We start from the raw sequence: 57,377 nt of genomic DNA, 5'->3' as shown, positions 1-57,377 counted from the left end.
ACGCTCGTCGGCGCCGATCTGCCGCCCCCGTTGACTGCTCATCCGCTCATCGTAGGAGGCGAGTCCGTGGGGGCGGCAGGTTCCGGCGAGGCATTCCTCAGCCCGGGCGGACCGCCGTCCCGGTCGCGGCGGAGGTGCGGGCGGCCTCCAGTACGGCGAGGGCGGCCACCGCGTCGCGCGGGTCGACCGGGGGCGGGGTGCCCGGGTTGGTCAGGGCGGCGGCGATGCCCGTGTAGAAGGCGGGGTAGTCGCCCGGGTCGGTGGGCAGCGAGATCGCGGACTCGTCGGTGCCGAGGGTGCCGTAGTGCGCGGGCCGGTCGGCGCCCCAGGGGTGGGTGCCGTCGGGGCGCAGGCCGGCCCGCAGGTCGGCCTCCTGCGGGTCCATGCCCGGCTTGGCGTAGCCGGCGGTGTCGCCGAGGACCCTCAGCCGGGGCCCGATCAGCGGGGTGACGGCGCTGGCCCACAGGTGCGAACGGGTGCCGCAGGTGTGGGTGAGGGCGAGGAAGGCGTCGTCGTCCACCACCGCGCCGTCACGCCGCACGTCGATCTCCGCGTACACCGTCTCGACCGGGCCGAACAGGGTGAGCGCCTGGTCGACCAGGTGGCTGCCCAGGTCGTACAGCGTGCCGCCGACCTCGGCCGGGTCGGCCAGCTCCCGCCAGCCCGGCTTGGGCTTGGGGCGGAAGCGCTCGAAACGGGACTCGAAGCGGTGCACCCGGCCGAGCGCGCCGCCGCGCACCAGCCGGGTCGCGGTGAGGAAGTCGCCGTCCCAGCGCCGGTTGTGGAAGACGGAGAGCAGGACGCCCCGCTCCTCGGCGAGCCGGCACAGCTCCCGTGCCTCGGCGGCGGTGCCGGCCAGCGGCTTGTCCACCACGGTGGCCAGGCCGGCCCGCAGCGCGGCGCGGGCGAGCGGCGCGTGGGTGCGGTTGGGCGAGGCGATGACGACCAGGTCGAGCGCGTCCGGGTCGGCGAGCAGTTGCTCGGGCGTGTCCACGGCGCGGGCGCCGGGGTGCTCGCGCGCGAGCTGGGCGCGCCGGTCCGGGTTGGCGGTGACCACGGCGTCCAGCCGCAGCCCCGGGGTGGTGGCGATCAGCGGCGCGTGGAACGCGGAGCCGGCCAGGCCGTAGCCGATCAGGCCGACGCGGAACGGGCCGGGGGTCGTCTTCGGGTTCATGCGCCTACTCAATCACGAGGTGCCTGATTGCTCCCGGTTCGGTGAACGGCACCGGGGAGTACGGAGGGCGCCCGGGCGGGAGGGTCGTCGGGAGGGCCATCGGGGTGGGTGTCGGGGTGGGGCCTCGGGGTGGGTGTCGGGCCGGTGGAAGCGGCAGGTGACGCGGGTGCGGGAGGCCGGGTCGGCGCCGGTCCGGTGGGCGGGACGTCCTGTTCCCGTGCACCCGGGCGGATTAGGCTGTGCCGGGTCAGGGCCCTCGTACGACGCAAGACGCTGCAACACTTCGGGAGAAACGCACGTGGCAGACCGCAAGCCCATCGAGTCCTGGCTGACCGACATGGACGGGGTCCTCATCCACGAGGGCACGCCGATTCCCGGGGCGGAGGAGTTCCTGCGCAAGCTGCGGGAGTCCGGCAAGCCGTTCCTGGTCCTCACCAACAACTCCATCTACACTCCGCGCGACCTCAGCGCCCGGCTGGCCGGGATGGGGCTGGAGGTGCCGGAGGAGTGCATCTGGACCTCCGCCCTGGCCACGGCCAAGTTCCTCAAGAGCCAGCGGCCGAACGGCACGGCGTACGTGATCGGCGAGGCGGGGCTCACCACCGCCCTGTACCAGGCCGGTTACGTGCTGACCGACAACAACCCCGACTACGTGGTGCTCGGCGAGACCCGCACCTACTCCTTCGAGGCGCTCACCAAGGCGATCCGCCTGATCAACCAGGGCGCCCGGTTCATCTGCACCAACCCGGACGAGACCGGCCCCTCCCCGGAGGGCGTGCTGCCGGCCACCGGATCGGTCGCGGCGCTGATCACCAAGGCGACCGGCGTCGAGCCGTACTTCGTCGGCAAGCCCAACCCGCTGATGATGCGCGAGGCGCTGAACACCGCCGGCGCCCACTCCGAGACGGCGGTGATGATCGGCGACCGGATGGACACCGACATCGTCGCGGGCATGGAGGCCGGCATGGAGACGATCCTGGTGCTCACCGGCCTGACCGCCGCGTCCGACGTGGAGCGGTTCCCGTACCGGCCGACCCGCGTGGTCCAGTCGATCGCGGACCTGGTCGAGCTGGTCTGACCTCCGCGGTGCTGTCGTGGGCCCCGTTCCGGCCGGTCGCCGGGGCGGGGCCGCTGCGTATCCGCGGCGGGGGCGCTGCGTACCCGGGGCGGGGCCGCCGCGTATCCGGGGAGGGGCGGGCGGGCGCCGGCCGTAGCCCGGAACCCGCTCCGGGGGCGTGAGTTGTCGGTGGGGCTGTGTAGCGTTCGGGGTGAAAGAGGGCGTGCGGCGCAGCAGCCGCGGTGTTGGAGGTAGATGTCGTGACGGACACGGTCGAGGCGGGCGTGGTCGAGGCCGGCGAGGGCGGCGGGCTGGAGCTGCCCGAGTCCTGGCGCGGGGTGCTGGGCGCCGAGACGGAGAAGCCGTACTTCGCGGAGCTGGCGGCCTTCGTGGCGGCCCAGCGCGCGGAGCACGAGGTGTTCCCGCCGAGCGGCCAGGAGTTCGCCGCGCTGGACGCCACCGCGTACGACAAGGTCCGGGTGCTCGTGCTCGGCCAGGACCCGTACCACGACAACGGGCAGGCCCACGGCATGAGCTTCTCGGTGCTGCCGGGCACCAGGACGCCGCCGTCGCTGCGCAACATCTTCAAGGAGCTGGACGCCGACCTGGGCATCCCCGCCCCGGACAACGGCTACCTGATGCACTGGGCCGAGCAGGGTGTGCTGCTGCTCAACGCGGTGCTCACGGTCCGCGCGCACGAGGCCAACTCGCACAAGGCGAAGGGCTGGGAGAAGTTCACCGACGCGGTGATCAAGGCGGTGAGCGACCGCGAGGAGCCCGTGGTCTTCGTGCTGTGGGGCAACTACGCGAAGAAGAAGCTGCCGCTGATCGACACCGCCAAGCACGTGGTGGTGCAGGGGGCGCACCCGTCGCCGCTGTCGGCGAAGCTGTTCTTCGGCAGCCGTCCGTTCTCGCAGATCAACGCGGCGCTGGACTCCTTCGGCGGCGAGGCCATCGACTGGCAGGTGCCGAACCTGAAGGAGGCGTGAGCCCCCGCCGGAGCGCCGCCGCGCGTTCCTGAGCACTTCCGGGCGCCGGTGGCCGTGGACCGGACGGGTTCGATGTCCCGTCCGCCCACGGCCACTTGGCGTTCACCGACGGTGGGCGTCGACCGGTGCCGGGTGTGCTTAGCTGGTGCCGACCGGTCGCCGGACCGGTCCCGGGGAGGAGCGGTACGTGCACGGGCTGGGGCGGGCAGGGGCGTTGCGCGGGGCCGTGGGGGCGCTGCTGGCCGGGGTGGTACTGGCGGCCGTGTCCGGCTGCAGCGGGTCGGACGGCGGCGAGCGGCGAACCGGGTCCGCTCCGTCCGCCGCGGGTGCGGCCGATGGCGCGGCGGCGGGCGCGGGCTTCGCCCAGCTTCCCGGCCAGGCCTTCTACGTCTCCGATCGGACCAACGCCGCCCACCAGGTGTCCGCGCTGCGCGGGCAGGGCCGGACGGCGGAGGCCGACGAACTGCTGCGGATCGCCGCCCAGCCCTCCTCGCAGTGGCTCGGCGAGCAGGGCGCCGGGGAGATCGCCGAGCAGGTGAGCCGACGGGCCGCCGAGGCGGGCCGGACGGCGGTCTTCGTCGCCTACGACATCCCGCACCGCGACTGCGGCCAGTACTCGGCCGGCGGCGCCCCCGACGCGGCCGCCTACCGGGCCTGGATCACCGGCGTCGCCCAGGCCCTCGGCGACCGCAAGGCCTGGGTGGTGCTGGAGCCGGACGCCGTCGCGCACACCCTGGACACCTGCGGGATCAAGGGCGACCTGGCCGCCGAGCGGTACGGCCTGCTGGCCTTCGCCGTCCAGGAGCTGAAGAAGAACCCGAACGCGCGGGTCTACCTGGACGCGGGCAACCCCGGCTGGGCGCAGGACCCGGAGGAACTGGCCACCGCCCTGCGCAAGTCGGGCATCGCGGCGGCGGACGGCTTCGCCGTGAACGTCGCCAACTTCTACGACACCGCGCGGAACGCGGCGTACGGCGCCAGGCTCTCCGCGGCCCTGGGCGGGAAGAACTTCGTCATCGACACCAGCCGCAGCGGCAACGGGGCCCTGGGCGGCGACTCCTGGTGCAACCCGCCCGGGCGGGCGCTCGGCGAGCGGCCGACCACCGAGACCGGCCGGCCCGGGGTGGACGCCTACCTGTGGATCAAGAACCCGGGGGAGTCGGACGGCGACTGCGGCCGGGGCGAGCCCCGGGCGGGCGAGTTCTGGCTGCCGTACGCGCTCGGGCTGGCGCAGGCGGCGCGCTGAGGCCGCCCGTGCCGGCCCGGGCGTGACGGAGCGGCGGCACGGGCCCGCGTGTGTGCCTGTCCCGGCCGCCCGCGCCGGCCCGGGCCCGCACGGCGCGGGCCGTTGCGGCTACGCGGTGACCTGGATCCAGCGGGCGACCGACGGGGTGCCGGCGGCGTCCGTCAGGAACAGCATGTACCAGCCCGGCGGCAGCAGGTCGGGGTTGCGGGGCAGGGTCAGCGAGACGCCGTCCGCCGTCCGTCCGGCGATGTCCAGGGCCACCGAGCGCTGTTCGACGTCCGTCACGTGGGTGACCGAACTCGGCCGGATCAGCTTGGCGCCGGCGACCGCCTCCGGCCGTGCGGTGCCGACGGCCAGCGTGCCGCCGAGCCCGGCCGCCTGCGGAACGGCACCGACCTGCGGGCGTTCGCCGTGGTACAGGTACGGCGGGGTGTAGATCTCGATGCGCTGTTCGAAGCCGCCGGGCCGGGTCTCGGCCTTGTCGGCGAAGAGCGGGTTGGAGCCCAGCACGGCGACCCGGCCGTCCGGCAGCAGGAGCGCCTCGGAGTGGTAGTCGCGGCCGACGGCCGGCTCGGCGGCGGTGCTGAAGCTGTTGGTGTCCGGGTGGTACACCTGCGCCTTCAGCAGGTCGCTGTCGCCCCGGCCGCGGTAGCCGCTGGAGCCGCCGGTGGTGAAGACGGTGTCGTCCGGGAGGATCACGCTGTTGAGGTAGCGGGTGCCGCCGGCCGGCAGGTCCGGGCCCGGGGTGAAGGCGGGCGCGGCGGAGGACAGGTCCGCGATGTCGGTGCGGGCCGTGGACAGCGGGGACTCGCCGACGCCACCGCCGCCGAGCACCATCACCTTCTGCGCCTGCGCGGGTGGCAGCAGCACCGATGAGGAGGTCTCGGTGAGGTTGGGGTCGCGCAGGCCGGGGACGGGCTGGAAGGCCCCGGTCGACACGTCCCACAAGCCGGGCTCGCGGCCCTTGTCGCCGGGGCCGTAGCCGCCGTTGGAGCCGGAGTAGAAGAGCTTGCCGGAGGTGGTCAGGAAGATCGCCGGGTAGGTCGGGAAGTAGTGGTCGGGGCCCTTGGACCAGGACTTGGTCCTCGGGTCGTAGACCTCGTTGTCGTTGCCGTCGAGGATCTCCCCGGTGTCGTCCAGGCCGGAGACGGTGACCACCCGGCCGTCGCCCAGCCCGGTCAGCGTCGGGTACCAGCGGGCGTGGGCCATGTCGGTGACCGGCTCGTAGAGCTCGGTGTCCGGGTTGAACTCGAAGGCGGAGCGGATGCCCTGGTACTCCTGCTTGTCCAGGGTGAGCTTCTCGTTCTGCCCGTACAGGTTGTGGGCGTCGGTGCCGCTCAGGCCCTTGATCCGGTACTGGGCGGGGGAGTCGGAGACGTAGTCCGGGCCCGGGCCGACCGCCTCCACGTACACCCGCTGCTCGCCGGCGGTGACCACGGTCTCGCGGCCGGAGCCGGTCTTGGTCGCGGCCGGGACGGTCACCGGGGCGGTGCTGGCGTACTCGTGGCCGTTCGGGGCGACGAAGACGGTGCCCTTGGGGAAGGTCCGGTCGCGCTCCGGGCTCTCGTTGCGCACCCGCATGATGCCGGCCGCCTTCTTCACGGCGGCGGCCAGTTTCTCGTAGCGCTGGGTGCCGCCGGCCACCAGGACGCGGCCGTCCGGCAGCGAGGTGTGGCCGCCGCAGAACATGTCGGCGGGGGTGGGGACCAGCTTGTAGGTGTTCGCGGCCGGGTCCCAGAGCAGGCTCTTGAAGGTGCCCGCGTTGAACTGCTTCTCGTCGTTGCCGGAGCCGGCCACGATCAGGACCTTGCCGGTGCGCAGCAGGGTCGCGTGCACGGCGTTGACCCGGAACTCGGCGGGCAGCGACAGGGTCTGCCAGTGGCCGTACTGCGCCTTGTACTCGGGGCGGTTGATCACGTAGTGGTGGTACTGCTCGGAGGCGAAGCCGAGGACGGCCGGCGCGTTCATCCCGGCCACGGTCAGCGCGACGGTGCTGCCGAGGGCGAGGCGCTTGGTGCGGCCGGCCTTGTGGATCTTCACGGTGGGTGCTCCCCTCGGGAGGCGGTCGGGTGCCGGGCCGGGGCCGGCTGGGGCTGGGCTGGGCTGGGGGCCGGGGCTGCTCGGGGTGGGCTCTGTTCGGTGGGCGGGCGTCCGTGGGTGCTGTCAGTGGGGGGACGTGCCGCTGCCGGCGTGGTCGGGTGCGGGGCGGTCGGGTGCAGGCCGGGTGGGCGACGGGTCTGGTGTCGTGCGTGCGGGCGGCGAGGTCCGGGGGTCGCGGGCGTGGCGCGGGCGGCGCTTCTCCAGGAGGACCGTCGGGGTGGCCGTCGGGCCGCCGGTGACGGTGAGGTTGGCGGTGGGGCGGGTCCGGCGGCGGCGGACGGCGTCGCCGGCGGTGATCAGGACCGGCAGGAGGGTGAGCACCAGGGCGATCCAGGCCCAGGCGCGCATCGCGGCGTGGTCGTAGCCGGTGACGTAGGAGGCGATGATCGCGCCGCCGAACACCAGCGTCCAGAACAGGTGGAAGCGGAAGGTGCCGAGCCGGTCGGCGCTGGCCGAGCGGCCCTTGGGCGTCACCACGAAGCGGCTGCGCACTCGCAGCAGCGACTGGAGCAGCGAGGCCGCGTAGACCGGGCCGCAGAGCGCCGACATCACCATCCCGGCGACCCCGGAGGAGCCGGCCGGCTCGTGCGGGCTCACGTTGTGCTTGCGGTTCCAGGTGTAGAGCAGGAGCTGGAGCGCGGCGGCGTCGCTGTAGAGCATCATCCAGATCTCCGAGGAGACGTGCACGCCCGATGCGCCGAAGCCCAGGTAGAGGACGCTGGACAGGCCGCCGAGCAGCCAGGTGAGCGCCGCCATCGGGTAGAAGCCCACCATCAGCGTGTAGTTGAGCAGCCGCCCGGGGGACAGCTGCCACAGCACCCGCCAGTACTGGGTGAAGAGGGTCTCGTAGGTGCCGCGGCTCCAGCGCAGTTGCTGGGAGAAGAAGTCGGTCCAGGAGGACGGTCCTTCGCCGACCGCGAGCACGTCCGGGGTGTACACGGACTTCCAGCGTTCCCCGGTCTCCGGGTTTCGGCTGCGGTGGAACTCCAGACCGGTCGCCATGTCCTCGGTGATGGAGTCGTACAACCCGCCGATCGACTGGAGCGCGCTGATTCTGACGGCGTTGTTGGTGCCCACGAACATGGGCGCGCCGTAACGGTTTCCGGCGCGTTGGACGAGGGCGTGGAAGAGGTACTGCTGGCTCTCGGAGAATTTGGTGACGGCCGAGCCCGAACTGCGGTAGTTCCCGTACACCTGGGGGCCGACCACGAATGCCACGTCGGGGTCGCGGAAGTAGCCGAGCATCCGCTCGCAGAAGTCCGGCAGCGGAACGTGGTCGGTGTCCACGGACACCCAGAACTCGTAGTCGTCGCCGTGGGCCTGGAGCCAGGCGTTGTAGTTGCCGTGCTTGGTGCCGGCGCGGAACCTGCCCTTCGGCCGGTTCCACTGCGGCCGGCCGGCGCGGCTGAAGTGCCGCACGCCCAGCTCGGCGCAGAGCTCCCGCATTGCAGGATCGTTTCCCTCGTCCAACAACCAGACGTCGTAGGGTCCGTTGTGCCGTACGGCGCGGGCCGCGGTCAGCGTGGCCCGGACCATCTCCGGCGGCTCCTTGTCCGGCACGCAGGTGGTGAGGAAGGCGACCCGGGTGCCGGGCACCGGCGTCACCGGGACCGGGTCACGGGCGACCAGCGTGGCATGGGTGTTGGAGACGACGTTGACCAGCCGGAACACCTCGACGACGGCGATGATGCCGATCATCACCTTGTCGCCGAGCAGCACCAGGGCGTTCGTCTCGTCCAGCCGTTCGGGCCAGTGCTCCGGCAGCAGCAGCCAGACCAGCAGCACCGCCTCCACCACCGGGGCGGCGACCATCAGCAGCGCGGCGCGGATCCGGTGCGGCTCGCGGCGCAGCAGGCTGCGGTACCGGACGCGGTAGGGGGCCGCGGGCGGTGGCTCGTACGGGGGAGAGGCGTACGGGGTGGTCTCCGAAGCGGGGTCGTGCGGGCCGCTCGCCGACGCGGGGCCGTACGGTGCGGCCGGTTCGGGCCAGTAGACGCCGCCACCGAGTTCGTCGTCCTCGTCCGGGTCGTACGCCGGGCCCGCGAGACGACTGAAGTGGCCGTAGTCGTACGGGGCTTCGGGTGCGGGAACGGCACTGAGGGCGGCCTCGTCCAGCTGACCGGCACCTCGCCCGCCGACCGTTCCGGCGCCCTTTCGCCGCGAGAACGGCGTGGTCATGGCTGCTCCCCCCGGAGTTCGCTCCGTGCTCGGCTCGCTCGGCCTTCGCGTGGGCCTGCCTCGACTCGGAGCCGTCCGGGTGGAACTCGGTGGAACCGGCCGGAATCGGCTGGAACGGGACCGGGCGAACTGCGCTTCTCAGGCAGTTCTCGGGCCGTCCAGGACATTCGCCGGGTTCCGCCGGTTCTGTCGCGCGTCGGTACGGGGGCTTCGAATCCGGGATCCCGATGCACTTTCCAGCTTCCCCTCCGGGCGCTCCGGGATCCTTGGCCTCATCAACTCTCCCCGAGTGCACCGGTGATCGCAACCAATCCGGGAGATCGCCGCCGCCCAAGCATGAAGATGCCACGGTTCCCGGCCGGTCCGGCGGGCGTTGGTGCTATTGCGGTGAATTCGCCCGGGCCCGGGCGGCGATCCGTGGAACTCGGGGGCGGCGGAGGCCTGTTGAGAGGGGCGCTTGTGGGGGCGGTCACGGGGGCGGTCACGGTCGCGGGGGCGGTCACGGGGGCGGTCACGGTCGTGGGGGCGGGAGTGGGGGCGGGAGTGGGGGCAGCGCAACGGCCGGACCGCCCCACAGGCGATCCGGCCGTTGCGCTCGGGGTCGGGCCGGTCAGCGCGGAGGCAGCAGGGCGGCGCCGGTCGCGGCCCGGACCTCCGCGAAGTCCACGCCCGGCGCCGTCTCCACTACCCGCAGCCCCTCCGGGGTCACGTCGATCACCGCGAGGTCGGTGACGATCCGGTTCACGACTCCGCGACCGGTCGCCGGAAGTGACAGCTCGTCGACGATCTTCGGGGAGCCGTCCCGGGCGGTGTGCTCCATCACCACGATCAGTCGGCGGGCCCCGTGCACCAGGTCCATCGCGCCGCCCATGCCCTTGACCATCTTGCCGGGGATCATCCAGTTGGCGAGGTCCCCGGTGGCCGACACCTGCATCGCGCCGAGTACCGAGACGTCGATCCGCCCGGCCCGGATCATGCCGAAGGAGAAGGCGGAGTCGAAGTACGAGGCGCCGGGGGCGACCGTCACCGTCTCCTTCCCGGCGTTGATCAGGTCGGCGTGCTCGGCGCCCTCCTCCGGGTACGGGCCGACGCCGAGGATGCCGTTCTCCGAGTGCAGCACCACCTCGACGCCCGGCGGGAGGTGGTTGGGGATCAGGGTGGGCAGGCCGATGCCCAGGTTCACGTACTGGCCGTCGCGCAACTCGCGGGCGGCGCGGGCGGCCAGGGCGTTGCGCGGGTCGAGGGCGGGGTCGAGGGCGGGGGCGGGTGCGGGCGAGGACGCGGAGGTGCGGGCGGAGGTGGGTGCCGGGGTGGGGGCGGCGGTCTCGGTGGGCATCGGGTCAGGCCTCCTGGAGTGCGGGGCGGACGGTGCGGCGCTCGATGCGGCGGTCCTCGGGGTCGGCGGCCACCACCCGGTCGACGTACACCCCGGGCAGGTGCACCGCGTCCGGGGGGAGCTCGCCGGGCTCGACGATCCGGTCCGCCTCGACCAGGGTGATCCGGCCCGCCGCCGCGCAGAGCGGGTTGAAGTTCCGGGCGGCGGCGTGGAACACGCAGTTGCCGTGCCGGTCCGCCACCTCGGCCCGGACCAGTGCGAAGTCCGCCGTGATCGCCTCCTCCAGCAGGTACCGGCGGCCGCCGAACTCCCGGACCTCCTTCGGCGGGGAGGCCAGGGCCACCGAGCCGTCGGCCGCGTAGCGCCAGGGCAGCCCGCCCTCCTCGACCTGGGTGCCGACCCCGGCCGGGGTGAAGAACGCGGGGATGCCGGCGCCACCCGCCCGCAGCCGCTCGGCCAGCGTGCCCTGAGGGGTCAGCTCCACCTCCAGCTCGCCGGAGAGGTACTGCCGGGCGAACTCCTTGTTCTCCCCGACGTACGAGGAGGTCATCCGGGCGATCCGGCCGGCCCGCAGCAGCAGGCCCAGCCCCCAGTCGTCCACCCCGCAGTTGTTCGACACCACCCGCAGGCCGGTGGTGCCGGAGTCGGCCAGGGCGCCGATCAGCGTGCTCGGGATGCCGCAGAGGCCGAAGCCGCCGACGGCCAGCACCGCGCCGTCGGGGATGTCCCCGACCGCGTCGGCGGGGGAGTCCAGGACCTTGTCCAAGGGATCACCTCATGAGGGAGTGGGAGGAGGGGAGTGGGAGGAGAGGGGAGGGGCGGAACGGCGGGGCAGGGGAGGGGGCAGCGGGGCAGGAGGCGACGGGGAGCGGGGGAGGGACGGCCGGCGGGCCCGGGAACCGCGCGGAGCCCGTGGCCGTACCAGGCCGGGCTGGGGTCCTGCCTGGGCCGGACCGGGCGGGCACGCCGCTGGGGTGGCTGCCGCCGGACGGGCTCCGCGCCCCTCCACCGTCACCGGGCGGGGGCCGCCGCAACCATGGCGGCCACCCCCATGGGTGGGTGAGGAGTCGTGTCGAAAGGCCACACCCGGGAGCCCGGAGGGCGACGGAGGCCCGGCGGTATGTCGGACGGAGCCACATCCGGACGGGCTGATGCGTCAACTGGGCACATGTCGCCACTCCCACCGCACACCTACGGTTCCCGCATTCACCCCGCCGCACCTCAGGAGTCGGTCACCATGCGCAGCTCGACAGCCCCCTCCCGGACCGCCGCCGGCGCCCGTCCGGGCGACTCCCTGACCGGCGGCCCGGCGCGGAAGCTCGCCGCCCTCGCGGCCTGCGTCCTGCTCGCCTCGGGCTGCGCCAAGGCCGGAACGGCCGGGACGAGCGCGGCGGACGGTGGCGCCAAGGGCCCGATCAAGGTCGGCCTGGTGTACTCCAGGACCGGGCCGCTGGCCGCCTACGGCAAGCAGTACCTGGAGGGCTTCAAGGCCGGCCTGAGCTACGCGACCAAGGGCACCGGCGCGGTCGACGGGCACAAGATCGAGTTCGAGGAGCAGGACGACGCCGGCGACCCGGCCAAGGCGGTGTCCGCCGCCAAGGACCTGATCGGCAAGGGCTACAAGGTGCTGGCCGGCTCCACCGCCTCCGGCGTGGCCCTCCAGGTCGGCCCCATCGCCGCGCAGAACAAGGTGCTCTTCATCAGCGGCCCGGCCGCCGCGGACAAGGCCACCGGTCTGAACAAGTACACCTTCCGTTCCGGCCGCCAGTCCTACCAGGACATCAAGACCGCGGCCTCGTTCGTCGGTGACGCCAAGGGCAAGAAGGTCACCGTGCTCGCTCAGGACAACGCCTTCGGCCAGGCCAACGTGGCCGCGGTGAAGGCGGTGCTCGGCGGTGAGGGCGCGACCGTCGACCAGGTGCTCGCCCCGCCGAGCGCCACCGACCTCACCCCCTTCGCCACCCAGGCCCGGACCGCCAAGCCCGACCTGCTGTTCGTCGCCTGGGCGGGCGACACCGCCTCGGCCCTGTGGACGGCGCTCAACCAGCAGGACGTGTTCGCCGACACCAAGGTCGTCACCGGCCTCGACCTGGCAGCCTCCTACCCGCTGTTCGGCCCGGCCGGCGAGAAGATCTCCTTCCTGAACCACTACTTCGACGGCGCCGCCGGCACCCCGGTGGAGAAGGCCATGACCGAAGCCGTCACCGCCGCCGGAGGGAAGACGGACATCTTCACCCCGGACGGCTTCACCGCCGCCCAGATGATCGTGCACGCCGTCGAGTCCAACCACGGCTCCGCCGACGACACTTCGGCCCTGGTCAAGGCCCTGGAGGGCTGGAGCTTCGACGGGGTCAAGGGGAAGACCACGGTCCGCTCCGAGGACCACGCCCTGCTCCAGCCGATGTTCCAGGTGCGGCTGACCGGCAGTGGCGCCGCCGCCAAGCCCTCGGTGGAGAGGACCCTGACCGCGGACGAGGCAGCGCCCCCGGTCACCCCGATGGCGGGCTGATCCCGATGCCCGCCCGTACCGCCTCCACTCCTTCCGCCTCCTCCGCTCAGGGCTCCTCGTCCGTGCGTTCCTCCGCGTCCTCTTCCCCGGTGCTGCGTCTGGACGGGCTCGGCTGGGCCGTCCGCGGCGTGCCGATCGTCGAGGACGTCTCCTTCTCGGTCGGTGAAGGCGAGTTCATCGCCTTCATCGGGCCCAACGGCGCCGGCAAGACCTCCCTCTTCAACCTGATCTCGGGCATCTACCCGGCGACCCACGGCAGCCTCCACCTCGACGGCGCGGACGTCACCACCGAGGCTGTGCACGCCAGGGCCCGCCGCGGGCTCGGCCGCACCTTCCAGACCTCCTCCCTCTGGCCGGGGATGACGGTCGCCGACCACGTCCGCCTGGCCGCCCAGGCGGCGGCCGGGCCGCGCGCCTCGTACCGGCTCTGGCGCCGCGCCGACCGTTACGAGCAACAGTTGGCCGACACTCTGGAACGCACCGACCTCACCCATCGCGCCGACACCCTGGCCAGTGCGCTCTCCCACGGGGAGAAGCGCAAGCTGGAGCTGGCCGTCCTGCTGGTCTCCGAGCCCCGGCTGATCCTGCTGGACGAGCCGATGGCCGGTGTCAGCGCGGAGGAGGTGCCCGCCCTCACCGAGCTGATCCGTTCCGTTCACCGGGACCTGGGCCGGACCGTCCTGATGGTCGAGCACCACATGGACGTCCTGCTCGGCCTGGCCGACCGACTCGCGGTGATGCACCACGGCACGCTGCTCGCCCTGGACACCCCCGAGGCCGTGATGGCCGACCCGACCGTGCAACAGGCCTACCTGGGTGAGGCGTTGTGACCTCCTCTCCGTTCTCCGCTCAGCGCTCCACTCCTTCGGGGCGCTCCTCGCCGTCCTCCGGCGCCGTCCCCCTCCTCTCCGTCCGCGATCTGCGGGTGGTCATCGACGGGCTGCACATCCTGCACGGGGTCGACTTCGACGTGGCCCCCGCCGGGGTGACCGCACTCCTGGGCCGCAACGGCGCCGGCAAGACCACCACCGTCAAGGCCGTCATGGGCCTGGTGCCGCGCACCGGAAGCATCCGGCTCTCCGAATCCGAGCTCTCCTCCCTTCCCACGCATCTGGTCGTTCGTCACGGCATCGGCTACGCGCCCGAGGACCGGGGGATCTTCGCCGGCCTGACGGTCGCCGAGAACCTCCGCCTCGCCGAGCGCGCCGCCGGGAGCGGGGGCGCGGCCGGTGAACCGGACTACGCACTCGTCCACGAGCTCTTTCCCGAACTCAAGCAGCGAGCCGGGCAGTTGGCCGGGACGCTCTCCGGCGGCCAGCAGCAGATGGTGGCGATCGGCCGGACGCTGCTCAACCGCAACCGGCTGATCATCGCCGACGAGCCCACCAAGGGCCTGGCCCCGAAGATCGTCTCCGAGGTGGCCGAGGTGCTGGCGCGCGCGGCCGAGGCCGTGCCCGTCCTGCTGGTCGAGCAGAACCTCGCCCTCGTCCGCCGACTGGCCGGCACCTGTGCCGTCCTGGCCGACGGCCGCACCGCCCACCGCGGCGACACCGCCGAGCTGTTGGCCGATGAGGAAGCCGCCCGCCGCCTGCTCGGCGTCGGCTCCCGCCACCCGCTCGCCGGCGGGCCCCGGCCCGCCGCCTCCCCGGCCGCCCCCGTCCTCACCGCCGAGGTGAAGCCCTGATGGACACCGTCGTCCTCCTTTCCTGTACCGGACTCGGTCTCGGTGCGCTGTACTTCCTGGTCGCCTCCGGTCTGTCGCTGATCTTCGGTCTGATGGACGTGCTCAACTTCGCGCACGGCGCCCTGCTCTCCATCGGCGCCTACGCCACCTGGTGGGCCGGCGCCGAGGCCGGCTTCTCCTTCTGGCTCGCGGTGCCGTTCGGCACCCTGGTCGGGACGGCCGCCGCCGTCCTGTTGGAGCTCTTCCTGATCCGGCCGCTCTACAGCCGCCCGCGCGACCAGATCCTCGCCACCGTCGGGGTCGGGCTCGCCGTACCCGCCCTGCTGATGGGGGTCTGGGGCGCGGACTCCCGCCCCTTCCCCCAGCCGGAACTGCTGTCCGGCACCTGGCACGTGCTCGGGGCGACCGTCCCGGTCAACCGCTTCGTGCTGGTGGCCGCCGCCGCACTGCTGCTGCTCGCTCTTCGGTTGTTCCTCGCCCGCACCCGCTACGGGCTGATCGTCCGGGCCGGCGTCGAGGACCGGGCGATGGTCACGGCGCTCGGCATCGACGTCCGGAGGGCGTTCACCCTCGTCTTCGCCCTCGGCGGGGCGGCCGCCGCCCTCGGCGGCGCCCTCGGCGGCCTCTACTTCGGTTCGGTCAATCCCGGCCAGGGGACCGGCCTGCTCATCTTCGCCTTCGTCGTCGTGGTCATGGGTGGCATGGGCTCCGTGACCGGAGCCGCCGTCGCCTCGGTGGGCGTCGGCCTCGTCCAGCAGTTCGCCAACTACTACACCGGCGCCGGTCTCGGCGACCTCTCGGTCGTCGTCCTGCTCGCCGTCCTGCTTCTCGTCCGACCCCGTGGACTCACCGGGAGGCTCGCGTGAGCGCCGAAACACCGATCACGAGCACCGGTGGCCCCGCGGCGGGCCGCAGCGCCGCCGCTCCGGCAGGGGGGACTGACACCGGCCCTGCCGTGACCGCCGTGCCGGAAGAGGGGACTGACACCAGCTCCGCCGACACCGCCACTATGGCAAGGGGGACTGACACCGGCCTTGCCGAGACCCATTGTGAACACAGGAGCGGGCCCGGCGCCATCCCTCGAACAGGTGATTCAGTCACTAACCGCTGGACAGGCGTGCACAGAGCGCTACGCTGGTGGCCGATCGCCCTGCTGATCACGTTCCTTGTCGCCCCATACAGTGCGCTTCCCGTCCCGGGACTGCTCGACGGCCCGCTCGGCAGCCCCGGCAGCCTCCAACTGCTCGCCCTGTGCCTGCTCTACGGGGCCCTCGCCACCGGTTACGACCTCCTGCTCGGTCGGACCGGACTGCTCTCCTTCGGCCACGCGCTCTACTTCGCGACCGGCCTGTACGCCACCGATCTCGGCATGCTGGAGCTGCGACTGCCGTTCGCCGCCGCCGCGGTGTTCGGCGTCGCCTGCTCCGTGCTGCTGGCCCTGCTGCTCGGCTCGGTCAGCCTTCGCGTCACGGGCATCGGGTTCTCCATGGTCACCCTCGCCTTCGCCCAGGCCGGCTCGATCCTCGTCCAGCGCAACCCCGGCGGCGTCACCGGCGGCGAGGAGGGCCGCTCCGCCCCGGCCGACCTGCTGCCCGCCGGCCTGCTCGGGATCGAGAACACCGCCAACCTGTACTGGATCGCCGTCGGCTACCTGGTGCTGACCGTCGCCGCGGTCCACTGGGCCGTCAAGTCGCCGATGGGCCGGGTCTGGGAGGGCATCAAGGAGAACGAGCGCCGGGTCGAGGTGCTCGGACTGCGGCCCTACGGCTACAAGCTGGTCGCCTTCGTGCTGGCCGGCGGGCTCGCCGGGCTGGGCGGGGTGGTCTACCTGCTGCTGACCGGTGGCGCCACCCCGCAGGCCGCCACCTCGGACGCCACGCTCGCGCTCCTGGTGATGGTCGTCCTCGGCGGCTCCGGCACCCGCTGGGGACCGCTGCTCGGCGGTGTCCTGTACACCTGGGCGAGCCACCGGCTCGGCGACCTCGCCAACTCCTCGACCGTCGCCGACCTGCCGGCGGTGCTGCGGGTGCCGCTCTCCCAACCCCTGTTCCTGCTGGGCGCCCTGTTCGTCGCCGTGGTCTACCTGCTGCCCGGCGGCCTGGCTAGACTGCCTGCCCGCATCCGCACCGCCCGGTCCGCCCGCTCCGCCTCGGTGCCGGCCGGTCTCGGAACCGCCCACCCCACCGGAGGTACCCCCGCGTGAGCCAGTCGCCGCTGAAGCCCGAGGAGTTGACCGTCCCCGTGCCCGGTGGGGACCTGGCCGTCCTGCGCTGGCCCGCAGACGACCCGCAGGCCCCCACGATCGTGGCGGTGCACGGCATCACCGCCAACGGCCTCGCCTGGTACGAGGTCGCCCGCCGGCTCGCCGGCCGGGTCACCCTGCTCGCGCCCGACCTGCGGGGCCGCGGCGCCAGCCGCTCGGTCGCCGGACCGTACGGGCTGGCCCGGCACGCCGACGACGTGGCCGCGCTGATCGGCGCCCTCGGCCCGGGGCCCGTCACGGTGGTCGGCCACTCGATGGGGGCCTGGGTCACCGCCCTGGCCGCCGTCCGGCACCCCGGCCTGGTCCGCCGCGTCCTGCTGGTCGACGGAGCGGTGACCTTCCCGCTGCCGCAGGGCGTCCGCGAGGAGGACGCCCTGGCCGCGGTGCTCGGCCCCGCGCTGGCCCGGCTGTCCACGACCTTCCCGGACCGGGACGCCTACCGGGAGTTCTGGCGCGGGCACCCCGCCTTCGCCGGCGAGTGGACCGAGGGGATCGACGCCTACACCCAGCGCGACCTCGTCGGCACGGAGCCCGAACTGCGCTCCTCCTGCGTGCTGGAGGCCGTCCAGATCGACGGCGCCCAGGTCCTGCTGGACGAGGAAGCGGCCGGCGCCGTGCACCGGCTGCCCTGCCCGGCCGACCTGCTCTGGGCCGAGCGCGGCCTGCTCGACGAGCCGCAGGGCCTCTACGACCGCGCGCGGCTCGAACTGGCCCGGCTGGACACGGAACGGGTGCCCGCCGTACCGGTGCCCGGCACCAACCACTACTCGATCCTCTGGGGCGGGGCCGGGGCGGACCGCATCGTCCGCATCCTGCTCGCGGACGCCCTCGCCGCCGAGTAGCCGGCCGGGCCCGGGAGCGGGCCGGAACACCAGCGGCCGGCACGCCAACGGCCGGGACGACAGCGGCCGGCGAGGGCTCCGACCCCCGCCGGCCGGTGCCGGTGGCCCGCTCCTGCGCCCTCGGCGCGTCAGCCCGCCGTGCCGAGGAAGCTCTCCCAGCCGCCCGCCGGCGCCTGGCCGACGTTGAGCGAGCGCAGCTTGCGCAGGGTGGACTGGTCCTGCACCTCCAGCCACTCGACCAACTGCTTGAAGGAGACCAGTCGGACGTCGGGCTTGCCCGCGACGGTCTTGAGGGTCTCCTCGACGGCGTCCATGTAGATGCCGCCGTTCCACTGCTCGAAGTGGTTGCCGATGAAGAACGGCGCGCGGTTGCTGTTGTACGCGCGCTCGAAGCCCGCCAGGTAGGAGTTGGTGGCCTGGGTGCGCCAGTCGCCGTACTTGGCCGGGTCGCCCTTGGTGCTGCCGCTGGACTGGTTGGCCAGGATGTTGTAGTCCATCGACAGGACCTGGAAGGTGTGCCCGGGGAACGGGATGGACTGCAGCGGGAAGTCCCAGACCTTGCCGTCCTGCACCTTCTGCGGCCATATCTGCAAGCCGCCCGAGGAACTGGCGTCGTACTTCCAGCCCAGCTTGGCGATGGTCGGCAGCAGCGCCTTCTGGCCCTCCAGGCACGGGGTGCGGCCGCCGATGAGCTCCTTCTTGTAGTCGAAGGGGAGCGGGTCGACGTCGGTGAAGCCGGTGTTGGTCCGCCACTGGGTGACGAAGCCGACCGCCTGGTCGATCTCGCTCTGCCAGTCCTCGGGGGTCCACATGTTGACCCCGTTCTTGTCCGGACGGCTGGAGCAGAAGTGCCCGTTGAAGTGGGTGCCGATCTCGTGCCCGGCCAGCCAGGCCTGGCTGATGAGCTTGAGCGTGCTCTTCACCGCGCCGTCCGACAGGTACGGGATGTCGGAGGCGCCGACCGAGTGCTTCGGCGGGTGGTACAGGTCGGCCTTGCCCTTGGGGAGGGCGTAGATGCCCGAGAGGAAGAAGGTCATGGTGGCCTTGTGCTGCTCCGCCAGCTTCAGGAAGCGGGGGAACTGGCCGTCCTCGGTGCCGCCGGCGCCGTCCCAGGAGAAGACCACGAACTGCGGCGGCCGCTCGCCCGGCTTGAGCTTCTCGGGCTTGGGCTGGTTCGGCTGCGGTCCGGTGTCCGCGTTGGAACCGTCGCCGATCGGGGTGCCCTTGGGCACCGCCTGGGGGTCGGGGCCGCCGCCCTGGGTGGTTCCGGTACCGCCGGGGCCGGGGGAGGTGGCGCCTTGTCCCGAGCCGGATCCGCCGCTGGAGCAGGCCGCGACCGCGCCGAGGGCCGCGGTCGCGGCGGTTGCACTGAGCACCGTCCTGCGCGAGATGCTGGTCATGGTCTCCCCTGGGTGCCGATGCCGGTGGTGAGGGCGGCCCGCAGCCGCACCGGTCAAATCGGGCAATTGATGAGTATTCCGCCGTTAGCATGTCATGTCGCCGCGGCGGCTTCCAAGGTCGCCGAGCGCTGACGACTCCCAACACGCCTGGCGCATCCGGCTGGGCTGCGGGGATGCGCCGACTGTTGCCGTCCTGTGACGCTTCCCACCCCGTGCGGCCCGGTCAGTACGCTACCGCCGGCCGGTCGGCCCGCCGCCGGAGTTCGACGTCGTTCGGCCCGATTGGTCGCCCTTTTGGGAAAACTTTTGCCCCTTGCCGGGGCGGGCGGCCCGAAGCCCGCCAGGGGGAGGGCCGGCCCGGGCGGGCGTGCGGAAAGAGGTGTGCCGGCCCCGGCGGGATCGCGAAAGCCGCGCGGAACCACGGGGAAGGGGTCCGCCGCAGCGGGACCGTCGCAAGGGGCGGAGGGCAGGCCGGGAGCGGCCGCCGGGCGAACCGTCAGAGTGCGGCGAGCCGCCGGGTGCGGCGCACCATGCGCGCGATCGCGGTGCTGATGGCGGTGGCCGCCGCGCAGGAGACCACGAGGCTCAGCCAGGCGGTGTTGAACCAGTGGCTGTTCAGCCAGCCCAGCGTCACGATGTAGGCGGCCCAGACCAGCGCCGCCAGTGCCGACCAGTGCAGGAACCGGTGCGGATGGGCGGGGGAGTGGCCGATGGCCAGGTCGAGGACGGTCCGCCCGGCCGGGACGAACCGCGCGACCACCACCATCGCGGCGGCGGCCCCGTGGGGGCGTTCGATCAGGGCCTCCTGGACCCGGGCCACGCTGGCCGCCAGTTTGGGGCGCCGGGCGAGCCGGCGGTGCAGCACCGGGGCGCCGCGCCGGGCCAGATTGAGCAGCAGCAGGTCGCCCAGGAAGGAGGCCACCGCCACGCCCAGCCCGAGCATCAGGGGCGCACCGTCGATCTGCGCGGTCTTGAGCACGGCCAGGATGACCAGCGTCCCGCTGGGGATGAACGGAAGGAGGGCGTCCCCGAGCACGGCGACGAGCGCCAGCGCGCAGATCCACGAGGATCCGGTCGCCGCCACGAAGTTCAAGGCCCTTTACTCCCTCCACGCCTCCCGAGGGAGCAGGTGGCTGCAGGGGTCAACGCTAGCGCCTCGACTTTTCATGCCATGAAGCACCCCGGTATGGCATGGGTCACGGTCGCTGATTCCGGCCGCGCCCCGGGGCGGGGAACCGCGCGTCCGGGCCGGTCCGAGGGCCGGGGCGCCCGGGTGGCGGACCGCCGCCGAAACCGAACGAGCCCCCGGGGCGGGGTGCCGCGCCGAGGGCTCGCAGTGATCGTCCGGTGCTGGTCCAGCCCGACGATCTTGCTGGTGGAGTGCGGATCCCGCTCCGGCGACCCGCTCCCGGCCCCAGCCTGCCGGACGCCGGCCCCCGGTCGCGAGTCCTGGCGCTGGCGACTTCCGGCGCTGGCGGGAAGTCGCCAGCCGTGTTCGCCCGCTGGCTCTGCGTCAGCCGAACGGTCGGTCGACTTCCGCGCGAAATGGCCGAAACCCGCTCGGACCGTGGCCGGACGACACTCCGGAGGCGGGAACAGCGAGGCCCCGGCCGTGGTTGACCCCCCTCGGCGACAGCGACCGGCGGGCCATCCGGGACCGCGCGGTCACCCACGACGGCCGGCCCGAGGACGGCGGCCAGAAGGGCGGACGGGATGACCACCGAGGACCACCAGGAGCACGGGACCGGGCCGGAGACCGGGCCGGAGACCGGGCCGGCGGCCGGACCGGCGGCCGGCGCGGCGATCCGCGGCACCGCCCGCGGGACGGCGCCCGCGCCGCTCTCGATCCTCGACCTCGCCACCGTCGGCGTCGGCCACACGCCCGCCGAGGCCCTCGCCGCCACCACCGAACTGGCCCGCCGGGCCGAGCAGTGGGGCTACCACCGCTTCTGGGTGGCCGAGCACCACGGCATGCCCGGAGTGGCCAGCTCCACCCCGGCCGTCCTGCTCGCCCACCTCGGGGCCAACACCACGACGCTGCGGCTGGGCTCCGGCGGCGTCATGCTCCCCAACCACGCCCCGCTGGCCGTCGCCGAGCAGTTCGGCCTGCTGGAGGCCCTGCACCCGGGGCGGATCGACCTCGGACTGGGCCGCGCCCCCGGCACCGACCCGGCCACCGCCCGGGCGCTGCGCCGCGGCCTCGCCGAAGGCGCGGACGACTTCCCGCAGCAGCTCGCCGAGCTGACCCACTTCCTCGACGGCGACTTCCCGGACGGCCACCCGTACGCCCGGCTGACCGCCGTCCCCCGGGGCGAGGGCCGACCGCCGGTCTGGCTGCTCGGCTCCTCCGGCTTCAGCGCCCAGCTGGCGGGCCGCCTCGGCCTCCCGTTCGCCTTCGCCCACCACTTCAGCAGCGCCAACACCATCCCGGCGCTGGACCTCTACCGTTCGTCCTTCCGCCCCTCCGCCGTGCTCGCCGAGCCGTACGCGCTGATCGGCGTGAGCGCGGTCGCCGCCGACGACGAGCCCTCGGCCCGGCGACTCGCCCGCTCCGCGGCCCTCGGCATGCTCCGCCTGCGGCGCGGCAATCCCGGCCCGATCCCCACCCCGGAGGAGGCCGAGGACTACCCGTACAGCCCGGTCGAGGCCGACTTCATCGACAGCTGGCTCGACAACGTCGTGCTCGGCGACCCGGGCCGGGTCGCCGACGGGCTGGAGACGCTGCGCAAGCGGACCGGGGTGGACGAGCTGATGGTCACCTCGCACATCCACGGCCACGAGGCCCGGCTCCGCTCGTACGGCCTGATCGCCGAGGCCTACGGCCTGACGGCGACGGCGTGAGCTCGACGGCCTGACGGCACCTGGACCGTCGGCGCCCGGCGTGACCGGGCAGCGTGACCGGGCACCCGGACCGACGGCCCGCCGTCCGCCCCGCAGCGCCCGCCGGTCGCCCGCCCGTCCTGCGGCTACCGGCCGTTCAGGGCGGGGCGGCCCTCGCGGAGTATGGCCGCGACCAGCTCGGCCTCGCCGGGGCGGGCGAAGTACCAGCCCTGGGCGGTGTCGCAGCCGGTCAGCCGCAGGCGCTCGGCCTGGGCGGCGCTCTCGATGCCCTCGGCGGTGACGGTCAGGCCGAGGGTGTGGGCGAGCTGCACCATCGCGCCGACGATCTGCTCGTCCGCGTCGCTGCGCCGGGAGCGGAGCTCCGGGCGGCCCGGACGGTCCGTCGGGGCGGGCTCGCGGAAGCCCTCGATGAAGGTGCCGTCGAGCTTGAGCACGTGCACCGGCAGCCTGGAGAGGTAGGCCAGGTTGGAGTAGCCGGTGCCGAAGTCGTCGATCGCGATCCGCACGCCCATGTCCGCGAGCGCCTGGAGGGCCTGGAGCGGGCGGCCGCCGGGGCCGAGCAGGGCGCTCTCGGTGATCTCCAGCTGGAGGAGCCGGGCCGGCAGGCCGGTGCGTTCGAGCGCCCGGGCGACGTCGGCGACGATGTCGGAGTCCCAGATCTGGCGGGCGGCCAGGTTGACGCTCACGAAGGTCTCGGTGTCGGGGAACTCGGTGAGCCACTGCCGGGCCTGCCGGCAGGACTCCTCCAGCACCCAGGTCCCGAGCGGCACGATCGCGCCGGTCTCCTCGGCGAGCGGGATGAAGCGGTCCGGGGAGAGCGTCCCGTAGCGGGGGTGACGCCAGCGGACCAGCGCCTCCGCGCCGTGCACCGCACCGTCGGCCAGGCCGACCAGCGGCTGGTACTCGATGGTGAACTCACGGCGCTCCAGGGCCGGGCGCAGTGCGGTGGCGAGCAGCTGCCGGGTGAGCTGGTGGGCGCCACGGTCCGGGTCGTAGAGGGTCCAGCGGGCGCGGCCGTCGGCCTTGGACCAGTAGAGCGTGGCGTCGGCGTCCTTGACCAGGTCGGTCGGGGTGGTCTCGTGCACGGACCGCTCGACCACGCCCACGCTGGCGGTGATCACCAGCCGGTGCCCGGAGACGTCGAAGGGACGTTCCAGCACCTCCAGGATCCGGGCGGCCAGCTCGGTCAGCTGCTCGCTGCCCAGGCTGTCGGTGACCAGGACGGCGAACTCGTCGCCGCCCATCCGGGCCACCAGGTGGGTGTCCCGCCCGTCGAACCCGCGCCGCAACCGGGTGGCGACGGCGATCAGCAGCTGGTCGCCGATGTGGTGGCCGAGCGCCTCGTTGATCGCCGCGAAGCCGTCGAGGTCCAGGTAGCAGACCCCCACCCGGCGTTCGTCCGCGGCCTCGGCCGGGCCCGGCCGGTCGTCCGGCGCGAGGCAGGCGGCGTCGAGCCGCTCGAAGAAGTAGGCCCGGTTGGGCAGCCGGGTCAGCGGGTCGTGCAGGGCCTGGTACTCCAGCCGGTCGCCGAGCCGCCGCTGCTCGGTGATGTCCTCCACCAGGGCGAGGGTGTAGAGCGGATCGCCGGCGCCGTCCCGGATCAGCGAGACGGTGACCTTGCTCCAGACGGTGTGGCCCTCGCGGTGCTTGAGCTGCTTCTCCACGCGGAACCGTTCCCGCTCCCCGTGGACGAGCTCGGGGAAGAGCCGGTCCGGCATGCCCTCCGGGTCGATGATCTCGTGCAGGTGGGTGCGGGCCAGTTCGCCGACGCCCCGTCCGATCAGCGTGGCGAAGGCCGGGTTGACCTCGATGATCCGGTCCTCGGCGTCGATCAGGGCCATGCCGATGACGGCGTCGCAGAAGGCGGCCCGGAACCGGGACTCGCTGGCCCGCAGCGCCGCCAGCAGCCGGTCGGTGCCGACGCCCTCCCGGTCGGTGCCCTCGGCCGCCCGGCCGCTGCCGCCGGCGAGCCCCCGGTCCCGGTGGGCGTCGTCGGTGAGCGGGGCCGAACAGGTGGGGCAGAGCAGCAGCTCCGGCTCCGCGAGCGTCCCGCAGGCGCCGAGGGCGGTGGTGGCTCCCGTGGCGGGGGCGGTGGCCGGTCCGCCGGGTCCGATGGTCGGTCCGCCGGGGCCGGCGGCCGGTTCCAGGACAGGCGAGGCGAGGTGGCGGTGGCGCGGTGATTCCTCGTGCCGCACGCCCGGGTGGTGTGCGTCGGCCCCCTCGTTCCGGCCCGGCACGGCATGCTCCCGTCCGCTGCTGACGCTTGACGATGGTCCGGCCGGCCGGCCGGTCGGGACCCGGCGGTCGGCTCCGCACTCTGTCGTGGTCCTCGGAGTCGGCCGCTGCGGGGGCTGCCCGTCGTGGGGCGCCGGCGCGCGGGGACCCGCCTGAAGGACAGGGCGCTGCGGCCGATCATAGGCCGCGACGACAACACGCGGTGACCGCCGCCAGGGTGATTCGCCCGCTTTGTGATCATGAATGGTGGTACGTGCGGACGCCCCCGGTGCACATCACATGATGTGCGCCAGGGGCGCGTGCGCCGAAGCCGCGCCCCTGGGCGCCGGTCGCGCGCCGGATGTGGAGCGGAGCGGGCCGGGAGCCCGGGGGCGGAAGGGGCTGTCGGGGGTGCTGGAGAAGAGGGCGGAAGAGAGAAGAGGGCGGAATGGAGAAGGGGAAGACGGGCGGGCTCAGGCCAGCGAGGCCGTGAGGGTGATGGTGGTGCCGGTCAGGGCCTGGCTGACCGGGCAGTTGGCCTTGGCGTCCTCGGCGGCCTTCACGAAGCCGGCCTCGTCCAGCCCGGAGACCTCGCCGACGACGGTCAGGTGGATGCCGGTGATGCCCGTGCCGGGCTGGAACGTCACGTCGGCCCGGGTGTCCAGCTTGGTCGGCGGGGTGCCGGCACCGGCCAGGCCGTGCGAGAGGGCCATCGAGAAGCACGCCGAGTGGGCGGCTGCGATGAGCTCCTCCGGGCTGGTCCTGCCGTTGGGTGCCTCGGCGCGGGACGGCCAGGAGACGGGGTACTCGCCGATCCCGGAGGAGGCGAAGGTCACCAACCCCTTTCCGTCGAGGAGGTTGCCCTCCCACGCGGTGGTGGCGGTGCGGGTGGTTGCCACGATCGGTTCCTCCAGTACTGAGGGAGTGTTCGAACGGTCACGTCCGGTCATGCACGCCCCAGCCTACGGGCAGAGCCCTCCCGGCCCGGTGCGTCACGCCGCGGGGGCCGGGCGGAGCACCGGGTCACCGTCCGGTCCGGTCCGGTCCGGTTCGGTCCGGCCCGCCGTCCGGATCGTGGACGGTTCCGTCCGACGGTGCGGGGCCGGAGCGGGGGCCCTGTTAGATTTGCCCGGGCCCGAGCCCGGCCGCCGTACGGTCGGGCGCCCACTGCAGACACCGGGAGCCGCCCCGATGACGGACCACTCCACGACCCCCGACGCCGGCCTGACCGAGGGGATCGACGACGCCGTACGGGCCGAGCTGACCGGCCTGCGCGAGAGCATCGACAACATCGACGCCGCGGTGGTCCACATGCTGGCCGAGCGCTTCAAGGCGACCCAGCGCGTCGGCCGGCTCAAGGCCGAGCACAAGCTGCCGCCGGCCGACCCGGCGCGCGAGCGGGACCAGATCAAGCGCCTGCGGGAGCTGGCGGCGGGGGCGAAGCTGGACCCGGTCTTCGCCGAGAAGTTCCTGAACTTCATCATTGCCGAGGTCATCCGCCACCACGAGGCCATCGCCCGCTCCTGAATCCCCGGGTCCGAGCGCCCCCGGGTCCGAGCGGCCCCGGGGCCTCCGGCGATGTCGGCGGCGGCTAAATGACCGATTTCGTCAGGCTCCACGGTTGGCGTAGCGTGCAGGTTTCCCCAGCCGGAGAGGTGGAGCAGCGACGATGGCGGTGAACCTGCCCGAAACGCCGAGCGGAACCGGAGTTCCCGGCGATTCCGCGTCGAACGCCCACGCGGTGCCCGGCGGTCGCGCCGAGGCCCGCCGCCGGGCCCGCGGTTCGCGGGGCCGCAAGGCCGGCGGTTCGGGTCGGCGGCCGCGGCCGTGGTGGATCGAGCTGCCGGTGATGGCGGCGGTCGGCCTGGTGGTCGCACTGCTGATCAAGACCTGCCTGTTCCAGGTGTTCACCATCCCGTCCGGCTCGATGGAGAACACCCTGCGGATCGGCGACCGGGTCGGCGTGAACAAGCTGGCGCCGCTGACCGGCTGGGAGCCGGAGCCGGGGCAGCCGGTGGTGTTCAAGGACCCGGGGGGCTGGCTGCCGCCGCAGCCGACCGATCCGAACCCGGTCACCAACGCCCTGAGCTCGGTGCTCAGCTTCGTCGGCCTGGTCCCGCCGAAGGACGACAACTACCTGGTCAAGCGCGTCATCGCGACCGGTGGGCAGACCGTGCAGTGCGAGGGCAGCACGCTGAGCGTCGACGGACGGAAGGTCGACGAGCCGTACCTGCACCCCGGGGACGACTCCTGCGCGGGGCTGGACTTCGGGCCGGTGAAGGTGCCCTCGGGCTACATCTGGGTCGAGGGCGACCACCGCAGCGACTCCGCGGACTCCCGCTACCACCAGCACGGCCCGGGTGGTGGCGCCGTGCCGGTGGACAACGTGGTCGGCCCGGTGTCGGCCGTCGTGTGGCCGCTCAATCACCTCGACTGGTTCGGCTGGACCGGCCGCTGACCCCACGCTCGGCGGTCACCCGGTCACCCGGTCACCCGGTCGGCAGCCCCGGGCCCGTCGGCCCGTGGACCCGCGAACACCTCGACCGTCCCGGCCGTCCCGGCGCCCGCCCCCGTGCCCGCCCCCGCGCCCGTGCCCGTGCCCGTGCCCGTGCCCGCGCCCGCCTCCGCGGGTTTGCTCGCCTGGGCCGCGAAGGCGCCGGTCAGCACCAGCAGGCCGCCCGTGATCTGCGGCAGCCCGAGGTGTTCGCCGAGCAGCACCCAGGCCGTCACGGTGGCGACCACGGCCTCCAGGTTGGCGACCACCCCGGCGATCGGCGGCGAGAGGTAGCCGACCGAGACCACGCCGGTGACGTAGGCGAGCACGGTCGCGATCAGGACCATCCACGCGGCCGGGAGGAACGCGGGCAGGGTGTACCCGTTCATCACCACCGACCCGCCGAGCCGGCTCCAGTCGGCCTGCCACGGCCGGGTGAGGACGGTGAGCAGCACGGCGCCGATGAGCAGCCCGAACGCGCTGACGGCGAGCGGGTCGACCGGGCGCTCGCCGTGCCGGCCGGCGTCGGCGAGCACGAAGTAGCCGACCTGGCACAGGGCCGCGCCGAGGGCGAAGAGCACGCCCAGCGCGTCGAAGCCCAGGCCGTTCCAGACCTCGACCACGCAGGCCAGCCCGGCCACCGCGACGCCGGCGCCGACGGCCGCGCCGCGGGTGATCGGCTTGCGCTGGACGAACTTGACGTAGCCGATCAGCAGCGGCGGCCCGAGGTACTCGATGAGCAGGGCGACGCCGACCGGGATGCGGGAGATCGCCGCGAAGTAGCAGGCCTGGACGCCGGCCACGGCGAGCAGGCCGAAGCCGAGCAGCAGGCCGGGGCGGCGCAGGACGGCGTCCCGGTGCCGGTAGGCGACCGGGAGGAGCGCCACCGCCGCCCCGGTGACCCGGAGCCACACCACGTGCAGCGGGGAGAGCCCGGCCTCGATCAGCGGTTTGGCCGCGGTGCCGGAGCCGCCGAAGGCGACGGCGGAGACCAGCGCGAGGCCGAGGCCGAGGGTTCTGCCCGAAGGGAGGGTGGGCGAGGCCGTTGATCTGTGCACCGCCGCATTGTGACAGTCATACCGGCGATCGGGTAAGGCGCCATTCCGTCATTCGGTCCTGCCCCCGACTGTGCGCAATGGCGCAATCACCGGCACCGGCACGGCCCCGTGACCGTGCCGGTCCCCGCCGGCCGTCAGTCACCGGCCCTCAGCCACCGGTCACCGGTCGCCGGCCCCGCCGGCCCTCAGCCACCGGCCGAGGCGCCCGCCCCCGTGAGCGCGTCCGCCCCGCCCGTGGGCTGGGTGGTCGGCCGGCTGGTCGGGGGCGCGGTCGGCTGGGTGGTCGGCGTCGTCGGCTTCGAGGTGGGCCGGGGCGGCCGGGTGGGCTGGGTGGTCGGCTGGCTGGTCGGCGGAGCCGTCGGTGCGGTGGTCGCACCGCCGTCGGTGCCGCCCGGCGAGGTCGAGCCGTCGCCCGGCGCCGTGGTGGGGCCGGTGCTCGGGGCGCCGGTGGGGGCGCTCGTCGACGGGGTGCCGCTCGGCGTGCTCGGGGCGGTCGGCAGGTCGATGGCGCCCGAGGAGTCGCCGCCGGCCGGGGTCGGGAAGTCGCCGACCGGCTGACCCTTGAGCGCGGCCTTCATGTAGCTGGTCCAGATCTGGGCCGGGAACTGGCCGCCGGCCGCGCCGTCGATGCCGCCGACGCCGCTCAGGCTGACCTGGGCGCCGGTGCCCGGATCCTGGCCGAACAGGGCGACCGAGGTGACCAGTTCGGGGGTGTAGCCCACGAACCAGACCGACTTCTGGTCGTCGGTGGTGCCGGTCTTGCCGGCCACCGGGCGGCCGAGCGCCTTCGCCCGCCAGCCGGTGCCGCCCGGGTCGCTCACCACGCCCTGGAGCATCGAGGTGACCTGGTTGGCGGTGTCCTCGCTGATCGCCTGGGTGGTCTTGTGCGCGGGCAGTGCCACGTTCTCGCCCTCGCGGTCCACCGACTGCACCAGCCACGGGGTGATCTGCTTGCCGCCGTTGTCCAGCGTGGCGTACACGCCCGCCATGTCGAGCACGCTCGGGGTGGCCGCGCCCAGCGGGATGGACGGCACTGGGTCGAGCCCCGGGATGTTGCCGGGCAGGCCCATCGCGACGGCGGTGTCCTTGACCTTCTGGAGCCCGGTGTCCTGCGCGAGCTGCGCGAACGCCGAGTTGACCGACCAGTCGGTGGCCTGCTGGAGGCTGATCTGGCCGTAGCTCTTGTCGCCCTCGTTCGGCGGCGCGTACGGGGTGCCCTTGCCGCCGCGGACCTTCCGGCCGCTGGTGCCGTCGTAGACCGTGCGCGGGGTGATGGTGCGGCCGTCCTGGGTCTTGGCCTCGTTCTCGAACGCGGCGGCCAGCGCGATCGCCTTGAAGGTCGAGCCGGCCTGGTAGTCGCGCCGGGTGGCGTTGTCGACGTAGTGCTTCACGTAGTCGACGCCGCCGTACAGGGCGACGACCGCGCCGGTCTTCGGGTCCACCGAGGCGGCGCCGGCCTGGGCGGCCGCGTCCTTCTTCCGCTTGTCCGGGTTCAGGCTGTCGTGCAACTGGGCCTGGACGGAGTCCTGGAGGGCCTGCTGGCGGGCCGGGTCGATGCTCAGCTTGATCGTGTAGCCGCCCTTGGCCAGCTCGGTCTCGCTGATCACCCCGCTGGAGGTGAGGTACTGGGTGGCGGCGTCGACCAGGTAGCCGGCCTGGCCGGACAGGCCCGGGTTGGGCTGCGGGTCCCGGACGTCCGGGAAGGTGGTCGCGGCCCGCTCGTCCGCGGAGAGCCAGCCCTCCTTGACCATGCCGTCGAGCACGTAGTTCCAGCGGTTGACGGCGTTCTGCTTGCCCGCCGCGGTCGCGGTGGCGACGTCGTACGCGCTCGGGGCGTTCAGCAGGGTGGCCAGGTAGGCGCCCTGGGCGGCGTTGAGGGCCGACGCGTCGATGCCGAAGTACGCCTGGGCGGCGGCCTGGATGCCGTAGGCGCCGCGGCCGTAGTAGGAGGTGTTCAGGTAGCCGGAGAGGATGTCGTTCTTGCTCTCGGTGGCGTCCACCTTGATGGCGATGAACAGTTCCTTCACCTTGCGGGTGATCGACTGCTTCTGGTTCAGGTACGTGTTCTTCACGTACTGCTGGGTGATGGTGGAGCCGCCCTGGGTCCCCTGGCCCTTGGCGGTCTTGATCGCGGCCCGGGCCAGGCCCTGGACGTTGACCGCGCCCTCGTTGTAGAAGTTCCGGTCCTCGGCGGCCAGCGCGGCGTGCTGGGCGGCGGGGGAGACCTTGTCCAGGGAGACGTTCTGCCGGTTGGTCTGACCGGTGCGGGTGAGCACCGAACCGTCCGAGTAGAGCCAGGTGTTGCTCTGGGCGGTCGCGGCGGCGTGCGCGTCCGGCACCTTCACCAGGGTGATCCCCAGCGCGAACAGGCCGATGCCGAGCAGCAGCGCCGTGCCGAAGCCGAGCAGGGTCATCCGCCAGGTGGGTATCAGCCGGCGGATGCCGGTGCGCTTCGGGCGACGCGACTTCCTGCCGCCGGATCCGTCGGACCCGCCGGTGCGGCCCGACCCGCCGGCCGGGCCGGTGGAGCGCTTGAACCGCTTGACCGGGCGGAGGCTGATCGACGGCGTGCTACGGCCGCTCTGGGCGTTTCTGGACAATGCGCGGCCTTTCCTGCGGGCGCATCGAGGCAGCCGGCACGGACGGGGACATCGGCGGTTGGGGACCTTTGTCCCGATTCAGGTTCTACTGCCCTGGACGAGCAGAATGGGCCGGATGGCTCCGGTGAATCGCCGATCGAGACCGACATCACACGCAAAACGGACGTCGGAGGCCAAAAAATCGGGGAGCCCCTCGCTGCTGCGAGAGGCTCCCCAACTGTCTGTGCGCCGCCAGGGACTCGAACCCCGGACCCGCTGATTAAGAGTCAGCTGCTCTAACCAACTGAGCTAGCGGCGCCTGCTGACCTGGAAAACAATACACGCTTCCGGGGGGTGTCTCGAACCGGCTGCGGGTCACCCCCGGGCCACTCGGACGGCTGCTGCCCGACCTGCCCCTTTCCTTCCGGTTGGTCCGGAGTTCGCCGCTGGTTAGGGTGGAACGGTGCCCCGCCTCCAGCCCGGCCACCGGACCGCACGGACGGCGGTCGCCACCCTGCTGCTGCTCAGCGCCGTGGCGTACACCGCCTGGGTGCTGGAGGTGCGCCGGTTCGGGCCCCGGACCGCCGGCCGGGCGCGCTTCCTGCGCGTCGACGGCGTCCCGCTGCACGTCCGCGTCGAGGGCAGTGGACCGGTCTGCCTGCTCTCCGGCGGCCTCGGCATCAGCTGGTTCGACTGGGACCTGGTCGTCCCCTTCCTCACCCCGTACCGCACCGTGGTCCGCTTCGACCGGCCCGGCTACGGGCTGAGCGCCCCCGAGCCCGCCACCGGACGGCCCGCGCCGACGGCGGCCGGCGAGGCCGGACGCATCCGGGCGGTGCTGGACGGCCTGGGGCTGCGGGAGCCGTGCACCGTGGTCGGGCACTCGCTCGCGGGCTTCCACGTGGAGGCCTTCGCCCGGCTGCACCCCGAGCGGACCGCCGGGCTGGTGCTGGTGGACGGCAGCGTGGAGGCGGCGGCCCGGCCGTACCCGGCGCCCGGCGCGCGCGACCTGGCGGCCCGGGCGGTGGCCGGCGCCGCCACCGCCCTCGCCGTGCCCTACCTGCTGGGCCCGTCCGTCCGCCGGGCCACGGCGCGGCTGTCCACCGTCCGCCGTGAGGACCTCGCCCCGGCGCCGCTGGTGCGGCACTGCTACCGCACCGGGCGGGCCCTGCGCGCGCTGCTGCGGGAGAACGGCCGCTACCTCGACACGGCCGCCGAGCTGGACGGGCTGCGGAGCACCCGGCCGCTGGCGGAGGACCTGCCGATCACCGTGCTGGCCGCCGACGACGGCTGCCGGACCCGCCGCACCGAGGAGTGGCTGGCCCGGCAGCGGGAGCTGGCGGCGCTGCTCGGGGCGGACTTCCGCATCACCGCCCCGGCCGGGCACCTGGTGATGTTCGACCGCCCGGACGCGGTGGCCTCGGCCGTGCTCGACACCCGCTGAGCCGCCACCGGGGCGTCCCGTCGGCTCGTTGCAGGGCCGGAAACGCCTCAGGCCGCCCACCGGAGTGGACGGCCTGAGACCTTGCCATGTGCGCCGCCAGGGACTCGAACCCCGGACCCGCTGATTAAGAGTCAGCTGCTCTAACCAACTGAGCTAGCGGCGCCCGCTGACGTCGAAGACTTTACACGGCGCCGACCGGATCCACCGAATCGTGTTCGAGTGATCACCCTGTGTCGTTTCCTCCGGGGTCCGGGTGGTGGCAGGCCGCACTGTGGTCTGTCCCCGGCGCGCCCTCGACCAGGGCCGGCCGTTCCCGCTCGCAGCGGGCCCGGTCCGCCGGGGACGTCAGTCCGGCGTAGCGCGGGCAGCGGGTGCGGAAGACGCAGCCGGTGCGGCGCTCGGTGGGCGGGGGAGGGTCGCCGGCCAGCAGGACGCGGTCGCGGGCGCGTTCGGCGGCGGGGTCGGGGAGCGGGACGGCCGAGAGCAGGGCGCGGGTGTAGGGGTGGCGGGGGCGGTCGAAGACGGCGGTCACCTCGCCCTGCTCGACCGTCCGGCCGAGGTACATCACGCTGACCCGGTCGGCGAGGTGCCGGATGACCGAGAGGTCGTGCGAGACGAACAGGTAGGACAGGCCCAGCTCGGCCTTGAGCGCCTGGAGCAGGTTGAGCACGCCGGCCTGGATGGAGACGTCCAGCGCGGAGACCGGTTCGTCCAGCACCAGCAGGCCGGGCCGGACGGCGAGCGCCCGGGCGATGGAGACGCGCTGGCGCTGGCCGCCGGAGAACTGGTGCGGGTAGCGGACGGCGTGCTCCGGGTCGAGGCCGACCTGGCGCAGCAGCTCGGGCACCCGGCGGGCGATCTCCTCGCGCGGGGTGCGCTGGGCGAGCAGCGGTTCGGCGACGATGTCGCCGATCGGCATTCGGGGGTCCAGGCTGGCCATCGGGTCCTGGAAGACGATCTGCACCCGGGCGCGGAGCCGGTGGGTCTCGGCCCGGGTGAGGGCGGCGGTGTCCCGGCCGAACAGTTCGATCCGGCCGGTCTCCGGGGCGCCGAGCCGCAGCAACTCGAACAGGGTGGTGGACTTGCCGGAGCCGGACTCGCCGACCAGGCCGAGGGTCTCGCCCTCCCGCAGGTCCAGGTCGACGCCGTCCACCGCGTACACCTCGCCGACCTTGCGCTTGAACACGGTGCCCTTGAGCAGGGGAAACGTTTTTCCGAGGTCGGTCACCGACAGCACCGGCGTCCGTGCGGAGCGGTCGCGGGGGCCGACGGCGGTGGAGGGCAGCTCCGGGACGGGATAGACCTCGGCCGGCGCGGGCCGCCGATCGGCGAGCTCCGCCGAGCGCACGCACGCCGACAGGTGGCCGTCCGCCCCCTCCAGGGCGGGCTCGGCCGTGGCGCAGCGCTCCTGCGCCAGCGGGCAGCGCGCCGCGAACGGGCAGCCCGGGGGCAGTTCGGCCATCGGTGCCGGGGTGCCGGGGATCGGCACGAGCGGACCGCCGCGCCCGTCCAGCCGGGGCAGTGCGCCGATCAGGCCGAGCGAGTAGGGGTGGTGGGGGGCCGCGAACAGTTCGTCGACCCCGGCCGTCTCGACCACCCGTCCGGCGTACATCACCGCGACCCGGTCGGCCGTTCCGGCGATCACCCCGAGGTCGTGGCTGACCAGGACGAGGGCCGCGCCGGTCTCCTGCCGGGCGGTGCGCAGCACGTCCAGCACCTGGGCCTGGATGGTGACGTCGAGCGCGGTGGTGGGCTCGTCGGCGAGCAGGATGTCGGGTTCGTTGGCGACCGCCATGGCGATCATCGCGCGTTGGCGCATGCCGCCGGAGAACTCGTGCGGGAAGCTGTCCAGGGCCCGGTCGGGCGCCGGGATGCCGACCAGGTCGAGGAGTTCGGCGGCCCGGCGGCGCGCGGCGGCCTTGTCCACCCGCTGGTGGATGCGGACCGCCTCGGCGATCTGGTCGCCGATCCGGTAGACCGGGGTGAAGGCGGAGAGCGGGTCCTGGAAGACCATGGCGATCCGGCGGCCGCGGATCGCGGCGAGCTCCCGGCCCGGCAGCCCGACCAGTTCCCGTCCGTCCAGCCGCACCGAGCCGCTGACGCTCGCCGTGCCGGGCAGCAGCCCGAGCACGGACAGCGCGGTGACGGACTTGCCGGAGCCGGACTCGCCGACGATGCCGAGGGTTTCGCCGCGCCGCAGGGTGAGGTCCACCCCGCGGACGGCGGGGACCGGGCCGTCGGGCCCGGCGAAGTCCACCCGCAGGTCCCGGACGGCGAGCAGCGGGGTTTCGACGGTGGTGGTCACGGGTGCTTCCTACGGCCGGCGGAACGACGGGTACGGGGCGAACGGCGGGGCGCGGCCCCGGAGGTGGGGTCGAGCGCGTCGCGCAGCCCGTCCCCGATCAGGTTGACGGCGAGGACGAACAGCACCAGCAGGGCGGCGGCGAAGTAGAACAGCCAGGGGAACACCGGGGCCTCACCGGTTCCGGCGGCGAGCAGGGTGCCGAGCGAGACGTCCGGCGGCTTGACCCCGAAGCCGAAGTAGGAGAGCGCCGTCTCGCTCATCACGGCGCCGCCGACCGCGATGGTGGCGTCGATGATGAGGAAGGAGGCGACGTTCGGCAGGATGTGCCGGCTGATGATCCGCAGCGGCCGCACCCCCATGAAGCGTGCGGCGCGGACGAATTCGCGCTCGCGCAGCGAGATGGTCATCGAGCGGACCACCCGGGCGGTGATCATCCAGTTGAACAGGGCGAGCAGCAGGACGAAGGCGATCCAGCCGGCGCCCTTCAGCCGGGCCGAGACGATGGTGATGATCAGGAAGGCGGGGAAGACCAGCAGCAGGTCCACCAGGAACATCAGCGCCCGGTCGGCCCAGCCGCCGAAGTAGCCGGCGCAGGCGCCGACCACGGAGGCCAGCACGGTGGAGAACAGTGCCACCAGCAGGCCGATGACCAGCGACTTCTGCAGGCCGCGGACGGTCTGCGCGAAGACGTCCTGACCGACCCCGTTGGTGCCGAACCAGTGCTCGGCGGAGGGGGGTTGGTGCAGTGCGGAGAAGTCGGGAGTGGCGTAGTCCCAGGGTGTGAGGTACGGGCCGCCGAAGGCGAGCAGGAACAGCAGCAGGACGACGACGGTCCCGGCGACGGCGCCGCGGGCGGCGAGCAGCCGGTTGAGCACGAGCCGTCCGCGACCGGTGGTCCGGGGACCGGTGGCCGGGGCGGAGGGATCGGCGACGGTGGTGGTCATCTCAGGTCACCTCCGGTCAGGACCGCACGCGCGGGTCGAGGGCGGCGTGCAGGGTGTCGGCGAGGAAGCCGGAGGCGAGGACGACGACGGCGGTGAACAGGTTGACGGCCACCACGGAGTTGACGTCCTGTTCGTTGATCGACTGGATCAGCCACTCGCCCATGCCGTGCCAGCCGAAGATCGTCTCGGTGAAGATCGCGCCGGTGAAGATGCCCAGGAAGCTGTAGGCGAACATGGTCGACATCGGGATCACCGCGGTGCGCAGTCCGTGCTTGAGCAGCGCCCGGCCGCGGGTCAGACCCTTGGCCTCGGCGGTGCGCAGGTAGTCCGAGCCGAGCACGTCGAGCATGGTGCCGCGCTGGTAGCGGCTGTACGTGGCGAGGCCGCCGAGGGCCAGCGAGATCGTGGGCAGCAGCAGGTGCAGCGCCCAGTCGGCGAGGTGGGTGCCGAGGCCGCCGGTGAGCCCGGGGGTCTCGTAGCCGGTGAACGGGATCACCTCGTGGCCGACCGCGTCCTTGGCGGTGATCGCGCCGTTCTTGAGGAACAGCGCGACCAGGAAGACCGGGGTGGAGAGCAGTACGAAGGACAGCACGGTGAGCAGCCGGTCGGAGACCCGGTACTGGCGCACCGCGCTCCAGGCCCCGGCCGCGACGCCCAGGACCATGCCGAGCAGGCTGCCGATCAGCAGCAGGCGCAGCGAGACCCAGACCCGGCGGCCGAAGTCGTCGGTGACCGGGGTGTCGTGGATGGTCCGGCCGAGGTCGCCGTGGAGCAGCCCGCCGGCCCAGTGGCCGAAGCGCTCGACGACCGGGGTGCGGTCGTTCAGGTTGAGCGCGGTGAGCTGGCGTTCGACCGATTCGGCGGCCGGGCGGGGGACCTTGGCGTCGAAGTAGGTGCGCGGCTGCAGGGCGGTCGCGGAGATCGCGTACGCCAGGAAGACGGCGGCGATCAGCAGCACCGCGTAGTAGCCCAGGCGTTTCGCCAGGTAGCGGAGCATCAACGGCCGCCCGCTGCGGTGCGGGTGGGGCCGACGCGTCTGGTGGGCATCGGTTGGCCTTCGGTCCAGGCCCGTTCGGGCGTCAGTCGGGTGGTTTGGCAAGGGAGTTGGGAAAGCGCAGGTCAGAGTGAAGCACCGGCGCACTGAGGTGGTGTTGCGTCCGTGTTGCCGTGTGTGACTTTTGGATCAGACGTGCGCTCCTCCCCCTGGTGGTCGGTCTGATCCGCTGTTACGTTCTGCTCGCTCGATGCCGAATTGGCTGCCCACGCTCAAGCCTCGTCACACCTCGCGCGCCCCACATCCCGTCATCGATCCCAGGGGACCCTCATGGACGCTTCCACCACGGCCGGCCGTCTCGGCCGGGCGGCCGCCCTCGCCGTCGCCGTCGCGCTCGCGGTCACCGCGTGCACCTCGGGCGGGGGTGGCTCCGTCGACGGCGCGGCCAGGAGCGAGCCGCCGGGACAGGGCTCCAACGACCTCAACCCCAAGCCGCTGGACCAGATCAAGGACGGCGGCGAGGTGCGCTTCCCGCTGTACCAGTGGATCACCCAGTGGAATCCGCTGCAGGTGGACGGCTACTACGGTTCCACGGTCTCGATCATGCGCAACCTGGAGCCTTCGCTCTTCACCACGGACGCCGCCGGCACCTTCCTGCCCGACCCGGACTACCTGGTGGACGCCAAGGTCACCTCGACCTCGCCGCAGGTGGTCACCTACAAGCTCAACCCCAAGGCCAAGTGGTCGGACGGCAAGCCGCTGAGCTACCTGGACTTCAAGGCCGACTGGCAGGCCGCGAGCGGCAAGGACCCGGCGTACAACCTCTCCGACCCGTCCGGCTACGAGCAGATCTCCGCGGTCGAGCAGGGCGCCGACCCGAGCGAGGTCAAGGTCACCTTCGCCGAGCCGTACGCCGACTGGCAGAACCTGTTCCGCCCGCTGATGCCGGCGGCCGGCATCTCCACCCCGGACGACTTCAACAAGGGCTGGGTGGAGAAGATCCCGATCACCGCGGGCGCGCTGAAGGTCGGCACGGCGGACAAGACCGCGCAGACCCTGACCCTCGTCCCGGACCCGGCCTGGTGGGGCACCAGGGCCAAGGTCGACAAGGTGACCTTCCGGGTGATGTCCCAGGCGGCGACGACCCAGGCGTACCTCAACAACGAGATCGACTACGCCGCGGCCGGCACCGCCACCGCGTACGGGCAGCTCAAGAGCGCCAAGGACACCGTGATCCGGGCCGCCAGTCCGTGGGACGAGGTGCACATCTCCTTCGGCGGCACCGGCGCGCTGGAGGACCGGAAGGTCCGCCAGGCGCTCGGCAGGGCGCTGGACCGCCCGGCACTGATCAAGATCGCCAACAACGGGGTGCCGGTGGAGTTCAAGCCGCTCGGCAACCACATCTTCATGCCCAACCAGACCGGGTACCAGGACACCTCCGGCGACTGGGCGAAGTTCGACCCGGCCGCGGCCAAGAAGCTGCTGGACGAGGCGGGCTGGAAGGAGTCCGGCGGCCAGCCGCGGACCAAGGACGGCCGGCCGCTGGAACTGCACTGGGTGCTCAACGACTCCACGCCGCAGGCCCAGATCGACCTGGCCACCGCGGCGGTGGCGATGTGGCAGGCGGTCGGGGTCAAGGTCAGCCTGGACAAGGTGGCGGCCAACGACTTCTTCACCAAGTACGTGAACCCGGGCAAGTTCGAGATCGCGAGCTGGCGCAACACCGACTCCTTCCCGCTGTCCAAGAGCCTGACCAACTTCCGGCTGCCGGTGGGTGACAACAGCTTCAGCAACCCCTCGCGCCTGGGCAGCCAGGAGATCGACGACCTGCTGAAGAAGGCGGCCGGGACGGTCGACCCGCAGGAGGCGGCGAAGCTCTACAACCAGGCGGACGCGAAGATCTGGGAACTCGGCCACACCGTCGAGCTCTACCAGCGGCCGGAGGTGGTGGCGACCCGCAAGGGCCTGGCCAACTACGGGGCCTTCGGCCTGGCGGGGGAGGACTACAGCAGGATCGGCTGGGAGAAGTAGCCGGCGCCGGGACGGGACGGGCCGCACGGCAGGCGCTGGCGAGCAGCGCGGTGATCACGAGGCCGGTGGCGCGGACGCGGGAGGATCGGCTCTGCCGCCCCCGCTGTCCCGCCACCCGCCTTGACCTTCCGCGTTGCCCGCAGGCCGCCCGTGTCATGGGGCCCGGCAGGGCCCGCGCTCTTCCAACCGGGGAAGAATCTAGCGGCGCGCCGGTCGCCCGCGGGGCAGCGCGCGGGGCGCGCCCGGAAACCCGCCGCGCTGTCACCCGGTTCGCGCACCGGAGCGTCAACTGGGGCTGACGACAAGGGAAAAAGGGATATTCAGGGCCATCGTGACCGGGGGCGCGCGGGGTTCTCGCTACGCGCCCGAGCGTGCACACCTGCCCTGCCCGAGCGTGCACACTGCCCTGCCGGCGCGTGCACACCTGCCGCGCCGGTGCGTGCACCGGGCCGGAGGCGCTGCCAGGATGCGCGGGACGACCCCCCTCCCGACTCCCGGAGCAGCTCCGATGGTCAGTGACCCCGCAGCCGCGGCACCCCCCGGCCACCCCGTCGACCCGCCGCCGGTGCGCCGGATGGTCCCGCGCGACCGGCACGAGCCGCACCGGGTCGCCACCCCGCTGGAGCTCTTCTTCGACCTCTGCTTCGTGGTCGCGGTGGGCCAGGCCGGGCGCGAACTGGCCCACTCCCTGGCGGCCGGGCACTACGGCGAGGGCCTGCGCGGCTACACGCTGACCTTCTTCGCGATCTGGTGGGCCTGGATGAACTTCACCTGGTTCGCCTCCGCGTACGACGTCGACGACGTGCCGTACCGGGTCACCACGCTGGTGCAGATCGCCGGGGTGCTGATCCTCGCCGCCGGGGTGCCGCGGCTGTTCGCCACCCAGGACCTGACGCTGTCGATCGTCGGCTACGTGGTGATGCGCCTGGCGATGGTCACCCAGTGGCTGCGCGCGGCCGCCGGCGAACAGGGCCCGGCGCGCCGGGTCGCGCTGGGCTACGCGGCGGGGATCACGCTCTGCCAGGTCGGCTGGGTGGTGGTGCTGTTCCTGCCGCCCGGCGTCCGGTCGTACGTCATCCCGGTCGGGGTGCTGTGCGAGCTGGCCGTGCCGGTGATCGCCGAGCTGCGGATGCGGACCTCCTGGCACCCGCACCACATCGCCGAGCGGTACGGGCTGTTCACCCTGATCGTGCTCGGCGAGACGGTGGCGGCCGCGACCGTCGCGGTGCAGTCGGCGGTGGACGGGCACGAGAGCCCGGGGCGGCTGGTACCGGTCGCGGTCGGCGGGCTGCTGATCTGCTTCTCGGCCTGGTGGATCTACTTCGCCCGGTCCGTCCACGAGCACCTGCGGTCCAACCGGCAGGCACTGGTCTGGGGGTACGGGCACTACCTGGTGTTCGGCTCGGCGGCGGCGATCGGCACCGGGCTGGAGGTCGCGGTGGAGTCGGCGGTGCACAAGGCGCACATCTCGGAGACCGCCGCCACCGCGACGGTCACCGTGCCCACCGCGCTCTATCTGTTCACGGTCTGGTTGCTGCACTCCCGGCACACCAAGCGGGGCGCGGTGGCCCAGGCGGTGGCGCCGACGGGGGCCGTGCTGGTGCTGGCCTGCACCGCGCTCGGCGGCTCCGGGGTGCTCGCGGCGGGCCTGGTCTGCGCGCTGATGGTCGCGGTGGGCGTGCTGATCCACGGCCGGGAGAGCAGGCGGGCGGGTGCCGGCGGGCCGGGTGCCGGCAGCGCGGGTGCCCGCTAGCCCCGTCCCTCACACCTCACTCGGGAGAGTGAGGACCGGGCGCCTGAACCGGCAGAGTTCGGAGGAGGGCCGGACCCCGCCCGACCTCCGCATCGTGAGATTCCGAGGCCATCGCCAGTCGGCTGTCGATCGTCACGTCCAGGTGCGGAGCCTCCGGCCAGCCGCTCACCACCTCCCGGACCATCGCGAGGAAGTCCCCCGTCCGGGGATGGACGGGGTGAGCGGGGTGGGCGAGGTAGACGGTGGCGCCGGGGGCGTCCGAGACCGGGAGGAAGCGGACGCCCGGATGGCCGTGGCTCTCCGCGGTGCCTGCCGCGCCGAGGCCGAACGCACCGCCGGTGGCGATGAGGTTCAGCCACTCGTCCACGTTGCCCACCTCGACCGTCCCGACCGGGCGCTGCTCCGGGGGCCACAGGTCCGGTGAGGCGGTACCGACGCCCGGCCACAGGGCCAGCGGGAGGTCCTGGCGGACGGTGAGTTCGGCCAGCAGCACCCGGTCCCGGTCGGCAAGGGGGTGGTCGTCGGACACGGCCGCGACCTGGCCTTCCGTGTAGAGGGCCTCGGTACGGATGCGCGGATCGGCGGGGACGGTGCGGAGCACTGCCACGTCGGTGTCCCCGGTGGCGAGGCCTGCGGTGCTGTTGTCCCGCCGGACCACCTCGAGCGGGGCGTGCGGGTACGTGCGGCGCCACGACCGGAGCAGCGGGACGGTCTGCTGTCCGAGCACCGCGCAGGTGTAGCCCAGCCGTAGGGGGCGGGAGATCGTCCGGGCCTCCGCGAGGGCCGCATCCAGGTGGGCGAGGATCGCCCGGGCGTGTTCGAGGAGGGTGGTGCCGGCCTGGGTGAGGGCCAGGTGCCGGGAGGAGCGGTCGACGAGCCGGACGCCGACGCGGGTCTCCATCTGGGCAAGCGTGCGGGAGAGGGCGGGTTGCGTCATGTGCAGCCGGGCTGCGGCGGCGGTGACGGTGCCCGCCTCTGCCAGCGCGTCCAGGGCCCTGAGGTGACGCAGTTCCACATCATCCATGCCCGCAGAGCATAGTCCCTGCCCAAGCGGCATTTCCGGGGACCGGGCGTGATCCGTAGTGTCACAGGTACCCGGGGCCGTTCCCGGGATTCGGTCCCGAGATGTGATGGACGGTGTGGGTCATGAGGATTCTTCTGGTCGGTGCGAGCGGAACGCTGGGCAGTGCGGTGCGCCGGGCGCTCGCGGAGCGCGGCCACGAGGTGATCGGCGTGGGCCGCACGGGCGGGGACCTGGTGGCCGACGTCACCGACCCGGAAGCGGTGGCCAGGCTGTACGCGCAGGCGGGCCCGCTGGACGCGGTCGCGGTCGCGGCGGGCGAGGCCGTGTTCAAACCGCTCGGCGAGCTGACCGCCGGCGATGTCGCGGCGACGTTCCGCGGCAAGGCGCTGAGCCAGTTGGAGCTGGTCCGCCAGGGCGCCTCCCAGGTGGCCAGGACCGGCTCGTTCACGCTGGTCAGCGGGATCCTCACCGAGGAGCCGATCGTGGCCGGGGCTGCCGCATCCGCGGCGAACGGTGCCGTCGAGGCGTTCGTACGAGCCGCCGCGATCGAACTCCCGCCCCAGCGGATCAACGCGGTGAGCCCGACCGTGGTCGAGGAGTCCCTGCCCGCCTACGGGCCCTTCTTCCCCGGCATGGAGGCGGTGCCCGCCGCCCGGGTGGCGACAGCGTACGTCCGCTCGATCGATGGCTCGCAGACCGGCCAGATCTACCGGGTCCGCTAGAAGAAGCCGGGCCAGGTCCGCGATTCGGTCACCGCGAAGTGCGGGACTGGCCGACCCGCTCCAGCAGTACCGGCTCGTGCCGGGCCAGCCAGTCCAGGTAGGCGGGGTTCACCTTGGCCAGATCCAGGTAGGCGGCCCGCAGTTCGCCGTAGAGCGCGTCCAGCGCGGGCGGGCTGAGCACGCGCGGACGCCAGGTGAACAGCAGCCGGACGGTCAGCGGGTCCCCGTGCACCGGGCGGACCACCGTGCCGGGCCCGGGCAGCGAGGTCGGCTGGCAGGGGCGGACGGCCTCGCCGGAGGCGACCAGCTCGGCGGCGGTGGCGTTGTCCCGCACCTGTACCACCCGGGGGTTGAGCCCGGCCTCGCTGAACACCCGGCGCATCGCCGCGTACTCGTGGTCGGCGGTCGGGTCGACCATCCAGGTGTCCTCGGCGAGGTCGGCCAGGTGGACGACCGGCCGGGCGGCGGCCGGGTGTCCGGCCGCGAGCGCGACGAACTGCGGCTCCCGGGCCATCAGCACCCGCTGCTCGGCGTCCGGCGGCACCCGCAGCGGGAAGCCCTCGCTCTCGTACACGAAGGCCACGTCCAGCTGGTCGGCGGCGACCATCCGCAGCAGCGCGCTGGCCGAGACGTCCACGTGGATGGTGGTGTCGGTGTCCGGCAGCCGCTCGTGCACCCGGCGCAGCCAGGCCGCGACCGCCCGGCTGCCGACGCTGCCGATCCGCAGCCGCCGTTGCCGGCCGGGCCCGGCCGCGTCCCGGGCCTCCTGGCGGGCGGCGGTCACCAGGGCGGCCATCTCGGTGATCACCGGCCGGGCCCGGGAGAGCACCGAGTGACCGAGCGCGGTCGGCCTGCTGCCGGTCTGCTCGCGGGTGAACAGGGCGCCGCCGATGGCCCGTTCGATCCGGTGCAGCTGGGTGGTGAGGGAGGGCTGGGTCATGCCGAGCTGGAGCGCGGCCTTGCGGAGGCTGCCGCTGTCGGCGATCGCGCACAGCACCCGGAGGTGTCTCACGTCGAGCTCCACGTCCGGAGCATAGACGCCGCCGCACCGCCTCGCCAAGGACATGACAGGCATTCAAGGGCGTGCCGAAGGGCCGGTCGGCGGACCGACCGGCGGACCGACCCGACGCGGCGGCGTGGCGGACCCGGCCGCTATGCGGCCGAGCTATCGCCGGTTGGCATCATCCGCGAGGGCCCCGGGCGGGTCGAAGCTCGGGGACAGCAACCCGCCCCGGTCACCGCCGGGACGGCCCCCACCGTGCACCGCCCCCGGGCCCGGCCCCCACCGGCCCCGGTGCGGCGGCGCACCGCGAAACCGGAGCCCCCGCATGAAGCGATCCGTGCTGTCCGCCGCCCTGGGCCTGGCCCTCGCGGCCGGCCTCGCGACCCTGCCCGCCACCGTGGCCGCCGCGGCCCCGGCCGCCCCGGCCGCCCCGGCCGCCGTCCAGGGCTACACCCCCTCGACGTACGCCGGCTCGGCCGCGGAGACCGCGGACAACCAGGCCTTCTTCCACGCCGTGATGGCCTCGGCCAAGGCCCGGCAGGCCGCGAACCCGTGGCTGCTGACCGTCACCGTCACCTACGACACCGCGAACGCGCCCTCCTTCACCGGCCAGATATCCCAGGCCGCGCAGATCTGGAACAGCTCGGTGCGCAACGTGCGGCTCCAGGAGACCGGCGGCAGCGGCGACTTCTCGTACGACGAGGGCAGCGACAGCCGCGGCTCCTACGCCAGCACCGACGGCCACGGCCACGGCTACGTCTTCCTCGACTACCAGCAGAACCAGCAGTACAGCTCGGTGCGCGTGGTGGCGCACGAGACCGGGCACGTGCTCGGCCTGCCCGACGACTACTCCGGTCCGTGCAGCGAGCTGATGTCGGGCGGCGGCCCCGGCCCGTCCTGCACCAACCCGTACCCCGACGGCGACGAGCGCGGCCAGGTCGACTCCCTCTGGGAGAACGGACTCGCGGCGCGGAACTGACCCGGCCCGCAGGCGGGTTCGGAGCGGCGGGCCGCCCGGCCGGAATCGGGCGGCCCGCCGCACCGGGTACTTCCCCGAACGGGAGCCTAGTCGCCGCCGGAACGGAATGCCAGGGGAACGATTGAGTCAAGGCCAGGAAAAGGCGACTCAATTCGGCCCCATCACAGGGGTATTGGACGGTGCTATCGCGGGTTGGCATCATCCGCGCACGCACCGGGTTGCCCGAAGCTCTGGGGACACCACCCGTTGACCAGGTGTTCCCCCGGGCCGGCCCCCAACCGGCCACGTCACCTCAGGAATCGGAGCCCCCACATGAAGCGATCCGTGCTGTCCGCCACCCTCGGCCTCGCCCTCGCGGCCGGCCTCGCCGTCCTGCCCACCACGGCCGCCGCCGCGGCCCCGGCCGCCCCGGCCGTGCAGGGCTACACCGCCTCGACGTACGCCGGCTCGGCCGCGGAGGCCGCGAACAACCAGGCCTTCTTCCAGGCCGTGATGGCCTCCGCCAAGGCCAAGCAGGCCGCCAACCCGGGCCTGGCGACCGTCACCGTCACCTACGACGCCAGCTCCGCCCCGTCCTTCCGCAACCAGATATCCCAGGCCGCGCAGATCTGGAACGGTTCGGTCGCCAACGTCCAGTTGCGGTCCGGCTCGGCCGCCGACTTCCGCTACTACGAGGGCAACGACAGCCGCGGCTCCTACGCCAGCACCGACGGCCACGGGCGCGGCTACGTCTTCCTCGACTACCAGCAGAACCAGCAGTACAGCTCGGTGCGTGTGGTGGCGCACGAGACCGGGCACGTGCTCGGCCTGCCGGACCACTACTCCGGTCCGTGCAGCGAGCTGATGTCGGGCGGCGGCCCCGGCACCTCCTGCACCAACCCGTACCCGAACAGCGCCGAGCGCACTCGCGTCAACTCGCTCTGGGTGCGCGGCTGACCCGAGCGGTGAACGCCCCGGACCGGCCGCGCCGAGGCGGCCGGTCCGGGGCGCCGCCGTGTCGGGGAGGCGTCGGGCGCTGCTGCCGGGCGACGCCGGGTGCCGGGCGTCGTCGCTGCCGGGCGTTGTCGGTGCCGGGCGTTGTCGGTGCCGCGTGCGAGCATGCGGGCGAGACCCCTCCGCCCCCGACCGTCAGGAGCCACCGCCATGTCCCGTGCCGTCCCCGACCGGCTCGCCGACCTCCCGTACGCCGAGCTGCTGCGCCCGCACACCGGGCCGCTGCGCAGCGACGAGCGGTACGACACCGCGCACTTCGACGGGGGCGAGCACACCGACGAGTCGGGTGCCGGGGCGGCCTTCCTGGAGTGCGCCTTCACCGGTGTCGCGCTCAGCGGGGTCAAGCTGCGCCAGGCCCGGTTCAACGAGGTGTGGGTGCAGGCCGGCCGCTGGGTCGCCTGCGACCTGAGCGACTCCGAGTGGCAGGACAGCTCCTTCGCGGGCGGGGTGCTCGCCGGGGTCGCCGGGTACGGCGCGGCGCTGCGCCGGGTGGTGTTCCGGGGCTGCAAGCTGGAGGCGGTCAACCTGCGCTCGGCGGTCCTGCGGGACGTCGTGTTCGAGGACTGCCTGCTGCGCGACGTGGACTTCGGCGGGGCGAAGCTGACCGGGGTGTCCTTCCCCGGCTCGACCCTGGAGGAGGTCCGGTTGCGCGGCGCGACGCTGAGCCGGACGGACCTGCGCGGAGCCGTCCGGCTCGGCCTGGCCGACGGCCACCAGGGGCTGCGCGGCGCGGTCATCAGCTCCCTCCAACTGATGGAGCTGGCACCGCAGTTCGCTCACGCGCTGGGGATCGAGGTCAAGGACCGCTGAGCACCCGGCCCCCTTCGCCCGTTCAGCCGGGCGTCGCTCGGTGACGCCCCGACGAACAGTCCGCCAATCCTGTCGCACGCATCTGGTGGGCCGCTTCGCGCGCGGTGGAGACTGCTGCGCGATCGAGTGAGCTCCGACTTGTGTGCACAACATCGCCAGCGAAGGGACGGGCCGGGCTGATGGCCGAGTTGAGTCGTAGGAAGTTCGTCACGCTGTCCGGTGCCGCCGCGGCGGGCCTCGCGGTGGCCGGCACCGGTGCCGCCGCGGGGGCCGCCCCGGGCGGCACGGCCGCGACCGCCGCCACCACCGCGCTCGGCACGACCGGCACCATCACCGACGCCCAGCACGTGGTGATCCTGATGCAGGAGAACCGCAGCTTCGACCACTACTTCGGCACGCTGCGCGGCGTGCGCGGCTTCGCCGACCGCAGCGCGATCCAGATATCCGGCGGCTACAGCGTCTTCAACCAGCCCAACGGCCTGTTCGGCCGCCAGTACCCGTGGCAGTTCAGCCAGACCAAGCCGGCCGGCGGTGCCGACCCCGAGCGCCTCGCCCAGTGCAACGGGGACCTCAGCCACGGCTGGTCCGACCAGCACAAGGCCTGGAACGGCGGAAAGCTGGACTCCTGGGTCGCCGCCAAGGGCAACGTCCGCACGCTCGGCTTCCTGACCCGCCAGGACATCCCGTTCCACTACGCGCTGGCCGAGAACTGGACCATCTGCGACGCCTACCACTGCTCCGTGCTGAGCGCGACCGGCCCCAACCGCACCTACCACTGGTCCGGACAGATCGACCCGTCCGGCGCCGCGGGCGGCCCGGCCTACGACGGCGGCGACGAGAAGGGCCTGCGCTGGCAGACCTACGCCGAGGCGCTGGAGACGGCGGGCGTCAGCTGGAAGGTCTACCAGAACGCCGCCGACAACTACGGCGACAACGCCCTGGCGTACTTCACCAACTTCACCGGCGCCCCGGCCGGCAGCCCGCTGGCGGTCAAGGGCATGGGCTCGGTGCCCAAGGTCACCGGGAGGACCCCGGACGACATCGCCGCCGCGATCAAGGCCGATGTGCTGGCCGGCACCCTCCCGCAGGTCTCCTGGATCGTCGCCGACCAGGCCTCCTCCGAGCACCCGTACGCCACCCCGGCCGACGGCGCGCACTTCGTCCACATGGTGATAGACGCGCTCAACGCGGACCCGAACGTCTTCAACTCCACCGTGCTGTTCCTCAACTACGACGAGAACGACGGCTTCTTCGACCACGTCCCGCCGCCGGCCGCCCCGGCCGGCACCCCGGGCGAGTTCTACAACGGCACCAACATCGGCCTCGGCTTCCGCGTCCCGCTGATCGCCGTCTCGCCCTGGACCCGCGGCGGCTGGGTCAACTCCGAGACCTTCGACCACACCTCGGTGCTGCGCTTCCTGGAGGTCTGGACGGCCGCCCTCGGCAAGCCCGCCACCTGTCCCAGCATCAGCGACTGGCGCCGCCGCGTCTGCGGCGACCTGACCAGCGTGTTCGACTTCGCCCACCCGGTGTACGGCCTGCCCGCGCTGCCCGACACCTCGCAGACCATCGGCCTGTCCGCCTGCGGCCCGCTGCCCAACCCGGCCCCGGTGAACAACCAGCTGCCGGTGCAGGAGTCCGGTACCCGGCCCGCGCGCGCCCTGCCGTACCAGCCGAACGCCAACCTGGACCACTGGGACGCCGACGCCGGCGGCGTCATGCACGTCTGGGTGAAGATGACCAACGACGGCGCCGCCCGGGCCTCCCACTTCGCCGCCTACGCCAACGCCTACCGCAGCGGCGGCCCCTGGCAGTACACCGTCGACTCCGGCAGCCCCGTCACCGACTTCTTCAACTGCGGCACCAACGGCTTCGGCAACGGCAAGTACGACCTGACCGTCGTCGGCCCGAACCGCTTCCTGCGCCGCTTCACCGGCGACCTCACCAAGGCGGGCAGGAACGCGGCCGTCACCGCCTCGTACGCGGTCGAGCCGGGGACGGGGAAGCTCGCGCTCCGGTTCGAGCTGGCCAACTCCGGCAGCACGGCGGTGACCTTCACCATCGCCTCGAACAACTACCGGACGGACGGCCCCTGGACGTACCAGGTCCCGGCCGGCGGCAGCGTCAGCGACTTCTTCAACGCGGTCGCGTACAACAACGGCTGGTACGACTTCACCGTCACGGTGGACGCCGACAGCAGCTGGTCCCAGCGCTTCACCGGCCACCTGGAGACGGGTGCGGCGAGCGTCACCGGCTGACGGCCGAACGCACCGGGCGCGGCGCGCGAACGCCGCCGGGCGGCGTCGTCCGAGGACGGCGCCGCCCGGCGGTCCGGTCCCCGCTGCTCAGTTCCCGCGGGCGTAGCCGGAGTCGACGATCCGCTTCGCGCCCTCGGCGTAGTAGCCCGGGTCCTCGGGAAGGTCGGTGGCCAGGCCGTCGACGTACCGGTTGTACATGCAGAACGCGGCGGCGATCAGCACGGTGTCGTGGATCTCGGTGTCACCGGCGCCGGCCGCGCGGGCGGCGGCCACCGCCTCCTTCGAAACCGGCGCGGCCTGCTTCTGCACCTCCGCCGCGATCCGCAGCAGGGCCCGCATCCGCTCCGTGAGCGGCGCGGCCGAGGGATCGGTCAGGGCCGCCTTCACCAGGTCCTCGCCGCCGTCCAACTGCGCCGCGGCGAAGGCACTGTGGGAGCCCTCGCAGAAGCGGGTGCCGTTGAGCCGGGAGACGTAGGCGGCGACCAGCTCGCGCTCGCCCCGGCTCATCGGGGCCGGGTCCCGCAGCAGCGCGTTGGCGAGCATCCCCAGCGGGGCCGCGGTGTCCGGGCGCAGCGCCAGCAGCCCGCTGATTCCCGGCTGTCCGTTGTCGATGGTGATGTGCGGCACGGGGCAACTCCCTTGTCCGGGACGGTCGGAGGACGCTCCATCGTCCCGGGTGCCGCGCCCTCGCGCCAACTCCGAGATTGCCCCGGCCCCGGCGGGAGCCGCCCGACCGGTCCGGCCGCTCAGACGAACGGGCCCCGGGGGAACCACGGGTCACGGACCTCGCGGGGGCCGTCCGGGGTGAGCAGGGTGAGGCTGTGGGCGCCGGAGGCGTACTCGGCCAGCTGGACCGAGCCGTGCCGGGTCTCCAGCTCGGCCTGCACGGGGACCGGCAGCTTGGTCAGCGCCCGCCGCAGCTGCAGGGCGTCGCGCCGGCTGATCGGCTGCGGGCAGCGCAGCACCAGCCGCAGCGGGCTGAGCGGTCCGCTCACCGGCACCCCGCTGCCCAGCTCGTAGCCGACCGCGCCGATCGGGCCCCAGGGCAGCCGGTGGTCCGCCACCAGCCGGCCGACCTCCGGCAGCAGGGCCAGCGCCGGAATGCCGGCCAGCCGTTCGGGGGCCAGCCGTTCGCGCCGTTCGACCAGCTGCTCGGGCCGCAGCGTCCGGGCCACCGCCGCCCAGGGGGCCAGCGCGTCCATCCGCTGTCCGGGGCGCGGGCCGCGCACGGTGACCGGGAACCACAGTTCGGGCGCCGCCTCCGGGTCCCGGGTGCAGCGCTGCGGGTGCGGGAGGTCCACCGGGTTGCCGACCACGGCGGGTGCCCGGCCGACCGTCACCCAGGGGTGCGCCCGCAGCACCGCCCGCGCCCACGGCGGCAGCTCGCCGCCGGCGAGGGGCCGCAGCGAGCTGGGGCACTGCATCAGCAGCAGGTCGTGCGCGCCGGGCAGCCGGCCGTCCAGCGCGGCCAGCGGGCCGACCCGCCGGCGCGGTCCGTCGTGCGGGTCCTCGGCGGTGCGCCGGGCGTGGCTTCCGGGATGTGCGACGGTCACAGCGGGCTCCAGAGGGTGGCGTCGATTTCGCCGACGGCCCCAATCTGCGCCCGGCCGAGGGCCCGCGGCTACGGTCCTTGGGCGCGTCCACCAGGGACCAAAGGCTCAAGGTGCGCCCGTGGGCACCCGGTGTGAGAGTGGGGGCAGCCCGGTCTTCCGACCTCCCGTCCACCCCGTTTGGAGGAGTCATGGGCATCTTCGACAGGTTGTTCCACCGGCCGCAGCACGAGTCCACCGGGCAGGAGGCCGCCCAGCGCGCCGCCCTCGCCCACGACGAGGCCGCCGACGCGTACGGCAACGACGTCGAGCGGACCCGGGAGCAGCAGGAACGGCTCGCCCAGGAGGAGGACGACCGGCGCGCCGCCGAGAACATGACCGCCGAGGGCGACCCCTGGGGCTGAGCCCGGGGATCACCCCGCACGCGGCGGCAGCGGCGGTCGCCGCAGGTCCGGCCGGGGCGTGGACTCCGGCGGGGGCGCCGCGGCGGGCGCGTCCTCCAGCAGCTCCAGGGCCAGCTGGACGGCCGCGACCAGCTCCGGATGGCGCCCCCGGGCCCAGTCGCGCGGGGTGCGCAGCACGTGCACGTCGGGCTCGACGCCCCGGTTCTCCACCGACCAGCCCAGCCCGCCGCCGAACCAGGAGGCGTTCTTCGGCACCGAGATCTGGGTGCCGTCGCCGAGGGTGTGGCGCCCGCTCATCCCGACCACCCCGCCCCAGGTGCGGGTGCCGATCACCGGGCCGAGCCCGAGCAGCTTGATCGCCGCGATGATCACGTCGCCGTCCGAGCTGGTGGCCTCGTCGGCCAGTGCCACCAGCGGTCCGCGCGGTGCGTGCCGGGGCCAGCGCACCGGTCGGCGGTCCCGGCTGAAGTCCCAGGCCAGGACGTGCCGGGAGAGTTTCTCCAGCACCAGTTCGGAGACGTTGCCGCCGGCGTTGCCGCGGACGTCCAGGACCAGCGCGGGCTTGTCCAGCTCGCGCCGCAGGTCCCGGTTGAACTGTGCCCAGCCGGAGCCGCCGAGGTCCGGGATGTGCAGGTAGCCGCACCGCCCGTCGCTGAACTCCCGCACCAGGGCGCGTCGTCTGGTCACCCAGTCCTGGTAGCGGATGGGCCGCTCGTCGGTCAGCGGGGTGATCACGATCCGCCGCACCGGGCCGTCCGGGCCGCTGCGCAGGGCCAGTTCGAGCGTGCTGCCGCCGGTGCCGGCCAGCAGCGGCAGCGGTCCGCGCAGCGGGTCCACCGGGCGGCCGCCGATCTCCAGGAACTCGTCGCCGTCCCGGACGCCCTGGGCGGCCAGTGGGGCGCGGGCGCGCGGGTCGGAGGTCTCGCCGGGCAGCACCCGGTCGACCAGCCAGCGGCCGTCGGGGGCGTGGCGGGCGTTGGCGCCGAGCAGGCCGAGCGGCTGCTGGGCGAGCGTGGGGCCCTCGGCGCGCCGGGACGGGGTGACGTAGGCGTGCGAGGTGCCGAGTTCGCCGAGGAGTTCGCGCAGCAGGTCGGCGAAGTCGTCGGGGGAGCAGACCCGGTCCAGCAGCGGCTCGTACTGGGCGACCAGCGCGGGCCAGTCCAGGCCGGACATCCGCTCGTCCCAGAACTGGTCCCGGACGATCCGGGCCGCCTCGTGGTAGGCCTGGCGCCACTCGGCGGCCGGGTGCACGGTGTGGGTGATCCGGCGCAGGTCGACGGTGGTCCCGGCGGAGGGGGCGCCGACCGGGATCACCCGCAGCGTCCCGGCCGAGTAGACCGCGATCGAGCCGCCGTCCCCGGAGACCGCGTAGCCGTCCAGCTTGTCGACCACGGTGCTGCGGGTGCCCCGGGCCAGGTCGAAGTGCTCCAGCGAGGGGCGGCCCGAGGTGTCCTCCGGGCTGGCGAAGGTCTGGCCGAGGGTGCCGGAGATCGGCCAGCGCAGCCAGACCAGGCCGCCGCGCACCGCGTCGGTGGCCGAGTACTTGGAGGCGATCACCGGGAACTGGAGCAGCCGCTCGCCGATGCCGTCCGGGTCGACCCGGACGGTGCCGTCGCCGTCGTGGTGCGGGGCGCCGTCCTCGGCCGGGGCGGAGAACGGCGAGGGGGTGTCGGCGGCGAGCGGGACGAGGTACGGGCGGCAGCCGAGCGGGAAGGAGAGGTCGCCGGTGTGCACGTCGTGGACCGGGTCGAAGCCGCGCCAGGACAGGAAGGCCAGGTAGCGGCCGTCCCGGGTGAACACCGGCTGCTCGTCCTCGAACCGGCCGTCGGTGACGTCGGTGGTCGAGGACGGCGCGTCGGTGCGGGTGAGCCGGATGCGGCGCAGTGAACGCCCGGCGACCGGCTCGGACCAGGCGATCCAGTGCGAGTCGGGAGAGAAGCGGGCGCTGGAGACCGGCCCGTAGCCGGAGGCGGCCAGTTCGCGCACCTCGCCGTCGGCGGCGCGGACCAGCAGCAGTCGTCCGTCCGAGGTGGTGGCGGCGAGCCGGCTGCCGTCGGGGGAGGCGGTGAGCTCCAGGACGCGGCCGATCCGTCCGGCGGCGAGCACCCGGTGGTGGTGCTTCCGCGGCCCGGCGTGGCCCGGAGGTTCGGCGTGGCCGGGCAGCGGCATCACCTCGATCGCGTCGGCGCCCTCGGCGTCGGTGATCCAGGCCGCCTCGCCGGTGTGTCCGAGCACCACCGGCAGCCGGGTGCGCACTCCGGGGGTGTCGGCGAGCGCGCGGGCCGGGCCGTCCTTGTGGGTGAGCCAGTACTGGCTGCCGCGTACGGTGATCACCCCGGCCCGGCCGGTCTGGTCGCAGGCGAGGTCCTTGACCTGGCTCGCGGCGCCGACCTGGTACGGGCGGCGGCCGGCCCGGGCGCCGCCGAGCGGGACGCGCAGCCGGTGCGGGGCGGGAGCGTCCAGGCCGTCCAGCAGCCAGAGGTCGCCGGCGTGCTGGTAGACGATCCGGGTGCCGTCGGTGGCGGCCTCGCGGGCGTAGTAGGAGGCGTGGTCGGTGTGGCGGCGCAGGTCGGTGCCGTCGGGGCGGCAGGAGTAGAGGTTGCCGATGCCCTCGTGGTCGGAGAGGAAGGCGACCCGGCCGGCGACCGGCATGGGGGCGGCGAGGTGCCCGGTGTGCTCGGGCAGGATCCGCTCGCCGTCCACCCAGAGCCGGCCGGTGGCGCCGCCCCGGTAGCGCTTCCAGGCGGCGGGCGCGTGCGGGGCGGCGCCGGTGAGCAGCACGGTCCGTTCGTGGTTCATCTGGGCGTCGCCGACCGGCCCCCAGGGCATCCGGCGACCGGGGGAGCCGTCCGGCGGCAGGGCGTGCGCCCAGGTGTAGTGGCCGAAGGGCTCGTGGTAGGAGGTGACGGCCAGGACCTCGCCGTTCGGCAGCCAGCCGCGCACCCGGGTGTCCTGGCTGCCCCAGAAGCTGAGCCGGCTCGCCTGGCCGCCGTCGACCGGGGCGGTCCACACCTCGGGGGTGAGGCCGAGCCAGCTGGTCCAGGCGAGGGTGGTGCCGTCGGGGGAGATGCGGGGGTCGCTGACCCGGGTGCGGTCGCAGCCGACCCGCCAGGCCCGGCCGGTGCCGGCGCCGTCGGCGTCCAGCGGGGCGATCCAGACGTCGTCCTCGGCGGTGAAGGTGAGCAGGCCGCCGTGCAGGTGGGGGTGGCGGAGGTAGCCGGGCGGGGTCACCCCTCCATCCTTCGACGGGGTGTCACCCCCGGCAACCGGAGAAGCCGGGAACCGGTCTGGACCATTGACACCGCCCGGTCGAATCCACTTCAGTGGTCTAGTCCAACTTGGGTGCCAGGCCGGGCCGTTCCCCCCACTGGCGCGTGCTCCGGCGTGCCCTCGGACGTCCCCCACGACCGCGCCATCGCAGGAGCGCCCGCATGCGCAGAACACCCGTCCCCGGAACCCCGGTCACGAGCCGCCGCGCGGCCCTCGCCGCCGGTACCGCCTCCGCCGTCGCCGCAGCCGCCCTGGTCGGCGCCACACTGGGCCTGGCCCCCGCCGCCTCGGCCGGCGAATTCCTGGCCAACGGCGGCTTCGAGTCCGGCTCGCTCGGTCCCTGGAGCTGCACCGGCAACTCCGGCAGCGTCGTCACCGGCCCGGTGCACGGCGGCAGCCGCGCGCTCGCCGCGGCCGCCACGGCCGGCGACACCGCCCAGTGCGGCCAGACCGTCACCGTCGCCCCGAACACCACCTACACACTCAGCGCCTTCGTCAACGGCTCGTACGTCTACCTGGGCGTGGACGGCGGCGGCCCGAGCACCTGGACGCCCGGCACCGGCGGCGCGTACCAGAAGCTCAGCCTCAGCTTCACCACCGGTGCGAGCCAGACCAGCGCCACCGTCTACACCCACGGCTGGTACGGCCAGGGCACCTACTACGCGGACGACATCTCGCTGGACGGCCCCGGCGCGCCCAGCCCGACGCCCACGCCGACACCCACCGCGACCGCCTCGCCGACCGCGACCCCGACGGGCACCCCGACCGGAACGCCCACCGGAACGCCCACCGGGACCCCGACCGGGACCCCGACCGGGACCCCCACGGGCACGCCCACCAGCCCGCCCGCCGGCAGCCACACCCTGGTCGGCTACCTGCACGCGAGCTTCGCCAACGGCGCCGGCTACACCCGGATGGCCGACGTCCCGAACTCCTGGGACTTCATCAACCTCTCCTTCGGCGAGCCCACCTCCGTCACCTCCGGCGACATCCGCTTCAACCGCTGCCCGGCCACCGAGTGCCCGGGCGTCGAGTCGGACGACGAGTTCAAGGCCGCCATCGCCGCCAAGCGGGCCCAGGGCAAGAAGGTGCTGATCTCGATCGGCGGCCAGAACGGCCAGGTCCAGCTGACCAGCACCGCCGCCCGGGACACCTTCGTCGGCTCCGTCTCGGCGATCATCGACAAGTGGGGCCTGGACGGCCTGGACATCGACTTCGAGGGGCACTCGCTCTCCCTCAACACCGGTGACACCGACTTCAAGAACCCGACCAGCCCGGTCATCGTCAACCTGATCTCCGCGCTGAAGACCCTCAAGGCCAAGTACGGTCCGGGCTTCGTGCTGACCATGGCGCCGGAGACCTTCTTCGTCCAACTCGGCTACCAGTACTACGGATCGGGCCCCTGGGGTGGCCAGGACCCGCGGGCCGGGGCGTACCTGCCGGTCATCCACGCGCTGCGCGACGACCTCACCCTGTTGCACGTCCAGGACTACAACTCCGGCTCCATCATGGGCCTGGACAACCAGTACCACTCGATGGGCGGCGCCGACTTCCACGTCGCGATGACCGACATGCTGCTCAAGGGCTTCCCGGTGGCGGGCAACACCAACAACGTGTTCCCGGCGCTGCCCGCCTCCAAGGTCGCCATCGGCATGCCGGCCACCACCAACGCGGGCAACGGCTACGTCGCTCCGGCCGAGGTGAACAAGGCGCTCGACTGCCTGACCAAGCTGGCCAACTGCGGGACGTACGTGCCGCGTTCGGGCGCGCAGCCGAACCTGCGCGGACTGATGACCTGGTCGATCAACTGGGACCGGTTCGGCGGCCAGGAGTTCTCCAAGAACTTCAACGGCTACTTCGGGCGCTGACCCGGACGCTCCGCCGGCCCGGACGCCCCCGCGAGTCGACGCCTTCGGGGCCATGCTTGAACCTGACACCGGTGTGAGGTCCGAGCATGGTCCCCATGGCGACCACACAGCTCACAACCCCGTTACCCCGCAAGCCCTTTCCCCTGTCCGCCCTGCTCGCCCTGGCCACCGCCGTCTTCGTCACCGGTCTCACCGAGAACCTGCCCGCCGGCGTGCTGCCCGGGATGAGCGAGGCGCTCGGGGTCGGCGAGTCCGCGGCCGGGCAGACCGTCACCGTCTACGCGATCGGCTCCGCCGTCACCGCGATCCCGCTCAGCGCGGCCACCGCCGGCTGGGGCCGCAAGCGGCTGCTGCTCTCCGCGATGGCGGGCTTCGCGGTCGCCAACACCGTCACCGCGGTCTCCACCAGCTATCCGCTCACGCTGGCCGCCCGCTTCCTCGCGGGCGTCGCGGCCGGCCTGGCCTGGGCCCTGCTCGCGGGGTACGCGCGCCGGCTGGTGCCGGTCGAGCAGCAGGGGCGGGCCATGGCGGTGGCGATGGCGGGCGTGCCGGTGGCGCTGTCGCTGGGAGTGCCGGTCGGCACCTTCCTGGGGCAGGTGCTCGCCTGGTGGGTGCCCTTCCTGGCCATGACGGCCCTGGCGGTCGGCGTGATCGGCTGGATCGCGGCGCTGCTGCCGGACCAGCCCGGGCAGCCGGCCGGTGAGCGGGCGCCGGTCCGCGGGGCGCTCGCCGTGCCCGGCGTGCGGCCGGTGCTCACCGTGACCGTGCTCTTCGTGCTCGCGCACACCATCCTGTTCACCTACATCGCGCCCTTCCTGGACCGGGCCGGCCTCGGCGGCGCCACCGGCACCGTGCTGCTGGTCTTCGGGCTGGCCTCGCTGGCGAGCGTCTGGCTGATCGGCGCGCACATCCACCGCCGGCTGCGGCAGCTGACGATCGGCGCCGCGCTGCTGGTCGCGCTGACGGCGGCCGTCCTCGCGGTGCGGTCCGGCGGCGCGCCGCCGGTGTACGTCGCGGCGCTGTTCTGGGGCCTGGGCTGGGGCGGCGTCCCGACCCTGCTCCAGACCGCGCTCGGCGACGCGGGCGGGGAGCGGGCGGACGCCGCCCAGGCCGTCCTGGTGACCCTGTGGAACGCCGCGATGGCGGGCGGCGGCGTGGTCGGCGGCCTGGTCCTGAGCGGCCTGGGCACCGGCGCCCTGCCCTGGACGGTGCTCGCGCTGATGCTCCCCGTCCTCGCCGTGGCCGCCGCCGCCCGCCGCCACGCCTTCCCGCCCCGGCGGGACGCGGCCGTCGGCTCTAGCGCACCATCAGCCGGTTGACCGCCTCGACCACCTCGGGGGACGCCTTCGCCAGGGAGCCCGACGCGTACGGCGGCTGCGGGTCGTACTCGATCAGCAGCTGGATCGCCTGCGCGGTCGTGTCCCCGCTGATCACGCCGGCCAGCGTCAGGGCGAGGTCGATCCCGGCCGAGACCCCGGCGGCGACGGCGTACTTGCCGTCGATGACGACCCGCTCCGTCCCGGTCGGCTCCGCCCCGTAGCGGGGCAGCCGGTCCAGGACGCCCCAGTGGCTGGTGGCCCGGCGGCCCTTGAGCAGCCCGGCGGCGCCCAGGATCAGCGAGCCGGAGCAGACCGAGGTGGTCCAGGTGGTGGTCGCGTCCACCCGGCGCACCCAGTCGAGCACGGCCCGGTCCGTCAGCTGGGCCTCCGTCCCGGGCCCGCCGGGCACCAGCAGCAGGTCGGCCGAGTCCACCTCGTCCAGGGCGGCGTCCGCGACGAGCGCCAGGCTGCCGAGGTCGTTGCGCACCGGCCCCCGTTCGGCGGCGGTGAACACCACCTCGGCGCCGGGGATCCGGGACAGCACCTCGTACGGGCCGACCGCGTCCAGGGTGGTGAACTCGGGGTAGAGCAGGATGGCGATGCGCATCAGTGACCTCCGGTGGGTTCGGGTCGGAAGCGGCGTCGGTACTCGGCGGGCGGGGCGGCCAGGGCCCGGACGAAGGCGCGCCGCATCGCCTCCGGGGTGCCGTAGCCGCAGGAGCGCGCGATCTCCTCGATGCCGTCGTCGGTGTCCTCCAGCAGCCGCCGGGCGGCCTCCAGCCGGACCCCGTCCACGTACCGGCCGGGGGTCACCCCCACCTCGGCGGCGAAGGCCCGGGCGAAGTGCCGCGGCGACAGCGCCGACCGGCCGGCCAGCGCCTCGACCGAGAGGTCGGCCTCCGGGTGCTCGGCGATCCACCGCTGTACCTCGCGCAGCGGCCGCCGGGCCGCCACCTGGGCGGCCAGCTGGGTGCTGAACTGGGCCTGGTTGCCCGGCCGGCGCAGGAAGACCACCAGGTGGCGGGCGACCAGCAGGGCCGTTTCGCGCCCGAGGTCCTCCTCCACCAGGGCCAGCGCCAGGTCGATCCCGGCGGTGACCCCGGCCGAGGTGGCGATCCGCCCGTCCCGGACGTGGATCGGGTCCGGGTCCACCTCGACGTCCGGGAACCGCCGGGCCAGTTCCTCGCCGTAGGCCCAGTGGGTGGTCGCCCGGCGTCCGGCCAGCAGCCCGGCCTCGGCGAGCAGGAAGGCGCCGGTGCACACCGACACCACCCGCTCGGCCCGTCCGGCCAGCTCCCGGATCCGTGCCACCAGGGCCGGGTCCGGGCGCTCGGTGTCCATCCCGCCGGGAACCAGCAGGGTGTGCACCGCCCCGACCTCGGTCAGGTCCGCGTCCGGCAGCAGCCGCAGTCCGCTGTGGCTGCGCACCGGACCGCCGCCGGGGGAGGCGGTGGTCACCCGGTAGGCCGGGGGCTGCCCGGACGCCCGGCCCGCCCCCGCGAACACCTCCAGGGGACCGGTCACATCGAGGCTCTGCACGCCCTCGAAGAGGACGATGACCACGCTGTGCGCTCTCATACGGCCAGCCTCCCAACGGGGAGCGGTGGCAGCAATGACCTGCTTCCCACCTTTCCTGCCATCCGGCGCGTGCGGGGGGGGGGGGGGGGGGGGGAAAGGGGGGGGGGGGGAAGGGGGGGGGGGGGGGGGGGGGGCGGAAAAAAAGGGGGACGAAAAGGGGGCAA

General features: G+C 73.5%; 45 protein-coding genes and 2 tRNA genes (1 of these 47 running past the window's edge). 23 read left to right on the top strand and 24 right to left on the bottom strand.

The window, feature by feature from the left end:
- Together ACZ6EM_RS18030 and ACZ6EM_RS18025 are read right to left on the bottom strand one after the other, a co-directional pair.
- A protein-coding gene (locus ACZ6EM_RS18030) for a hypothetical protein (RefSeq protein WP_401052568.1) crosses the window boundary here: on the bottom strand, window positions 1–42 show its 5' portion. Its footprint begins 561 nt before the window's first position; the window shows 42 of its 603 coding nt (coding positions 1–42); it begins with the start codon at window positions 40–42; the stop codon falls past the left edge of the window.
- A gap of 55 nt (window positions 43–97) precedes the next feature.
- The gene (locus ACZ6EM_RS18025) at window positions 98–1,174 is read right to left on the bottom strand and encodes a Gfo/Idh/MocA family oxidoreductase (protein WP_465772737.1); all 1,077 of its coding nucleotides are present in this window, start codon (window positions 1,172–1,174) and stop codon (window positions 98–100) included.
- Between the two features lie 298 nt (window positions 1,175–1,472).
- On the opposite strand from ACZ6EM_RS18025, the gene ACZ6EM_RS18020 reads away from it, so the two are divergent.
- The 3 genes from ACZ6EM_RS18020 (at window position 1,473) to ACZ6EM_RS18010 (ending at window position 4,466) form a co-directional block, all read left to right on the top strand.
- Window positions 1,473–2,252 (top strand): HAD-IIA family hydrolase, encoded by a 780-nt coding sequence (locus tag ACZ6EM_RS18020; RefSeq protein WP_387691752.1) that lies wholly within the window; start codon window positions 1,473–1,475, stop codon window positions 2,250–2,252.
- Window positions 2,253–2,491: 239 nt separating this feature from the next.
- On the top strand, window positions 2,492–3,220 hold the full coding sequence (locus ACZ6EM_RS18015; protein ID WP_401055519.1) for a uracil-DNA glycosylase: 729 nt from the start codon (window positions 2,492–2,494) through the stop codon (window positions 3,218–3,220).
- 187 nt (window positions 3,221–3,407) lie between these two features.
- The gene (locus tag ACZ6EM_RS18010; RefSeq protein WP_452178326.1) at window positions 3,408–4,466 is read left to right on the top strand and encodes a glycoside hydrolase family 6 protein; all 1,059 of its coding nucleotides are present in this window, start codon (window positions 3,408–3,410) and stop codon (window positions 4,464–4,466) included.
- A 108-nt stretch (window positions 4,467–4,574) separates the two neighbouring features.
- Here the strand turns inward: ACZ6EM_RS18010 and glxA are convergent, their stop codons facing one another.
- The 4 genes from glxA to ACZ6EM_RS17990 form a co-directional block, all read right to left on the bottom strand.
- Window positions 4,575–6,506, bottom strand: coding sequence for a radical copper oxidase GlxA (glxA, locus tag ACZ6EM_RS18005; RefSeq protein ID WP_465772736.1), 1,932 nt, complete (start codon window positions 6,504–6,506; stop codon window positions 4,575–4,577).
- A 123-nt stretch (window positions 6,507–6,629) separates the two neighbouring features.
- Window positions 6,630–8,744 carry a glycosyltransferase family 2 protein gene (locus tag ACZ6EM_RS18000; RefSeq protein ID WP_465772735.1) on the bottom strand — a complete coding sequence of 705 codons (2,115 nt, stop codon included), beginning with the start codon at window positions 8,742–8,744 and terminating at the stop codon, window positions 6,630–6,632.
- 610 nt (window positions 8,745–9,354) lie between these two features.
- The gene (locus ACZ6EM_RS17995) at window positions 9,355–10,080 is read right to left on the bottom strand and encodes a 3-oxoacid CoA-transferase subunit B (RefSeq protein ID WP_465772734.1); all 726 of its coding nucleotides are present in this window, start codon (window positions 10,078–10,080) and stop codon (window positions 9,355–9,357) included.
- A gap of 4 nt (window positions 10,081–10,084) precedes the next feature.
- Entirely contained in the window at window positions 10,085–10,846 is a 762-nt protein-coding gene (locus ACZ6EM_RS17990; protein ID WP_359901863.1) for a CoA transferase subunit A, read from the bottom strand.
- 471 nt (window positions 10,847–11,317) lie between these two features.
- Between ACZ6EM_RS17990 and ACZ6EM_RS17985 the strand changes: the two genes are divergently transcribed.
- From ACZ6EM_RS17985 to ACZ6EM_RS17960, 6 genes are all read left to right on the top strand, one after another.
- Window positions 11,318–12,589, top strand: coding sequence for a substrate-binding domain-containing protein (locus tag ACZ6EM_RS17985; RefSeq protein ID WP_465772733.1), 1,272 nt, complete (start codon window positions 11,318–11,320; stop codon window positions 12,587–12,589).
- An 89-nt stretch (window positions 12,590–12,678) separates the two neighbouring features.
- On the top strand, window positions 12,679–13,419 hold the full coding sequence (locus ACZ6EM_RS17980; RefSeq protein WP_401054433.1) for an ABC transporter ATP-binding protein: 741 nt from the start codon (window positions 12,679–12,681) through the stop codon (window positions 13,417–13,419).
- Between the two features lie 89 nt (window positions 13,420–13,508).
- Entirely contained in the window at window positions 13,509–14,273 is a 765-nt protein-coding gene (locus ACZ6EM_RS17975; RefSeq protein WP_465772792.1) for an ABC transporter ATP-binding protein, read from the top strand.
- A complete protein-coding gene (locus ACZ6EM_RS17970) occupies window positions 14,273–15,139 on the top strand; it encodes a branched-chain amino acid ABC transporter permease (protein ID WP_380539014.1) in 867 nt (288 codons plus the stop codon). Before ACZ6EM_RS17975 ends, ACZ6EM_RS17970 begins: the two co-directional genes overlap by 1 nt.
- A gap of 209 nt (window positions 15,140–15,348) precedes the next feature.
- Window positions 15,349–16,476, top strand: a complete 1,128-nt coding sequence (locus ACZ6EM_RS17965; RefSeq protein WP_380351481.1) for a branched-chain amino acid ABC transporter permease — start codon at window positions 15,349–15,351, stop codon at window positions 16,474–16,476.
- Complete coding sequence (locus ACZ6EM_RS17960; protein WP_465772732.1) at window positions 16,473–17,378, top strand: alpha/beta fold hydrolase; 906 nt, start codon at window positions 16,473–16,475, stop codon at window positions 17,376–17,378. Before ACZ6EM_RS17965 ends, ACZ6EM_RS17960 begins: the two co-directional genes overlap by 4 nt.
- A gap of 128 nt (window positions 17,379–17,506) precedes the next feature.
- Here the strand turns inward: ACZ6EM_RS17960 and ACZ6EM_RS17955 are convergent, their stop codons facing one another.
- Window positions 17,507–18,778: a polysaccharide deacetylase family protein gene (locus ACZ6EM_RS17955; RefSeq protein WP_465772731.1), complete on the bottom strand. Its 1,272-nt coding sequence runs from the start codon at window positions 18,776–18,778 to the stop codon at window positions 17,507–17,509.
- 496 nt (window positions 18,779–19,274) lie between these two features.
- Window positions 19,275–19,862: a DedA family protein gene (locus ACZ6EM_RS17950; RefSeq protein WP_359901955.1), complete on the bottom strand. Its 588-nt coding sequence runs from the start codon at window positions 19,860–19,862 to the stop codon at window positions 19,275–19,277.
- A gap of 629 nt (window positions 19,863–20,491) precedes the next feature.
- Between ACZ6EM_RS17950 and ACZ6EM_RS17945 the strand changes: the two genes are divergently transcribed.
- The gene (locus ACZ6EM_RS17945) at window positions 20,492–21,619 is read left to right on the top strand and encodes an LLM class flavin-dependent oxidoreductase (protein WP_465772730.1); all 1,128 of its coding nucleotides are present in this window, start codon (window positions 20,492–20,494) and stop codon (window positions 21,617–21,619) included.
- A gap of 125 nt (window positions 21,620–21,744) precedes the next feature.
- Here the strand turns inward: ACZ6EM_RS17945 and ACZ6EM_RS17940 are convergent, their stop codons facing one another.
- The gene (locus ACZ6EM_RS17940) at window positions 21,745–23,814 is read right to left on the bottom strand and encodes a putative bifunctional diguanylate cyclase/phosphodiesterase (RefSeq protein ID WP_465772729.1); all 2,070 of its coding nucleotides are present in this window, start codon (window positions 23,812–23,814) and stop codon (window positions 21,745–21,747) included.
- A gap of 492 nt (window positions 23,815–24,306) precedes the next feature.
- Window positions 24,307–24,732 (bottom strand): OsmC family protein, encoded by a 426-nt coding sequence (locus ACZ6EM_RS17935; protein ID WP_465772728.1) that lies wholly within the window; start codon window positions 24,730–24,732, stop codon window positions 24,307–24,309.
- Window positions 24,733–25,024: 292 nt separating this feature from the next.
- On the opposite strand from ACZ6EM_RS17935, the gene ACZ6EM_RS17930 reads away from it, so the two are divergent.
- Window positions 25,025–25,360: a chorismate mutase gene (locus tag ACZ6EM_RS17930; RefSeq protein ID WP_359901835.1), complete on the top strand. Its 336-nt coding sequence runs from the start codon at window positions 25,025–25,027 to the stop codon at window positions 25,358–25,360.
- 142 nt (window positions 25,361–25,502) lie between these two features.
- Window positions 25,503–26,291, top strand: a complete 789-nt coding sequence (lepB, locus tag ACZ6EM_RS17925) for a signal peptidase I (protein ID WP_401043976.1) — start codon at window positions 25,503–25,505, stop codon at window positions 26,289–26,291.
- Between the two features lie 23 nt (window positions 26,292–26,314).
- Here the strand turns inward: lepB and ACZ6EM_RS17920 are convergent, their stop codons facing one another.
- The 3 genes from ACZ6EM_RS17920 to ACZ6EM_RS17910 form a co-directional block, all read right to left on the bottom strand.
- A complete protein-coding gene (locus tag ACZ6EM_RS17920) occupies window positions 26,315–27,385 on the bottom strand; it encodes an EamA family transporter (RefSeq protein ID WP_465772727.1) in 1,071 nt (356 codons plus the stop codon).
- A 185-nt stretch (window positions 27,386–27,570) separates the two neighbouring features.
- Window positions 27,571–29,985 carry a transglycosylase domain-containing protein gene (locus ACZ6EM_RS17915; protein WP_465772726.1) on the bottom strand — a complete coding sequence of 805 codons (2,415 nt, stop codon included), beginning with the start codon at window positions 29,983–29,985 and terminating at the stop codon, window positions 27,571–27,573.
- Window positions 29,986–30,209: 224 nt separating this feature from the next.
- Window positions 30,210–30,283 (bottom strand) — tRNA-Lys (locus ACZ6EM_RS17910).
- 240 nt (window positions 30,284–30,523) lie between these two features.
- On the opposite strand from ACZ6EM_RS17910, the gene ACZ6EM_RS17905 reads away from it, so the two are divergent.
- A complete protein-coding gene (locus ACZ6EM_RS17905; protein ID WP_465772791.1) occupies window positions 30,524–31,408 on the top strand; it encodes an alpha/beta fold hydrolase in 885 nt (294 codons plus the stop codon).
- A gap of 89 nt (window positions 31,409–31,497) precedes the next feature.
- Here ACZ6EM_RS17905 and ACZ6EM_RS17900 read toward each other — a convergent pair.
- From ACZ6EM_RS17900 to ACZ6EM_RS17885, 4 genes are all read right to left on the bottom strand, one after another.
- Window positions 31,498–31,571 (bottom strand) — tRNA-Lys (locus tag ACZ6EM_RS17900).
- A gap of 60 nt (window positions 31,572–31,631) precedes the next feature.
- Window positions 31,632–33,713 (bottom strand): ABC transporter ATP-binding protein, encoded by a 2,082-nt coding sequence (locus ACZ6EM_RS17895; protein WP_465772725.1) that lies wholly within the window; start codon window positions 33,711–33,713, stop codon window positions 31,632–31,634.
- On the bottom strand, window positions 33,710–34,657 hold the full coding sequence (locus ACZ6EM_RS17890; RefSeq protein ID WP_401043965.1) for an ABC transporter permease: 948 nt from the start codon (window positions 34,655–34,657) through the stop codon (window positions 33,710–33,712). The genes ACZ6EM_RS17895 and ACZ6EM_RS17890 overlap by 4 nt, the downstream gene beginning before the upstream one ends.
- Window positions 34,658–34,673: 16 nt before the next feature.
- Window positions 34,674–35,654, bottom strand: coding sequence for an ABC transporter permease (locus ACZ6EM_RS17885; protein WP_401043962.1), 981 nt, complete (start codon window positions 35,652–35,654; stop codon window positions 34,674–34,676).
- Between the two features lie 327 nt (window positions 35,655–35,981).
- Between ACZ6EM_RS17885 and ACZ6EM_RS17880 the strand changes: the two genes are divergently transcribed.
- Both ACZ6EM_RS17880 and ACZ6EM_RS17875 read left to right on the top strand, forming a co-directional pair.
- The gene (locus tag ACZ6EM_RS17880) at window positions 35,982–37,682 is read left to right on the top strand and encodes an ABC transporter family substrate-binding protein (protein ID WP_465772724.1); all 1,701 of its coding nucleotides are present in this window, start codon (window positions 35,982–35,984) and stop codon (window positions 37,680–37,682) included.
- A gap of 508 nt (window positions 37,683–38,190) precedes the next feature.
- Window positions 38,191–39,435 (top strand): low temperature requirement protein A, encoded by a 1,245-nt coding sequence (locus ACZ6EM_RS17875; RefSeq protein WP_452178078.1) that lies wholly within the window; start codon window positions 38,191–38,193, stop codon window positions 39,433–39,435.
- 16 nt (window positions 39,436–39,451) lie between these two features.
- On the opposite strand, the gene ACZ6EM_RS17870 is transcribed toward ACZ6EM_RS17875, so the two are convergent.
- Window positions 39,452–40,459 carry a LysR family transcriptional regulator gene (locus tag ACZ6EM_RS17870; RefSeq protein WP_465772723.1) on the bottom strand — a complete coding sequence of 336 codons (1,008 nt, stop codon included), beginning with the start codon at window positions 40,457–40,459 and terminating at the stop codon, window positions 39,452–39,454.
- Between the two features lie 122 nt (window positions 40,460–40,581).
- On the opposite strand from ACZ6EM_RS17870, the gene ACZ6EM_RS17865 reads away from it, so the two are divergent.
- Window positions 40,582–41,181 carry a short chain dehydrogenase gene (locus ACZ6EM_RS17865; RefSeq protein ID WP_465772722.1) on the top strand — a complete coding sequence of 200 codons (600 nt, stop codon included), beginning with the start codon at window positions 40,582–40,584 and terminating at the stop codon, window positions 41,179–41,181.
- Between the two features lie 28 nt (window positions 41,182–41,209).
- On the opposite strand, the gene ACZ6EM_RS17860 is transcribed toward ACZ6EM_RS17865, so the two are convergent.
- Complete coding sequence (locus ACZ6EM_RS17860) at window positions 41,210–42,205, bottom strand: LysR family transcriptional regulator (protein ID WP_452178081.1); 996 nt, start codon at window positions 42,203–42,205, stop codon at window positions 41,210–41,212.
- Between the two features lie 304 nt (window positions 42,206–42,509).
- Here ACZ6EM_RS17860 and snpA (ACZ6EM_RS17855) point away from each other — a divergent pair, with 304 nt between their 5' ends.
- The 4 genes from snpA (ACZ6EM_RS17855) to ACZ6EM_RS17840 all read left to right on the top strand — a co-directional run bounded on the left by snpA (ACZ6EM_RS17855) (window position 42,510) and on the right by ACZ6EM_RS17840 (window position 47,224).
- Window positions 42,510–43,163, top strand: coding sequence for a snapalysin (gene snpA, locus ACZ6EM_RS17855; protein ID WP_465772721.1), 654 nt, complete (start codon window positions 42,510–42,512; stop codon window positions 43,161–43,163).
- A gap of 312 nt (window positions 43,164–43,475) precedes the next feature.
- On the top strand, window positions 43,476–44,099 hold the full coding sequence (gene snpA, locus ACZ6EM_RS17850; protein WP_359901799.1) for a snapalysin: 624 nt from the start codon (window positions 43,476–43,478) through the stop codon (window positions 44,097–44,099).
- Between the two features lie 207 nt (window positions 44,100–44,306).
- Window positions 44,307–44,966, top strand: coding sequence for a pentapeptide repeat-containing protein (locus ACZ6EM_RS17845; RefSeq protein ID WP_401048512.1), 660 nt, complete (start codon window positions 44,307–44,309; stop codon window positions 44,964–44,966).
- A gap of 179 nt (window positions 44,967–45,145) precedes the next feature.
- Complete coding sequence (locus tag ACZ6EM_RS17840) at window positions 45,146–47,224, top strand: phosphocholine-specific phospholipase C (RefSeq protein WP_465772720.1); 2,079 nt, start codon at window positions 45,146–45,148, stop codon at window positions 47,222–47,224.
- Between the two features lie 87 nt (window positions 47,225–47,311).
- Here ACZ6EM_RS17840 and ACZ6EM_RS17835 read toward each other — a convergent pair whose 3' ends face one another.
- Both ACZ6EM_RS17835 and ACZ6EM_RS17830 read right to left on the bottom strand, forming a co-directional pair.
- On the bottom strand, window positions 47,312–47,851 hold the full coding sequence (locus tag ACZ6EM_RS17835) for a carboxymuconolactone decarboxylase family protein (protein ID WP_359901790.1): 540 nt from the start codon (window positions 47,849–47,851) through the stop codon (window positions 47,312–47,314).
- A 119-nt stretch (window positions 47,852–47,970) separates the two neighbouring features.
- Window positions 47,971–48,777 carry a phosphoribosyl-dephospho-CoA transferase MdcG domain-containing protein gene (locus ACZ6EM_RS17830; RefSeq protein WP_452178084.1) on the bottom strand — a complete coding sequence of 269 codons (807 nt, stop codon included), beginning with the start codon at window positions 48,775–48,777 and terminating at the stop codon, window positions 47,971–47,973.
- Between the two features lie 188 nt (window positions 48,778–48,965).
- On the opposite strand from ACZ6EM_RS17830, the gene ACZ6EM_RS17825 reads away from it, so the two are divergent.
- Window positions 48,966–49,178: a hypothetical protein gene (locus ACZ6EM_RS17825; protein WP_359901784.1), complete on the top strand. Its 213-nt coding sequence runs from the start codon at window positions 48,966–48,968 to the stop codon at window positions 49,176–49,178.
- Window positions 49,179–49,187: 9 nt separating this feature from the next.
- Here ACZ6EM_RS17825 and ACZ6EM_RS17820 read toward each other — a convergent pair whose 3' ends face one another.
- Window positions 49,188–52,409 carry a S41 family peptidase gene (locus ACZ6EM_RS17820; RefSeq protein WP_452178085.1) on the bottom strand — a complete coding sequence of 1,074 codons (3,222 nt, stop codon included), beginning with the start codon at window positions 52,407–52,409 and terminating at the stop codon, window positions 49,188–49,190.
- 200 nt (window positions 52,410–52,609) lie between these two features.
- On the opposite strand from ACZ6EM_RS17820, the gene ACZ6EM_RS17815 reads away from it, so the two are divergent.
- A complete protein-coding gene (locus ACZ6EM_RS17815) occupies window positions 52,610–54,316 on the top strand; it encodes a chitinase (RefSeq protein ID WP_465772719.1) in 1,707 nt (568 codons plus the stop codon).
- Window positions 54,317–54,411: 95 nt separating this feature from the next.
- On the top strand, window positions 54,412–55,635 hold the full coding sequence (locus ACZ6EM_RS17810; protein WP_465772718.1) for an MFS transporter: 1,224 nt from the start codon (window positions 54,412–54,414) through the stop codon (window positions 55,633–55,635).
- On the opposite strand, the gene ACZ6EM_RS17805 is transcribed toward ACZ6EM_RS17810, so the two are convergent.
- Together ACZ6EM_RS17805 and ACZ6EM_RS17800 are read right to left on the bottom strand one after the other, a co-directional pair.
- Window positions 55,613–56,242 carry a DJ-1/PfpI family protein gene (locus ACZ6EM_RS17805; protein ID WP_452178089.1) on the bottom strand — a complete coding sequence of 210 codons (630 nt, stop codon included), beginning with the start codon at window positions 56,240–56,242 and terminating at the stop codon, window positions 55,613–55,615. The genes ACZ6EM_RS17810 and ACZ6EM_RS17805 overlap by 23 nt on opposite strands.
- Window positions 56,242–57,213 carry a GlxA family transcriptional regulator gene (locus ACZ6EM_RS17800; RefSeq protein ID WP_452178090.1) on the bottom strand — a complete coding sequence of 324 codons (972 nt, stop codon included), beginning with the start codon at window positions 57,211–57,213 and terminating at the stop codon, window positions 56,242–56,244. Before ACZ6EM_RS17800 ends, ACZ6EM_RS17805 begins: the two co-directional genes overlap by 1 nt.
- Window positions 57,214–57,377 lie beyond the last annotated feature (164 nt).

It is taken from the genome of Kitasatospora sp. NPDC041917, from assembly GCF_055589745.1.
The sequence above is the reverse complement of the archived record's forward strand: the minus strand, read 5'-3'. Positions and strand labels throughout refer to the sequence as shown.

Coding starts and splice junctions, on each gene's coding strand:
- ACZ6EM_RS17865 (WP_465772722.1), top strand. CDS start 40,582: ATGAGGATTCTTCTGGTCGGTGCGAGCGGAACGCTGGGCAGTGCGGTG.
- ACZ6EM_RS17945 (WP_465772730.1), top strand. CDS start 20,492: ATGACCACCGAGGACCACCAGGAGCACGGGACCGGGCCGGAGACCGGG.
- ACZ6EM_RS17815 (WP_465772719.1), top strand. CDS start 52,610: ATGCGCAGAACACCCGTCCCCGGAACCCCGGTCACGAGCCGCCGCGCG.
- ACZ6EM_RS17825 (WP_359901784.1), top strand. CDS start 48,966: ATGGGCATCTTCGACAGGTTGTTCCACCGGCCGCAGCACGAGTCCACC.
- ACZ6EM_RS17930 (WP_359901835.1), top strand. CDS start 25,025: ATGACGGACCACTCCACGACCCCCGACGCCGGCCTGACCGAGGGGATC.
- ACZ6EM_RS17970 (WP_380539014.1), top strand. CDS start 14,273: ATGGACACCGTCGTCCTCCTTTCCTGTACCGGACTCGGTCTCGGTGCG.
- ACZ6EM_RS18000 (WP_465772735.1), bottom strand. CDS start 8,744: ATGACCACGCCGTTCTCGCGGCGAAAGGGCGCCGGAACGGTCGGCGGG.
- ACZ6EM_RS18025 (WP_465772737.1), bottom strand. CDS start 1,174: ATGAACCCGAAGACGACCCCCGGCCCGTTCCGCGTCGGCCTGATCGGC.
- ACZ6EM_RS17875 (WP_452178078.1), top strand. CDS start 38,191: ATGGTCAGTGACCCCGCAGCCGCGGCACCCCCCGGCCACCCCGTCGAC.
- ACZ6EM_RS17800 (WP_452178090.1), bottom strand. CDS start 57,213: ATGAGAGCGCACAGCGTGGTCATCGTCCTCTTCGAGGGCGTGCAGAGC.
- ACZ6EM_RS17805 (WP_452178089.1), bottom strand. CDS start 56,242: ATGCGCATCGCCATCCTGCTCTACCCCGAGTTCACCACCCTGGACGCG.
- ACZ6EM_RS17890 (WP_401043965.1), bottom strand. CDS start 34,657: ATGACCACCACCGTCGCCGATCCCTCCGCCCCGGCCACCGGTCCCCGG.
- ACZ6EM_RS17995 (WP_465772734.1), bottom strand. CDS start 10,080: ATGCCCACCGAGACCGCCGCCCCCACCCCGGCACCCACCTCCGCCCGC.
- ACZ6EM_RS17845 (WP_401048512.1), top strand. CDS start 44,307: ATGTCCCGTGCCGTCCCCGACCGGCTCGCCGACCTCCCGTACGCCGAG.
- ACZ6EM_RS17870 (WP_465772723.1), bottom strand. CDS start 40,459: ATGGATGATGTGGAACTGCGTCACCTCAGGGCCCTGGACGCGCTGGCA.
- ACZ6EM_RS17880 (WP_465772724.1), top strand. CDS start 35,982: ATGGACGCTTCCACCACGGCCGGCCGTCTCGGCCGGGCGGCCGCCCTC.
- snpA (WP_465772721.1), top strand. CDS start 42,510: ATGAAGCGATCCGTGCTGTCCGCCGCCCTGGGCCTGGCCCTCGCGGCC.
- ACZ6EM_RS17985 (WP_465772733.1), top strand. CDS start 11,318: ATGCGCAGCTCGACAGCCCCCTCCCGGACCGCCGCCGGCGCCCGTCCG.
- snpA (WP_359901799.1), top strand. CDS start 43,476: ATGAAGCGATCCGTGCTGTCCGCCACCCTCGGCCTCGCCCTCGCGGCC.
- lepB (WP_401043976.1), top strand. CDS start 25,503: ATGGCGGTGAACCTGCCCGAAACGCCGAGCGGAACCGGAGTTCCCGGC.
- ACZ6EM_RS17955 (WP_465772731.1), bottom strand. CDS start 18,778: ATGACCAGCATCTCGCGCAGGACGGTGCTCAGTGCAACCGCCGCGACC.
- ACZ6EM_RS17810 (WP_465772718.1), top strand. CDS start 54,412: ATGGCGACCACACAGCTCACAACCCCGTTACCCCGCAAGCCCTTTCCC.
- ACZ6EM_RS17885 (WP_401043962.1), bottom strand. CDS start 35,654: ATGCTCCGCTACCTGGCGAAACGCCTGGGCTACTACGCGGTGCTGCTG.
- ACZ6EM_RS17840 (WP_465772720.1), top strand. CDS start 45,146: ATGGCCGAGTTGAGTCGTAGGAAGTTCGTCACGCTGTCCGGTGCCGCC.